Source organism: Natronorubrum thiooxidans (assembly GCF_900156475.1).
GTDB classification, from domain to species: Archaea; Halobacteriota; Halobacteria; order Halobacteriales; family Natrialbaceae; genus Natronorubrum; species Natronorubrum thiooxidans.
Window position 1 is genome coordinate 109,301 of sequence record NZ_FTNR01000003.1, and the last position, 56,735, is coordinate 166,035.

The 56,735-nt window shown below is 62.6% G+C and carries 54 protein-coding genes and 1 tRNA gene (1 of these 55 cut by a window edge); 31 read left to right on the forward strand and 24 right to left on the reverse strand.

From position 1 onward, the window contains the following. Positions 1-253: 253 nt before the first annotated feature. Both BW940_RS05790 and BW940_RS05795 read right to left on the reverse strand, forming a co-directional pair. The gene (locus tag BW940_RS05790; RefSeq protein WP_076608253.1) at positions 254-2,158 is read right to left on the reverse strand and encodes a DHH family phosphoesterase; all 1,905 of its coding nucleotides are present in this window, start codon (positions 2,156-2,158) and stop codon (positions 254-256) included. A gap of 91 nt (positions 2,159-2,249) precedes the next feature. Further along, positions 2,250-4,502, reverse strand: a complete 2,253-nt coding sequence (locus BW940_RS05795) for an NADP-dependent malic enzyme (protein ID WP_076608254.1) — start codon at positions 4,500-4,502, stop codon at positions 2,250-2,252. A 200-nt stretch (positions 4,503-4,702) separates the two neighbouring features. Between BW940_RS05795 and BW940_RS05800 the strand changes: the two genes are divergently transcribed. The 4 genes from BW940_RS05800 to ilvD all read left to right on the forward strand — a co-directional run bounded on the left by BW940_RS05800 (position 4,703) and on the right by ilvD (position 9,530). Beyond that, a complete protein-coding gene (locus BW940_RS05800; protein ID WP_076608255.1) occupies positions 4,703-5,200 on the forward strand; it encodes a Mov34/MPN/PAD-1 family protein in 498 nt (165 codons plus the stop codon). A gap of 78 nt (positions 5,201-5,278) precedes the next feature. Next, positions 5,279-5,710: an adenylyltransferase/cytidyltransferase family protein gene (locus tag BW940_RS05805; RefSeq protein ID WP_076608256.1), complete on the forward strand. Its 432-nt coding sequence runs from the start codon at positions 5,279-5,281 to the stop codon at positions 5,708-5,710. A gap of 358 nt (positions 5,711-6,068) precedes the next feature. Beyond that, positions 6,069-7,466, forward strand: a complete 1,398-nt coding sequence (locus tag BW940_RS05810) for a YncE family protein (protein WP_076608257.1) — start codon at positions 6,069-6,071, stop codon at positions 7,464-7,466. Between the two features lie 327 nt (positions 7,467-7,793). Continuing rightward, positions 7,794-9,530 (forward strand): dihydroxy-acid dehydratase, encoded by a 1,737-nt coding sequence (gene ilvD / locus BW940_RS05815; RefSeq protein ID WP_076608258.1) that lies wholly within the window; start codon positions 7,794-7,796, stop codon positions 9,528-9,530. A 57-nt stretch (positions 9,531-9,587) separates the two neighbouring features. On the opposite strand, the gene mobA is transcribed toward ilvD, so the two are convergent. Both mobA and yqeC read right to left on the reverse strand, forming a co-directional pair. Beyond that, the gene (gene mobA / locus BW940_RS05820; RefSeq protein WP_076608259.1) at positions 9,588-10,211 is read right to left on the reverse strand and encodes a molybdenum cofactor guanylyltransferase; all 624 of its coding nucleotides are present in this window, start codon (positions 10,209-10,211) and stop codon (positions 9,588-9,590) included. An 87-nt stretch (positions 10,212-10,298) separates the two neighbouring features. After that, the gene (gene yqeC / locus BW940_RS05825; protein ID WP_076608260.1) at positions 10,299-11,054 is read right to left on the reverse strand and encodes a selenium cofactor biosynthesis protein YqeC; all 756 of its coding nucleotides are present in this window, start codon (positions 11,052-11,054) and stop codon (positions 10,299-10,301) included. A gap of 129 nt (positions 11,055-11,183) precedes the next feature. Here yqeC and BW940_RS05830 point away from each other — a divergent pair, with 129 nt between their 5' ends. Continuing rightward, positions 11,184-12,161: a beta-ribofuranosylaminobenzene 5'-phosphate synthase family protein gene (locus tag BW940_RS05830; protein ID WP_076608261.1), complete on the forward strand. Its 978-nt coding sequence runs from the start codon at positions 11,184-11,186 to the stop codon at positions 12,159-12,161. A 69-nt stretch (positions 12,162-12,230) separates the two neighbouring features. After that, positions 12,231-12,560: a transcription factor S gene (locus BW940_RS05835; RefSeq protein WP_076608262.1), complete on the forward strand. Its 330-nt coding sequence runs from the start codon at positions 12,231-12,233 to the stop codon at positions 12,558-12,560. Positions 12,561-12,569: 9 nt separating this feature from the next. Here BW940_RS05835 and BW940_RS05840 read toward each other — a convergent pair whose 3' ends face one another. After that, positions 12,570-12,974, reverse strand: coding sequence for a DUF5518 domain-containing protein (locus BW940_RS05840; RefSeq protein WP_076608263.1), 405 nt, complete (start codon positions 12,972-12,974; stop codon positions 12,570-12,572). A 210-nt stretch (positions 12,975-13,184) separates the two neighbouring features. On the opposite strand from BW940_RS05840, the gene dinB reads away from it, so the two are divergent. The 4 genes from dinB to BW940_RS05860 all read left to right on the forward strand — a co-directional run bounded on the left by dinB (position 13,185) and on the right by BW940_RS05860 (position 16,980). Beyond that, the gene (gene dinB, locus BW940_RS05845; protein WP_076608264.1) at positions 13,185-14,465 is read left to right on the forward strand and encodes a DNA polymerase IV; all 1,281 of its coding nucleotides are present in this window, start codon (positions 13,185-13,187) and stop codon (positions 14,463-14,465) included. A 65-nt stretch (positions 14,466-14,530) separates the two neighbouring features. Continuing rightward, complete coding sequence (locus BW940_RS05850; RefSeq protein WP_076608265.1) at positions 14,531-15,850, forward strand: J domain-containing protein; 1,320 nt, start codon at positions 14,531-14,533, stop codon at positions 15,848-15,850. Between the two features lie 83 nt (positions 15,851-15,933). Beyond that, positions 15,934-16,587: a helix-turn-helix domain-containing protein gene (locus tag BW940_RS05855; protein ID WP_076608266.1), complete on the forward strand. Its 654-nt coding sequence runs from the start codon at positions 15,934-15,936 to the stop codon at positions 16,585-16,587. Positions 16,588-16,653: 66 nt separating this feature from the next. Next, positions 16,654-16,980, forward strand: coding sequence for a HalOD1 output domain-containing protein (locus BW940_RS05860; protein WP_076608267.1), 327 nt, complete (start codon positions 16,654-16,656; stop codon positions 16,978-16,980). Between the two features lie 69 nt (positions 16,981-17,049). Here BW940_RS05860 and BW940_RS05865 read toward each other — a convergent pair whose 3' ends face one another. Together BW940_RS05865 and BW940_RS05875 are read right to left on the reverse strand one after the other, a co-directional pair. Beyond that, positions 17,050-17,451 carry a CopG family ribbon-helix-helix protein gene (locus BW940_RS05865; RefSeq protein WP_076608268.1) on the reverse strand — a complete coding sequence of 134 codons (402 nt, stop codon included), beginning with the start codon at positions 17,449-17,451 and terminating at the stop codon, positions 17,050-17,052. A gap of 341 nt (positions 17,452-17,792) precedes the next feature. Beyond that, complete coding sequence (locus tag BW940_RS05875) at positions 17,793-18,674, reverse strand: COX15/CtaA family protein (protein ID WP_076608270.1); 882 nt, start codon at positions 18,672-18,674, stop codon at positions 17,793-17,795. 166 nt (positions 18,675-18,840) lie between these two features. Here BW940_RS05875 and BW940_RS05880 point away from each other — a divergent pair, with 166 nt between their 5' ends. Continuing rightward, positions 18,841-19,971, forward strand: coding sequence for a M24 family metallopeptidase (locus tag BW940_RS05880; RefSeq protein WP_076608271.1), 1,131 nt, complete (start codon positions 18,841-18,843; stop codon positions 19,969-19,971). A 76-nt stretch (positions 19,972-20,047) separates the two neighbouring features. Here BW940_RS05880 and BW940_RS05885 read toward each other — a convergent pair whose 3' ends face one another. Further along, positions 20,048-20,635: a helix-turn-helix domain-containing protein gene (locus tag BW940_RS05885; protein ID WP_076608272.1), complete on the reverse strand. Its 588-nt coding sequence runs from the start codon at positions 20,633-20,635 to the stop codon at positions 20,048-20,050. 182 nt (positions 20,636-20,817) lie between these two features. Here BW940_RS05885 and BW940_RS05890 point away from each other — a divergent pair, with 182 nt between their 5' ends. After that, positions 20,818-21,600, forward strand: a complete 783-nt coding sequence (locus tag BW940_RS05890; protein ID WP_076608273.1) for a glycosyltransferase family protein — start codon at positions 20,818-20,820, stop codon at positions 21,598-21,600. Next, positions 21,593-22,696, forward strand: a complete 1,104-nt coding sequence (locus BW940_RS05895) for a phospholipase D-like domain-containing protein (protein ID WP_076608274.1) — start codon at positions 21,593-21,595, stop codon at positions 22,694-22,696. Before BW940_RS05890 ends, BW940_RS05895 begins: the two co-directional genes overlap by 8 nt. Before the next feature lie 37 nt (positions 22,697-22,733). Here the strand turns inward: BW940_RS05895 and BW940_RS05900 are convergent, their stop codons facing one another. The 3 genes from BW940_RS05900 to BW940_RS05910 all read right to left on the reverse strand — a co-directional run bounded on the left by BW940_RS05900 (position 22,734) and on the right by BW940_RS05910 (position 25,900). After that, entirely contained in the window at positions 22,734-23,618 is an 885-nt protein-coding gene (locus tag BW940_RS05900; RefSeq protein WP_076608275.1) for a hypothetical protein, read from the reverse strand. Between the two features lie 11 nt (positions 23,619-23,629). Continuing rightward, positions 23,630-24,712: a glutamate--cysteine ligase gene (locus BW940_RS05905; RefSeq protein WP_076608276.1), complete on the reverse strand. Its 1,083-nt coding sequence runs from the start codon at positions 24,710-24,712 to the stop codon at positions 23,630-23,632. 93 nt (positions 24,713-24,805) lie between these two features. Beyond that, positions 24,806-25,900 (reverse strand): helix-turn-helix transcriptional regulator, encoded by a 1,095-nt coding sequence (locus BW940_RS05910; protein ID WP_143823871.1) that lies wholly within the window; start codon positions 25,898-25,900, stop codon positions 24,806-24,808. Positions 25,901-26,057: 157 nt separating this feature from the next. Here BW940_RS05910 and BW940_RS05915 point away from each other — a divergent pair, with 157 nt between their 5' ends. After that, a complete protein-coding gene (locus tag BW940_RS05915; RefSeq protein WP_076608278.1) occupies positions 26,058-28,028 on the forward strand; it encodes a peptidase associated/transthyretin-like domain-containing protein in 1,971 nt (656 codons plus the stop codon). After that, on the forward strand, positions 28,025-28,747 hold the full coding sequence (locus BW940_RS05920; protein ID WP_076608279.1) for a DUF7345 domain-containing protein: 723 nt from the start codon (positions 28,025-28,027) through the stop codon (positions 28,745-28,747). Before BW940_RS05915 ends, BW940_RS05920 begins: the two co-directional genes overlap by 4 nt. 202 nt (positions 28,748-28,949) lie before the next feature. On the opposite strand, the gene BW940_RS05925 is transcribed toward BW940_RS05920, so the two are convergent. The 3 genes from BW940_RS05925 to BW940_RS05935 form a co-directional block, all read right to left on the reverse strand. Further along, positions 28,950-30,539, reverse strand: a complete 1,590-nt coding sequence (locus tag BW940_RS05925) for a long-chain-fatty-acid--CoA ligase (protein ID WP_076608280.1) — start codon at positions 30,537-30,539, stop codon at positions 28,950-28,952. A 93-nt stretch (positions 30,540-30,632) separates the two neighbouring features. After that, positions 30,633-31,268 (reverse strand): fibrillarin-like rRNA/tRNA 2'-O-methyltransferase, encoded by a 636-nt coding sequence (locus tag BW940_RS05930; protein WP_076608434.1) that lies wholly within the window; start codon positions 31,266-31,268, stop codon positions 30,633-30,635. Then, positions 31,261-32,145, reverse strand: coding sequence for an NOP5/NOP56 family protein (locus BW940_RS05935; RefSeq protein WP_076608281.1), 885 nt, complete (start codon positions 32,143-32,145; stop codon positions 31,261-31,263). The genes BW940_RS05930 and BW940_RS05935 overlap by 8 nt, the downstream gene beginning before the upstream one ends. 144 nt (positions 32,146-32,289) lie before the next feature. Here BW940_RS05935 and trkA point away from each other — a divergent pair, with 144 nt between their 5' ends. Next, on the forward strand, positions 32,290-33,624 hold the full coding sequence (gene trkA / locus BW940_RS05940; RefSeq protein ID WP_076608282.1) for a Trk system potassium transporter TrkA: 1,335 nt from the start codon (positions 32,290-32,292) through the stop codon (positions 33,622-33,624). Between the two features lie 113 nt (positions 33,625-33,737). Here trkA and BW940_RS05945 read toward each other — a convergent pair whose 3' ends face one another. Both BW940_RS05945 and BW940_RS05950 read right to left on the reverse strand, forming a co-directional pair. Continuing rightward, positions 33,738-36,068 (reverse strand): amino acid permease, encoded by a 2,331-nt coding sequence (locus BW940_RS05945; protein ID WP_076608283.1) that lies wholly within the window; start codon positions 36,066-36,068, stop codon positions 33,738-33,740. A 360-nt stretch (positions 36,069-36,428) separates the two neighbouring features. Beyond that, positions 36,429-36,665, reverse strand: a complete 237-nt coding sequence (locus BW940_RS05950; RefSeq protein WP_076608284.1) for a hypothetical protein — start codon at positions 36,663-36,665, stop codon at positions 36,429-36,431. A gap of 167 nt (positions 36,666-36,832) precedes the next feature. Here BW940_RS05950 and BW940_RS05955 point away from each other — a divergent pair, with 167 nt between their 5' ends. Continuing rightward, positions 36,833-38,371, forward strand: a complete 1,539-nt coding sequence (locus BW940_RS05955) for a TrkH family potassium uptake protein (RefSeq protein ID WP_076608285.1) — start codon at positions 36,833-36,835, stop codon at positions 38,369-38,371. Between the two features lie 213 nt (positions 38,372-38,584). On the opposite strand, the gene BW940_RS05960 is transcribed toward BW940_RS05955, so the two are convergent. From BW940_RS05960 to BW940_RS05975, 4 genes are all read right to left on the reverse strand, one after another. Beyond that, positions 38,585-39,706, reverse strand: coding sequence for a DUF63 family protein (locus BW940_RS05960; protein ID WP_076608286.1), 1,122 nt, complete (start codon positions 39,704-39,706; stop codon positions 38,585-38,587). Between the two features lie 73 nt (positions 39,707-39,779). Continuing rightward, entirely contained in the window at positions 39,780-40,589 is an 810-nt protein-coding gene (locus tag BW940_RS05965; protein WP_076608287.1) for an inositol monophosphatase family protein, read from the reverse strand. A gap of 94 nt (positions 40,590-40,683) precedes the next feature. Next, entirely contained in the window at positions 40,684-40,998 is a 315-nt protein-coding gene (locus tag BW940_RS05970) for an amphi-Trp domain-containing protein (protein WP_076608288.1), read from the reverse strand. Between the two features lie 155 nt (positions 40,999-41,153). Beyond that, positions 41,154-41,236, reverse strand: a tRNA-Leu gene (locus BW940_RS05975). A 174-nt stretch (positions 41,237-41,410) separates the two neighbouring features. Here BW940_RS05975 and BW940_RS05980 point away from each other — a divergent pair. Further along, the gene (locus BW940_RS05980; protein WP_076608289.1) at positions 41,411-41,638 is read left to right on the forward strand and encodes a DUF5795 family protein; all 228 of its coding nucleotides are present in this window, start codon (positions 41,411-41,413) and stop codon (positions 41,636-41,638) included. A 45-nt stretch (positions 41,639-41,683) separates the two neighbouring features. On the opposite strand, the gene BW940_RS05985 is transcribed toward BW940_RS05980, so the two are convergent. Both BW940_RS05985 and BW940_RS05990 read right to left on the reverse strand, forming a co-directional pair. Beyond that, entirely contained in the window at positions 41,684-42,805 is a 1,122-nt protein-coding gene (locus BW940_RS05985) for a DUF7537 family lipoprotein (RefSeq protein WP_143823872.1), read from the reverse strand. 191 nt (positions 42,806-42,996) lie between these two features. Further along, positions 42,997-43,869: a UbiA family prenyltransferase gene (locus tag BW940_RS05990; protein WP_076608291.1), complete on the reverse strand. Its 873-nt coding sequence runs from the start codon at positions 43,867-43,869 to the stop codon at positions 42,997-42,999. 407 nt (positions 43,870-44,276) lie between these two features. Between BW940_RS05990 and sucC the strand changes: the two genes are divergently transcribed. The 9 genes from sucC to BW940_RS06035 all read left to right on the forward strand — a co-directional run bounded on the left by sucC (position 44,277) and on the right by BW940_RS06035 (position 52,173). Beyond that, a complete protein-coding gene (gene sucC, locus BW940_RS05995; protein WP_076608292.1) occupies positions 44,277-45,428 on the forward strand; it encodes an ADP-forming succinate--CoA ligase subunit beta in 1,152 nt (383 codons plus the stop codon). Continuing rightward, entirely contained in the window at positions 45,428-46,300 is an 873-nt protein-coding gene (gene sucD, locus BW940_RS06000) for a succinate--CoA ligase subunit alpha (RefSeq protein WP_076608293.1), read from the forward strand. The genes sucC and sucD overlap by 1 nt, the downstream gene beginning before the upstream one ends. 282 nt (positions 46,301-46,582) lie before the next feature. Then, positions 46,583-47,401 (forward strand): transcriptional regulator TbsP, encoded by an 819-nt coding sequence (gene tbsP / locus BW940_RS06005; RefSeq protein WP_076608294.1) that lies wholly within the window; start codon positions 46,583-46,585, stop codon positions 47,399-47,401. 145 nt (positions 47,402-47,546) lie between these two features. Next, positions 47,547-48,251, forward strand: coding sequence for an RNase P subunit p30 family protein (locus BW940_RS06010; RefSeq protein ID WP_076608295.1), 705 nt, complete (start codon positions 47,547-47,549; stop codon positions 48,249-48,251). Positions 48,252-48,281: 30 nt separating this feature from the next. Beyond that, positions 48,282-48,767, forward strand: coding sequence for an Rpp14/Pop5 family protein (locus BW940_RS06015; RefSeq protein WP_076608296.1), 486 nt, complete (start codon positions 48,282-48,284; stop codon positions 48,765-48,767). 4 nt (positions 48,768-48,771) lie between these two features. Next, positions 48,772-49,539, forward strand: a complete 768-nt coding sequence (psmA, locus tag BW940_RS06020) for an archaeal proteasome endopeptidase complex subunit alpha (RefSeq protein ID WP_076608297.1) — start codon at positions 48,772-48,774, stop codon at positions 49,537-49,539. Between the two features lie 101 nt (positions 49,540-49,640). Then, positions 49,641-50,366, forward strand: a complete 726-nt coding sequence (locus tag BW940_RS06025; protein WP_076608298.1) for a ribosome assembly factor SBDS — start codon at positions 49,641-49,643, stop codon at positions 50,364-50,366. A 185-nt stretch (positions 50,367-50,551) separates the two neighbouring features. After that, positions 50,552-50,944, forward strand: a complete 393-nt coding sequence (gene tnpA, locus BW940_RS06030) for an IS200/IS605 family transposase (RefSeq protein ID WP_076608299.1) — start codon at positions 50,552-50,554, stop codon at positions 50,942-50,944. Beyond that, a complete protein-coding gene (locus tag BW940_RS06035) occupies positions 50,944-52,173 on the forward strand; it encodes an RNA-guided endonuclease InsQ/TnpB family protein (RefSeq protein WP_076608300.1) in 1,230 nt (409 codons plus the stop codon). The genes tnpA and BW940_RS06035 overlap by 1 nt, the downstream gene beginning before the upstream one ends. Positions 52,174-52,239: 66 nt before the next feature. Here BW940_RS06035 and BW940_RS06040 read toward each other — a convergent pair whose 3' ends face one another. Further along, on the reverse strand, positions 52,240-52,548 hold the full coding sequence (locus BW940_RS06040; protein WP_076608301.1) for an FUN14 domain-containing protein: 309 nt from the start codon (positions 52,546-52,548) through the stop codon (positions 52,240-52,242). Positions 52,549-52,828: 280 nt separating this feature from the next. Here BW940_RS06040 and hflX point away from each other — a divergent pair, with 280 nt between their 5' ends. From hflX to BW940_RS06055, 3 genes are all read left to right on the forward strand, one after another. Then, a complete protein-coding gene (gene hflX, locus BW940_RS06045; RefSeq protein WP_076608302.1) occupies positions 52,829-54,130 on the forward strand; it encodes a GTPase HflX in 1,302 nt (433 codons plus the stop codon). A gap of 99 nt (positions 54,131-54,229) precedes the next feature. Further along, complete coding sequence (locus BW940_RS06050) at positions 54,230-55,387, forward strand: thiolase family protein (RefSeq protein WP_076608303.1); 1,158 nt, start codon at positions 54,230-54,232, stop codon at positions 55,385-55,387. Continuing rightward, on the forward strand, positions 55,384-55,743 hold the full coding sequence (locus tag BW940_RS06055; protein ID WP_076608304.1) for a PhlB family protein: 360 nt from the start codon (positions 55,384-55,386) through the stop codon (positions 55,741-55,743). Before BW940_RS06050 ends, BW940_RS06055 begins: the two co-directional genes overlap by 4 nt. On the opposite strand, the gene BW940_RS06060 is transcribed toward BW940_RS06055, so the two are convergent. After that, positions 55,740-56,507 carry a DUF7547 family protein gene (locus BW940_RS06060; RefSeq protein ID WP_076608305.1) on the reverse strand — a complete coding sequence of 256 codons (768 nt, stop codon included), beginning with the start codon at positions 56,505-56,507 and terminating at the stop codon, positions 55,740-55,742. The two genes, BW940_RS06055 and BW940_RS06060, sit on opposite strands and share 4 nt — an antisense overlap. Positions 56,508-56,595: 88 nt before the next feature. Here BW940_RS06060 and BW940_RS06065 point away from each other — a divergent pair, with 88 nt between their 5' ends. Continuing rightward, positions 56,596-56,735, forward strand: the 5' portion of a protein-coding gene (locus tag BW940_RS06065) for a ribonuclease H-like domain-containing protein (protein WP_076608306.1). 613 nt of this gene lie beyond the right edge of the window; only the first 140 of its 753 coding nucleotides appear in the window; its start codon is at positions 56,596-56,598; its stop codon lies off the right edge, out of view.

Here is a 56,735-nt window from a genome sequence, read left to right on the forward strand (position 1 = left end):
TCATAGGTGCGCTTATCTACACCCAGTTCCTCGAGTCGGCTATGGCAACCAGTCAACGTTTACTCGAATCCGAATTTCATTGTCCCGAATGTTCGGGATCGCTATCGACCCGGCACGACTCACTCGTCTGTGACGACTGTGGCTACACGCCACGCCACGGCGCAGACTGACGTTGCCACTGAATTTTTCGAACTAGGGTAAAACGCTCGAACGCCGGTTTTAGTATCCGTTGCTCAGCACCTCGAGTCGGCGCTCAGTCGTCGATCGGGGCCGCACTCGAGAGCGCTTCGTCGATCTCGGCTTCTTCCATCTTGTCGACCAAGGCGTCGATCACTTCCTCGCGCTTGCCTTTGACGAACTTGATCGAGCCGACGACGAGGTGACCGCCGCCGGAGACGCCGCCACCGGAGATCTCTTCCTCGAGTTCGGTGACCATGTTCGGAATATCGAGTCGGACGCCGTCACTGCGCAGGACGGCGAAGTCGGGGCCGTAGCCGACCGTGATGACAGGGTCGCCCGTCTCCTCGATCTTGCGGTCGTGGATCTCACCCGTGGTCTTGCCCGGTGCGGGGTACGTAAAGCGGTGGGCGTAGTTCTCGACGTCGATCCGGTAGAGGTGTGCGCCGTTGTCCAGATCCTCGTGCTCGAGATGGGGCATCGCCGCATCGAGTTGGTCGTCGACTTCCGCGCGGGCACGGTCGGCGAAGAAGGAAACGAGTTCGCGGTGGCGCTCCTCGTCGTCGGAATCGATCTGGAGCAAGTCCTGGATCAGCTGGTCGCCGGAGTTATAACGCAGCCAGAAGGCGGCGTAATCCAGCGCTTCGCTGAGATCCTGCAGTCGGTCCTCGTCATACCCTTCCGCGGCGGCGAGGTCGAGGTAGTCGGTCATCGCGTCGGCTTTCGAGCGATCGGAGAGCCCGGCAACGGCGGGAACGTGTCGGAGTTCGTCCGTGATGTCGGGGTAGATCATCCGCGCGAGTTCGACACAGAGCATCCCCGTCGTGATCCGGTAATCCTCGTCGTGGAGGTATGGGTTGACGTGGGCGTCGAGTAAGTCCTCGACGGCCTCGGGGTCGGGGTGATGGTGGTCGACGACCGCAATCGGGATGTCGTAGTGGGCCAGCGTCTCGTAGGCCGGGACGTCCTCGGCCGTCGAGCCGTTGTCCAGCATGAGCAAGAGTGGGAGCTGCTGGCCGTGTTTCTCCTGGTCCTCGAGGGCGAAGTTCAGGTCCCGCGTGGCGTCTTCCATCTCGTAGAAGGGGGCCTTCGCGGGGAGGCGTTTGATGAGATGTCGCGGGGCGTTGTCGTCTTCGTGGACCTCCGCGATGAATCGCTCGAGAGCGATCTGGACGGGGACGGCGGCACACATGCCGTCGCCGTCGGCGTGATGGCGCACGCGGATCGGACGACCTTCGAGGACGGTGCGACGGAGCAGTTGTGCGACTTCCTGCAGGTTCGGTCGGAGCTTCTCGAAGGCAGGCCAGTCGATCAGTGGCTCGACGTCGTGGGGCTGTGCGCGGGACTCGAGGGCAGCCTCGAGCCGTTGTCGGGCGTCGTCTGCGACCTCGCCCTCGAGTTTCGAGAGGCCGTCGACCTCGATCTGGACGCTTCCCTCACGGTGTTCCGGCGCGCCAGTGACACGGACGATGTCGCCGACTTCGATCGAGGGGTAGGCACGGACGCCTGCCTCCTCGAAGGCGGCACACGGGACGACGCCGTCCTCGTCGGTGATGTGGAAGATCGTCGGCCCGCCGGTCTGTTTGACCTGAACGACCTCGCCCTCGAGGTGGATCTGCTCGCCGATATTCGCCGTGAGGCGGTCGGTCCCGGTCAGGGCGTAGTCGTGGTCGACGTGTTCGACGGTGTAATCGTCGACGTCGGCCGGTTCGAACGCCATATCGCCGTTCTCACGAACGCTCTCGAGTTCGACGACGAGTTCGTCGTCGACGGCGTAGGTGCCGTTGAGAACGGATTCGTGGACGAGTCCGGAGACGGATTCGGAGAGATCAACGAAGACGCCGTAATCGACGATGCCGTTGATTTTGGCGAGATATGACCGATCATGTTCGACATCCGCTGCAGTACACTCGGAAGCGAGATCGTAGACGACGGAATCCCCGTCGTCTGCGCCGGGTTCCCCGGCGGACTCACGTGTCATCTTGGGTCGTTATTTGAGGTGGTCGCGTATAACCCTTGTCAAGAAGGGATGGCACGCACGCTGAGCCGTCTGCTGGAGGCGACCGAAGACGCTACTCGTCTTGGGCGTCGACGGTCGCGACGGCTGCCAGATTGACGATATCGGCAACGTCGTCGTCGCGCTGGAGGACGTGGACTGGCCGATCCATGCCGACGAGCATCGGCCCGATCGCTTCGGCCCCACCCAACCGCTGGAGCAGCTTGTAACAGATGTTGCCCGCCTCGAGGTTCGGCAAGACCAACACGTTCGCTGGTTCGTCAAGGTCGGCGAACTCGTACGTGTCCTCGAGTAACTCCTCGACGACGGCGGTGTCGGCCTGCATTTCGCCGTCGACTGGGAAGTCGACGCTCGGATCGTTGCGAAGCTGTTGGGCCGCTCGGCGGGGTTTTCGAGTCCCCTCGTTGTCGACGCTCCCGAAGTCGGAGTACGAGAGCAGTGCGGCTCGTGGCTCAACGTTGAACTGCCTGGCGAGGGTAGCCGTGTGACGCGTGATTTCGGCGAGAACGTCCTCATTAGGGTCTTGATTGACCGTCGCGTCGGCGAGGAAGACGACGCGGTTTTTGAACGTGAGCATGTAGACGCCCGCGGCATAGTCAGTGTCCGGTGCGGTTCCGATGACCTGCAGCGGCGGGCGCAGCGCCGACGGGTAGTGATTCGTCAGCCCGGTAAGCATCGCGTCGGCGTCGCCCTGCTCGACCATCACCGAGGCGAAGTAGTTGCTGTCCCGGATCAGTTCGCGGGCTTCGGTGCGGGTCACGCCCTTGCGCTGGCGACGCTCGTAGAGTGACTCGGTGTAGTGGTCGTACTCGCCGGTGCTTGGATCGACTACCTCGGGGTCGAACTCGAGGCCGAGATCCGCGATCGTCGTCGTGATCTCGGCTTCGTCCCCGATCAGCACTGGCCGGGCGACCTCCCGTTCTTCGATCTGGGCCGCCGCGCGGATGATCTTCTCGTTGCCACCTTCGGCCAGCGCGAGCCGTTTGGGCTCGGTTTGCGCCTTGTTGAACACCGTTCGCATCATCTCCCGGGATTTGCCGAGGCGGGCCTCGAGGCGTTCGACGTAGGTCTCAATATCCATGTCGATACGAGCGGCCCCGCTGTCGATCGCGGCGCGGGCAACTGCAGGCGCGACCTCGAACAGGACTCGCGGATCGAGCGGTTTCGGGATGATGTACTCGGGGCCGAACTGGAGTGGCTGGTCACCGTAGGCCTTGCGGACGGCGTCTGGAACGTCCTGTTTCGCGAGGTCGGCGATCGCTTTCGCGGCCGCGACTTTCATGTTCTCATTGATCTCGGCCGCACGGGCGTCGAGTGCCCCCCGGAAGATGAATGGGAACCCGAGGACGTTGTTGACCTGATTCGGGTAGTCGGACCGTCCCGTTGCCATAATAATATCGTCCTCACGGGCAGTTTTTGCCGTCTCGTAGTCAATCTCGGGTTCGGGGTTAGCCATCGCGAAGACGATCGGCTCTGCGGCCATCGACTGGATCATCTCCGGTGAGACGATGCCGCCAACCGAGAGGCCGACGAAGACGTCCGCATCAATCATCGCGTCGGCGAGTTCGCCCTCGGGCACGTCGCGAGCGAACTCGCGGCTGTAGGGATCGAGGTCGCCGGCTTCGGCTCGTTCCGTCGTCAGGATGCCGTCGATGTCGACCATCGTGATGTTTTCTCGCGTAACCCCAAGCGAGACGAAAAACTGGGCCGTCGCGAGCGCTGCGGCACCCGCGCCCGCGAACGTGACCGAGATTGACTCGAGGTCTTTGCCGGCAAGTTCGGCGGCGTTTAGCAGCGCCGCGCCGGTAATAATCGCGGTCCCGTGTTGGTCGTCGTGAAAGACCGGGATATCCATCCGCTCCCGCAGGCGCTCTTCGATCTGAAAACAGTCCGGGGCGGCGATATCCTCTAAGTTGATTCCGCCGAAGGTCGGTTCCATCGCCGCGACCGACTCGACGAACGCGTCGAGATCATCGAGATCAAGTTCGATATCGAAGACGTCGATATCCGCAAAGCGCTTGAAGAGGACGCCTTTTCCCTCCATGACCGGTTTCGAGGCCTGCGCCCCGATATCACCGAGTCCGAGCACGGCGGAGCCGTTCGAGACGACGCCGATGAGGTTCGCCTTCGCAGTGTACTGGTAGGCGTCGTCCCCGTTGTCGGCGATTTCTCGACAGGGCGCGGCGACCCCGGGCGAGTAGGCGAGCGAGAGATCCCGCTGCGTGCTCGTCGACTTCGTCGTTCGAATCTCGATCTTTCCCGGTGGATCGTCGCAATGGTACGCGAGTGAGTCCTCGTCTAGTGACATATATTCGAATATGATGAGCGTCGGGAAAAGAAACGCGCTAATATTGCTTGAGAGGATATGTATTCCTAGTTGTTCCTTGAGAAATATCATCGACGATGAGGATCGTTTTTCGTCGACGGCCGAGCCAGCGTCGGCGAGCCACCGATGAAAGTGGCCACCTTATCGGAACGTTTAGCAACCGCAAGCCCGCAGGATGTGCTATGGGGCTGTTCGACGCGCTGTTTCGATCGAGTGAGATTCTCGGCATCGCCGAGGAGACACTCGAGTTTGCCCTCGAGTCCTCCGAGGCGTCACATCCCGACGAGTATATGGGGTTTCTCCGGGGGACCGAGGCGAACAAGTTGGGGGTCGATCAGGACGGTCTCGTCATCACCGATATCCTGGTCGTCCCCGGGACCGAGACGAACAGCGTCAGCGCAACGGTCAAGACGAGCCAGATTCCAAACGACGTGAAGGCACTCGGCAGTATCCACTCCCACCCAAACGGCGTGATCCGCCCGAGTAGCGCGGATCTGGAGACGTTCGGCCGGGGTAGCGTCCACGTCATCATCGGCGCACCCTACCGTCGAACGGACTGGAAAGCCTTCGACTCACAGGGCAAACCCACCCAGTTGAACGTAATCGATGTAGACCTCCCCGAAACCGAGGATTTTTTCGATTTCACGCAGGCGGATATCGACGACGAACTCCGACGATAGTATGAGTATGCTCGAGACGACTCCTGACCTGGATTGTGAACTGACGACGAGCAACGCACGCCGCAGTCGGTGGATATCATGACGAAAACGGTCATCGCACAGGGCACGTTCGACATCATCCACCCCGGCCACGTCCACTACCTCGAGGAGGCAGCGGCGATGGGCGACGAACTGTACGTGATCGTCGCCCGTAAGGCGAACGTCGACCACAAGAAAGCGCCGATCTGTCCGGCAACACAGCGTCGAGACGTCGTCGACGCACTCGAGGCCGTCGACGAGGCGATACTCGGCCACGAGGAGGACATTTTCATCCCGATCGAGGAGATCGACCCCGACGTCATCGCGCTGGGCCACGACCAACACCACGACACCGACGGGATCGAATCCGAACTCGAGCGCCGCGGCATCGACTGTGTCGTCGAGCGTGCAAGCGGCCGCGAACCGAGCGACAACGACGAAATCCTTTCGACGCGACTCATCATCGACCGCATCCTCGAGCGACGCGGGTGAACCACCGGTTCCGGGAGGGTTGTATACAGGCTCGAGTGGAGATGGGATTCGACGATTGAACCAGTGTTTAACACTCGTTACAGCCGAAATTACTGAGACAGCACACCGACATCGAGATCCCTGGAGTGACAATTTTCGACGGAGACGAGTGGCGACACAGCTACCGGCAATACAATCCGCAATAGCCGCTGGGAAACGCCCTCGAGCGGGAGGCAACCGGCCGTCTCGTGGCGTTCAGAATGTGGACGGGTGAACCCGGCTCAATTCTTGCCTCTGTCTACGTCCCAAATGTCGAATTCACCACGGAGAAGGCCTGAAACCCGCAAACTTTTGAGTTAGGGGTTCGGAGCATGCAGGTATGCAGATGGATGCAACTCGCAGACGATTTTTGGTCGGAAGTGCAGCCGCTGGCGCAGTCGCGCTGGCCGGCTGTGCCGGGGACAGAGACAATGACGATGACGGTTCGGGGAACGGCGAAGAGACGACGTTCGATTACGAGGTCGATCCCGAACTCGAGGCCGGCGACGGCTCCTACGAACTCTGGGCGCTCGACCAGGGTCGGGACAACATCTTCATTTACGAGCCGGCAGCCGACGGCGATGACGAGTTCGCAGTCACGGACTTCATCGACATCAACGGCCTCGAGGGCGTCCCCGAAGAGGGCGTCGTCCCGCACATGATCGATTACAGCTCGGACTACGAGTACGCCGCCGTCGCCTGTACGGCCGGCGCGCGCACGCTCGTCTTCCGCACCGAGGATCACGAACTGGTCGCCGACATCGATACCGGCGCTGGCTCACACATGGCCGCGTTCTCGCCTGGCGACGAGTACATCCACGTCGACGCCATCGGTGAGGGTGCGATCGTCCGTGTCGAGGCCGACCTCGAGAGCGAGTCGTTCGAAGTCGTCGACGAGATCGAGGTGCTCGAGGATGACACCGTCCAGGCCGCCGGCATCGAAAGCGGTGCGCCGATCTGCCACCAGTATGCCCACGACGGGCGCTCGCTGCACACGCTCGGCCCGAGCTACCACGACGGCGCGCTCGTCATCATCGACCACGAGGAGTTCACCGTCGACAAGGCGTACTCCGGCGACGAACTGCCGACCAACTGTGGGACCATGCCTCACCCGACCGAGGAGAAATTCTATCTCACCGCGGGGCTGCCCTCGAGCAACGAGGACGGTGTCGGCGAGTACTACGTCTACGACACCGCCGCCGACGAGATCGTCGTCGATGGCGCGGCTGCTGGCGAGAACAAAGGCGACACCGGCGGCAACGACGCACACGGCTTCTGGTTCACCCCCGACGGCGAGGAGTTGTGGGTCCTGAACCGCGAGACCAACGACGGCGTTATCGTCGACCCCGAAACCGACGAAGTCGTCGAGACGATCGAGAAGTACGGTCCCGACCAGTCCGAGAACCCCGACGAGCGTGACTCGCCCGACATTATGTGGGCCTCGCCTGACGGCGAGTACATGTTCGTCACCCTGCGCGGTCCAGCCCCGCTGTCGGGTGACCCACACGCCGCGACGGGTGTCACGCCAGGCATCTCCGTGCTTGACATCGAGACTCGAGAGATCGTCGACGTCATCGAACCGCACCCGATCGGCGACTTCGACGACGACCACATCGCACTCGCCCAGGACGAAACCGAAGACGGGCCACGCGTCCCCGACTTCCACGGGGTCGGCGTCAGACCGATCGAGGCGTTCGAGACTGTCATCGGGACGTCCCCGCCGTTCGATGGGACCTAGCTCTCGAGAACCACTTCCGGAGGTGGCAGCCGCACCGACTCCACCGTGTGACCGGTTTCGACAAAGTGTTCAATCGCGCTCTTCGACACCGCAGCATCGGTATCGGCATCGGCATCGACAGTGCTAGCCTGCCACTCACACTCGAGACAGTACGTATACATTCGGTGCTCTATCAGTCACTCTGTGATAGGTGCGGGAAAGCCCCGTGCAGGAAATCGAAGGCGAGCGTGTCCAGCGGAGTGGACACCGAATGTGTTCGACTGCGGCTTGATGTGGGGTGATGTCGGTATCCGAGGTCTTTAAGCGCCGAGGTGGCAATCTCACGGTATGAGCCAACAGTCCGAAGAGCAATCGCCCGCGGCGGGCAAACCCGAGGAGTTACCGAGCAAGGAGGTCACGGAGGGGGTCGAACGGGCCCCCCACCGTGCGATGTTCCGTGCGATGGGATACGACGACGCGGACCTGTCTTCGCCGATGATCGGCGTCGCGAATCCGGCCGCCGACATCACACCGTGTAACGTTCACCTGGACGACGTGGCCCAGTCGGCCTACGACGCCGTCGACGAGGCCGACGGGATGCCGATTGAGTTCGGCACGATCACCATCTCCGACGCGATTTCGATGGGGACCGAGGGGATGAAGGCCTCGCTGATCTCCCGTGAAGTCATCGCCGACTCCGTCGAACTCGTCGCGTTCGGCGAGCGCATGGACGGCCTCGTCACCATCGGCGGTTGTGACAAGAACATGCCCGGGATGATGATGGCCGCGATCCGGACGGATCTGCCCAGTGTCTTCCTCTATGGCGGCTCGATCATGCCCGGCGAACACGAGGGCCGTGAGGTCACGATCCAGAACGTCTTCGAAGGCGTCGGTGCCGTCGCCGACGGCGAGATGTCCGAGGACGAACTCGACGAGATGGAGCGCCACGCCTGCCCCGGCGCGGGCTCCTGTGGCGGGATGTTCACCGCCAATACGATGGCATCGATCTCCGAGACGATCGGCTTCGCGCCGCTTGGCTCGTCCTCGCCGCCCGCCGAGGACGACGACCGCTACGAGGTCGCCCGCGAGAGCGGCGAACTCGCCGTCGAGGCCGTTCGAGAGCAGCGCAAACCGTCGGACTTCCTCTCAGCGGAATCCTTCGAGAACGCGATCGCGCTGCAGGTCGCCGTCGGCGGCTCGACCAACGCCGTGCTCCACCTGCTGGCGATGGCCGCCGAGGCCGGTATCGATCTCGATATCGAGAAATTTAACGAAATCAGCGCCCGAACACCGAAGATCGCCGACCTCCAGCCCGGTGGCACGCGCGTCATGAACGACCTCCACGAGGTCGGCGGCGTCCCAGTCGTGCTTCGCGAACTCCTCGAGGCAGACCTACTCCACGGCGACGCGCTGACGGTCACCGGCGAGACGATCGAAGAAGCTATCGAGCGCATCGACCCGCCACGAATCGAAGAGCTCGACGCCGACTTCCTCTACACCGTCGACGACCCGATCCACGAGCGCGGTGCCATCCGCATCCTCACCGGGAACCTCGCACCCGAGGGTGCCGTCATCAAGATCACTGGCGAAGACCATCTCCACCACGAAGGCCCAGTCCGGATCTTCGAAGGCGAGGAGAACGCGATGAAGTACGTCCAGGAGGGCCATGTCGACTCCGGCGACGTCATCGGCATCCGCAACGAAGGCCCCCGCGGTGGGCCCGGGATGCGCGAGATGCTCGGCGTCACGAGCGCGGTCGCCGGCCAGGGCCACGCTGAGGACGTGGCGCTGTTTACCGACGGTCGGTTCTCCGGTGCGACCCGTGGGTTCTCCATCGGCCACGTCGCGCCGGAAGCGTTCGACGGCGGCCCAATCGCCGCCCTCGAGGACGGCGACACCGTCACGATCGACATCGACAATCTCGAACTCTCCGTGGACCTCTCCGAGGATGAACTCGAGCAGCGACTCGCAGACCGCGACCACCCCGAGCCCAACTACACCACCGGTGTGCTGGCAAAATACGGGCAGACGTTCGGCTCTGCAGCCAACGGTGCGGTGACCAACCCCGGCGCGAAGCAGGACTGACGGGTCTGGCCCCAAAGTAGCGGTTTGAAGACGCTCGACAGTTTTTCGAGACTCGTCCTACTCGAGCCGCCGCGCTGCCGCCTGCAGGTCGTCCGGGGTATCGACGCTCTCGAAGGTCGTCTCCGAGACGTCCTCGAGTTCCGCTTCTTCGACGGTGATCACGTCGAGGGTGTCGAACGCAGCGAGGATCCGCGTGTCGTCGGATTCGAGCGTCTCTGTACAGGCATGGGCCATCCGGTCGGCACGGTAAATGGCCTGCGTCGTCTGATACCAGCCGTCCTCGAGCCGGACAACGGCCCCATCGTGGCCGCGGGCACGCTCGTATAGTTGTTCGAACAGTGCCGGATCGACGAACGGCATATCGCAGGCGACGACGGCCGCGTACTCGCGGTCGACCGCCTCAAGGCCGACGCCGATCCCGGCAAGCGGACCGCGGTCGGGAACCGGATCGATCGCGTAGCGACGGTCGACGTCGCTCCCTGAGAGCGCGTCTCGAATCGCCTCGCGTTGCTCGTCTCGGCAGTTGATGACGACGGCGTCGGTCACCGTCGCGAGCCGATCGACGACACGGCGAATCATCGGCGTCCCGGCGAGTTCGGCGACGGCTTTGTCCGCCTCGCCAAAGCGCGTCGAGTAGCCGCCCGCGAGGACGACGCCCTCGAGTGAATCGATACTCGTCACAGGCGATGCTATGGACGATAGCCGTATAAACCGTCAGTGATCAGTCGATAGCCGGACCACGGCGAAGTGCCATACTGTCTGACAGTATCACTGACAGACGTCGACCAGCGGCTCGTCGGCGAGCATGCTCGTCAGGACGACTCGCGAGACACGACCGTGTGTGGCAGCACTTTTTTCGAGGACGTGCGTCGCGACCTCGCGTGCCGTCTCGAGGGCGTCGTCATCGTCGACCATGTTGACCAGTGGGACGTACGTCGCCCCCTCAGGGACGTCCTTCAGTCCACCTTCCGGGCTGGTCAGAATCGCCGCCACGTCGGCCGGTTCGATCGGTTCGCCGATCGCTCGTCCGGTCACATCCGCGACGCGCTCCGGGCGGTGGACGACGTCGTCCTCGAGCGGCTGACCGACCGCGTCGACGCTCGCGATAGCGACTACTGTCTCGACGGTGTCGGGCAGTTGCGGTTCGCGTTCGTTCGGGGCCTTCAGCAATCGCGTTCGCGCGCCGTCGGCTTTGACGAGCACGTGCTCGACGCCTGCGGCCGACGCGATCCGATCGACCGTCGCGGGATCGTACCCCCGATACCGGTCGTCTCGTTCCTGTTCCGGCACCAGTCCGAGCGGCCACTCGAGATCCGTCTCGGCAGCCGACTCGAGGGCGGCGAGTGGCTCTTCAGTCACCCACACGTCGGCGACCTCGCGATCGAAAATCGGGATCCGAACGGTTGCCGTCACGACCGATTGCTCGAGGCGGCCGGCGAGTTCGTACAGCGTCGATTTCTTCCCGCCAGCGCCGACGACGCAGGTGAGCCCGGCATCGGCCTCGAGCGCGCGTATAAGATCCATGTGTACAAGACACACGACCTGCGGAAAAGACCTATCGGTGACACGATCCCGTAAGTGCCAGCACGCGCCACGGCGACAGGCGTTGCCACCGTCGAAACCCCCTTCCCGAGGGCTTGCCTACCGCCGCCTATGACAACCGCGACCGTCAGCGCCGGGGCCCGACTTCACGTCGGGTTCCAAAACCTCTCGCTGGCTCGCCGGCGGCTCTACGGCGGCATCGGTATCGGACTCGAGGAGCCACGCGTCACGGTCACCGCCAAGCCGGCGTCCGGCATCGAGAGCGACGACCAGTTGGCTCGAGAGTATGCAGCCCGTGCCGCCAGCGTCCTCGAGGTCCCCGGCGTCGCGGTCACGGTCGAGAAGCGACTGCCACGCCATATTGGCCTCGGCAGTGGCACACAGCTCGCGCTGTCCGTTCTCGCGGCGACGGCGAGCGCCCACGATCTCGAGCCGGACGTCCGAGCCCACGCCCCCGCGATGGGTCGTGGTGGGCGCAGCGGTATCGGCGTCGCAACGTTCGAAGCCGGCGGGTTCGTCGTCGACGCCGGTCACCCGACGAATCGGTTTACGACCGAACCGCCAGCCGAGGGCGACTGGACGGTCCCGCCGGTCGTCGCCCGCCACGACCTGCCCGCCGACTGGCGATTCCTCGTCGTCGTTCCAGATACTGACCCCGGTCGCAGTGGCGACGACGAGGACGCGAGCATGCGCGCCGTCGTCGAGCGTGCAGACCCCGCCGTCGCCGACGAAATCGCCGGCGTCGTCACCCGGAAACTGCTGCCAGCCGCCGCCGAGGGCCGACTCGAGGCATTCGGCGAGGCGATCGCCGAAATCGGCCGCAAGAACGGCTCGTGGTACGCCGACGCACAGGGTGGCGTCTTTCGGCCGCCGGCGGGTACCCTCGTCGAAGCGCTCGAGGGCTGTCCGGTCTGTACCGGCGTCGGCCAGTCGTCGTGGGGCCCCGTCGTCTACGGCGTGACCGACCGCGCACACGCCGACGAGACCGCGGCTGCCGCCCACGACGCGCTCGCGGACAACGACCTCGAGGGACGGATTGTGCTCTCGGAACCGGCCTCGAGCGGGGCGACGATTCGCGTCGATCAGTAACGGCGGGTGGACGAACACCCGCACCGACGAGAAGAGCGTTTTTTGCGTCCCGACCGCATACGGGCGGCTATGCAGTTTTGCGACGACTGCGGTTCGATGATGAAAGCCGAGGGCGACCGCATGGTCTGTACGAACGACGACTGTGGCGCGTCGCTCGAGCGAGATCGAGAACAGGAAGATGCGTTCGTCACAACGGAGTCACAGACCGACGCCGAGGTGATCGAGTCCGACGAGAACGCGAACTTCGAAGGGAAACCGAAGGCGACGGACGTGGTCTGTGACGAGTGTGGCAATCAGGAAGCCTGGTACACGCTCAAACAGACTGCGTCGGCCGACGAACCGCCAACGCGCTTTTTCAAGTGTACCGAGTGTGGGAAGCGGTGGCGCGGCTACAACTGACCGGTCAGGTCACAGTTCGGTTTTGATGTAGCGGCCGAACACTGCACCGAGAGCGCTTAACCCGACAGTGTAGAGCGCGCCGAACGTGAGCCCAACGATGAACACCACGCCGATGGTTGTCCCGGGGCCACCAGCCCCAAGGAAGAAGAGCCAGGCAATCATCCCGAAAAGCACGAACGGCGCAAGCATACAGAGTCCTGCAATGGCACCGACTCGCAGCCCGTCTACCGGATCGGCATCGCCCTCGAGATAGCCGGCGACGGCACCACCGAGCAGCGTTGACCCCGGGACGAACGAGAGTACGATGCCCACCGCAGCGCCGATCAGGGCGTTGAAAATGGTGGTTCTCCCGGTGCTTGAATCCGTACCGTACGTGTCGATCGGTGGCGGCGTATCGGCGGTGTCGGAGACCATAGCAACCGATTTCGACGCGGAACGGATAGGGGTTATTGTAGCCACGCGGCCGTTTCGGTCGCCCATCGGCCGAACCTGCCGCTCGATCTCGCGTGGAGACACGCTGCACATCTACGAGACTGCCTATGAGAATGTACCTGCAATGGCACCGACTCGAGCGGCCCCGGGCACAACGTTCACAACGATCCACGCGAACCGATCAGTAGACGAATGTCGGAGGAACCGCGGCTTCCGGGCGTCGAGGAGAGCGACGACGACGAGCGGATCGTCTGTCACGTCGACGCTGACTGCTTCTATGCCGCCTGTGAGCGCCTTCGGGAGCCACAACTCCGTGGCGAACCCGTCGTCGTCGGCATGGGCTATGAACCCGGCGAGACCGTCGGGGCCGTCGCCACCGCCAGCTACGAAGCCCGCAAGTTCGGCGTCGAGAGTGCCCAAGCGATATCGACGGCACTCGAGCACCTTCCCAGACGCGCCGCGCTCGAGTCCGACGCGGCCGACGACGACCCGGCCCTCGAGCGCGAGGAAACCGGCTTCTATCGGCCCGTCGATCTGGACTACTATGAGTCGGTCGCCGAGGAGGTCAGGGAAATCCTCCACGACTGTGCCGACGTGGTCCGTGAGGTGAGCATCGACGAGGCCTATCTCGACGTGACCGATCGAACCGCCTGGGCGGTCGCCGACGGCTTCGCCCGCCACATCAAAGACCGCATCCGTCGGGAGGTCGGCGTCGTCGTCAGTGTCGGCGTCGCACCGACGATGAGCGCGGCCAAGATCGCCAGCGACTTCGAGAAACCCGACGGGTTGACCGTCGTCGAACCCGGTGCCGTGCGGGACTTTCTCGCCCCGCTCGAGGTCGACTTGCTCCACGGCGTCGGCCCCGTAACCGCTCGCGAGCTTCGGGCAATGGGTCTGGAGACGGCCGGTGACGTCGCTGCGACCGATTCGGAGCCCCTCGTTGAACGCTTCGGCGAGCGCGGCCGAGAATTGTACGAGCGCGCCCGTGGCGACGACGACCGCCGGGTCAAGCCGAAAGGCGAGCCCAAGAGCTTCTCGCGTGAATCCGCCTTCGCAGAGCCGGTCACGGCGGTGGATCCAAAGTACGAACAGATCGAGACGCTCGCGACGGCCGTCGCCGATCGCGCCCAGCGAGAAGGGGCACTCTACCGGACCATCGGCGTCAAAGCCGTCACACCGCCGTATGACATCAATACCCGCGAGCGATCGCTGCCGGGTCCGGTCGATGACCCCGACCTCGTCGAGCGCATCGCACGCGACCTGTTTACGGAGTTCGAGCCCGATCCCGTCCGCAAACTCGGCGTTCGAGTGGCAAACCTCGAGTTCGCGGCGGCCGATCAGGCCAGCCTCGACAGTTGGGGGCAACGCGAGGACGGTCACCGAACCAACGGTGGGAACGCGGCCGACGATGATAGTGAACCGGCCGACGAAACCCCGACGAGTGGGCAGTCGTCGCTGGCCGACTTTTCCTGAGAGCACTGTTATTATAACCCCCCCTCGTGTACACTACAGCAAACGAGACGATCACAGAGGCTTATATGACCGAGGATTTCTACGATCTCCTGGAGATTTCGTCCGATGCATCTCAAGACGAAATCAAAGACGCCTACCGTGAACAGGTCCGCGTATATCATCCCGACCACAACGACGACGACCGGGCTCGAGCCCAGTTTACGGCCGTCAAGAAGGCATACGATATCCTCGGCGATCCCGTCGAACGGAAGGCCTACGACCGCATGGGCCACAGGGATTACGTCGCCAAGCGAACCAGCGGTCTCCCCTCACCGGACGTCTGGCAGGATACCGACAAATCGAAATCGACGGAGACGACAGAATCGGACGACTCACCGTCGAACGAGACGAGTTCCGGAACGACGTTTACCTACTCCTCGACTGCGTCCAGTTCCTCGAGTGCTGACGAATCGACGACGTCGAAGACATCGACGACGGCCTCCGCGGCAGGGGCGACGACGGGTGGATCGACATCGACGACTGCGGATGCCTCGAGTACCACAACTGGAACGACGACCAGCAGCGGCACGTCCGGGTCCGGTACGGCAACCGGAACTGGTTCCACGACGACCGACACCCATACCACCAGTTCGACCACCAATACCGCGAATAGCCAAACGAGGGGGTCCACGGCCGAGTCCGACACGCAGACGGGGTCCAGCGGTATCGCCGACAACCCGGTCTCCCGGTGGTGGCGACGACAGAACTTCTCGTTGCCGCTGATCTGGCTGTCGGTCTGTCTCTACGTCGTTGGACTCGCCCACTTCGCGCTCGAAAACGAGGCCGGACTCGAGGCGCTCTCGACTGAGCTACAGGCGATCGGTGCCGATCCCGAGCGGATCTGGAAGACGCTCTCGAGCAGCCGTCATGGCATCGATTCGACCGTCGAGTTTTTGCTAGCCGTCGAGTTCGTCACGCCGCCGCTCGAGCCGCTCCAGTGGTATGGTGCGTTGGCTGGTGCAGTCGGCGTGACGCTCGTCGTCCTGCTCGGTGCCCGCCTCGTCCGCGACCAGGAGACGTGGGGTGCAGTGTCGATCGACGAAACGATCGTCGTCGCCCTCGCGGTGGCCGTGACGACTGTCCTCGTTGGCGGGCCGTTACTGGCCGGTGCGGTCCTCATGCCCGTCCTGTTCGGCGTGATCGTTCGCCACACACGGCGCGGGCCGGGCTGGACGCCGTCGTATCTGTACGTGCTCCCCGTGTTGGCACCGGCCGTCGGCTTTGGGCTCGCGGCTGCCGGATACGCGACGCTTGCGATCGATCTCCTCGTGTTCGTGGTGCTCCCGATCATCGGCGCGCTGGGACTGCCGCTGCGGGCGACGATCAGAAAGCGGTTCGGGCGGTGAGACTCGGTCCCGCCGGTGACCGATTCCGAACGCGTCTCGAGGGCGGCGAAAACACCTTGTCGGCAGGACCATACTGATCGATAATGAGCGTTATCGCCGAGTATACAGTCTCGAATCCGATACTGGCGGACACGCGACGGGCGGTTCCAGGGGTCACACTCGAGGTCGAAGACGAACAGCCGGTCCCCGGAACCAACTCGCGGCTGATCATCTGGGCGAGGGGGACAGAGACCGACCTCAAGCGGTTCTTTCGGGAACTTCCGGACGATCCCACGATTACGTCGTTCGAACTCCTCTCGACGCTTCCCGAGCGACGGCTCTTCCGTGTTACACTATCTCTCGAAGGCGAGCGAGGCCTGACGTACGTTGATGCGATCGAACACGGCATTACGTTTCTCGATATCGAAGCGAGCGGCGACGAGATGCGATACCGTGCGCAGATTCCGAACCGCCGTGCACTGGTTGACTACCGCGAACAGTGTCAAGAACGTGGCCTCTCGTTCGACCTGCGGCGACTCTACCGAAGCGACGCGGATCCGGCCGGGAGATACGGCCTCACTGCCCGCCAACAAGACGCACTCTGTCGGGCCCTAGAAGCGGGCTATTTCGACGTGCCACGCGAGACCTCGACCGAAGAACTGGCCGACGAGTTCGATATCTCGAGTCAAGCCTTCTCCGCGCTCCTTCGGCGTGGCCACGACGCGCTGTTGCGAAACACGATCGCCGAGGGCGGATGAACTTAAAACGTTGGCCAGCAAACCCGGGCGAACTCCTGTCCATACTGCATTCGTCCTCATAGATCGATGGCTACGAAACAAGACCATGCAGCGACGGCGGGGAAACAGGGGGACGTAACCTACACTGCTGGTGACAACGAAACACTGAGCAACGCAGTACTCACCGCCTTGCGAACCGCAGCAGGCCGGTCGACCCCGTCGAATCAAGACGCCGAATCGCTGGACGTCGGCGTTTTAACGCCACTGTTCGAGACGATCGATCCCGACGCTCTCAACGCGCTTTTTAGTTCAACCCACAGCGGGGCGGCGAGAAACGGGACGATCACGTTCACCCACGACGGCTACGAGGTGACCGCCACTAGCGAGGGGCACGTCGTCGTCTCGAGTGAGTAGCGGTGGACTGGACCGGAATGTTCACGCGTATTCCTGCGATTTCGACGTCGACTGCCACCGACGACGCAGTCACTCGGCCGTCTCGTCTGCTCGCAACAGCGTGACCGACACCCGGCCAACGGCATCGAAATCTTTCAGCCGGTAGACGAGGTCGCGAATTTCTGCGGCCGGCCCGTGACAGAAGACGGCCTCGAGACACCACTCGCCGTGATGGACGTGACAGGTCGTGTCGATTTCGGCCTGGAATTCGTGTTGGATCTCGTGTAGGTCTTCGATGATCTCCTCGTGGACGTAGTCGAAGACGACCGTCGCCGCGACCGGCCCGCGAGCCTGCTCGAGGCGGTGGTGTGATTCGACGTACTCCTGAATCGCCTCCCGGAGCGCGCGTGAGCGAGAGTCGATCCCCTCCGCCTGCCAGGTGCGGTCGAACTCGGCCAGCATCTCCTCGGGAACGTTAAGACTGGTTCGCATATCGTACCGTTGGCCCGGAGACGAAAAAGGTACAGCGGTCACGGTGTTCGATCCAGCGCCGATCAGTGTCGGCGGCCCTCGGACGGGCTGCGGTCCGTCGGGTCCAGCGCGACCGCGAACCCGCGTGCGGTCCTCCGACCCATGGAAATCCGTCCGTTCTGGCCGCTCTCGTCGCGACACGGTACACTCGAAGCGACGGCAGCGAACCGACTCGCAGACGACGTGCTGTTGAGCGTCGGCATCGGTGCGATGCTGGCCGGCACAACCTGGTACAACGATCGTCGCTGTGCTCGGCTCGCCTATCACGAATCAGACAAAACGATCCCGCGAGACGGAACTGATTATTGCCGCGTGTCGCTCGAGCGATGTGGGGCGTGGCGGACCTGTCGGATGCCGATGACGAACGTCACGAACAACAGCGCAGCGACGGCAACGTAGAGGGAGTCGAGTGCCGGGTTAAACGTCATTATAGCCCGACGCCCGAGGAAGATTACGAACACTGCAAGCACCGTCGTTGCGCTCAACAGCCCAGTCAGCCGGTTAGATTCGAAACGGCGACGACCGACCATGGTTGCGACGATGACAGAACCCAGCAGTCCGAGCGTGACGCCGTACTGAGCCATCTGCATGGACGCGCTATAGTTGGTAATGTCGCCGATGACGAGCGGACTGAGGGCGACGTGGAACGGCAACACGATGGTACCGAACGCGAGCGCGGTCGTGACGTGTGCCGAGGTTAGCTGCGGTGCCCAGACGAGAACGGTCGCCACGGTAAAGAGGACGAAGATGAGCACGGCTGTCCAGAAGTGCAGTGCCAGAATGTCCATCGTATACTGTGTGACGGTTTCACGTCCGAGGGCGACCTGAACCGGGGTCAAGAGCATTCCGGCGACGACGAGGGCGGCCACGCGCCTGTCGACGTTCGGCAGTCGCACGGCAGCGACCGCGGAGCCAATAATGGCGAACCCGGCGAACATCGCGACGAAGCGGTGGAACCACTCGTAGAAACTCGGGAGGTTTGCCGGGAACAGGTTGAACGGGCCAGCATCACATTGCGGCCAGTTTGCCTCACAGGCCAGCCCCGACCCGGTCGCCTTCGCGGCGATGCCGAGCAGGATGGTTGCCGCGACCACTACGAGCGTCATCGCGATCAGGTGCGGAAAGCCGAACCGTTCGATCAGCGGACGGAGTACCGGACGGGAAGTGTGACTATCGGTCGACACGGGCGTTCACGCGGGGGTTAGGACCACCTGTACTTAGGTTGCCCGAGTCGTTCTTACGCCGTTGGAATCGGACCGCTGAGCGCCTGCCAACCGAGGGCGGTCCACCCGACGGCTCGAACAGGTGTCTCATCGTCGGATTCAAGGGTCAGCCACGCCAGCACCCGGCATGGACAAACGTGAGCGACTCGAGGCGTTCCTCGAGTCCGAAGAGTTCGATTCGGTCTGGTTCGCCCGGCCGAACGCCTTCGCCTGGCTGACCGGGGGGAACACCGTCGTCGACCGCGAGACGGACGCCGGCGTCGCGGCCGTCGGCTACGACGGCACGGAGATCCGGATCGTCGCGAACAACATCGAAGCCGAGCGTATCGCTGCCGAAGAGCTCCCGGACCTCGAGCGCGAGGCAGTCTCGCTCGAGACGTTCCCGTGGCACGCCGACTCCCTCGGCGGGGCAATCGCGGCTCGTGTCGCAGACGACGAGCGAGCCGCCGCCGACATCGATATCCCCGGCCTCGAGCGCGTCGATCCGACGCCGCTTCGCCAGCCGCTGACCGACCGCGACCGCGAGCGATACCGAACGCTGGGCCAGGAGACGGCTGCGGCCGTCGAGTCGGTCTGTCGAGAACTGCGCGCCGAGGACAGCGAACACGAGGTCGCGTCAGCGCTTCGGGTAGCGCTCTCGGCACGCGATATCGAAGCGCCCGTCGTCCTCGTTGGCGGGTCAGAACGTGCCCAGCAGTATCGCCACTACACGCCGACGGAGGCCGAACTCGGCGACTACGCACTCGTCTCCGTGACGACCCAGCGCGCGGGCCTGCACGCGAGTTGTACCCGAACCGTCGCCTTCGATCCGCCCGCGTGGCTCGAGCAGCGCCACGAGGCTGCGGCCCGCGTCGAGACGACGGCGCTCGCAGCGACGCAAGCCGCGGCGAGCGACGGCGGGACGGCTGGAGACGTCTTCGGCGCGGTTCAGGACGCCTACGACGCGGTCGGCTGGGACGGCGAGTGGGAGCACCACCATCAGGGCGGTGCCGCCGGCTTTGCGGGCCGCGAGTGGATCGCGACGCCCGACCACGAGGCGACAGTTACCGCGCCGATGGCCTACGCGTGGAACCCGACCGTCGAGGGCGCGAAAAGTGAAGATACCGTGTTGGTCACGGCCGACGGCGACGGGGCGGCCACCGACGAGGCGTCGATCGAACCGCTCACGGTGACGGGTAACTGGCCGACGACGAGCGTCAAGGCCGTCGACGGGGATCTCGAACTCGAGCGACCGGCAGTGCTCGGCCTCGAAGAGTAAGTACGACACCGACGGCAGGAGTCACTGAGACGCAACTGAGAGCTGATCGGGGTGGACAGTACGCGTGCGGCCGTCGCTACCGACTGTCGTCCGTCTCCGGGTCGTCGTCATCACCAGCGTCGGGGTCGATCGGAGACGTCTCATTAACTGTGATCGTGATGGGTTCGGTGCCGTCCTCGAGGTCCGGCGTGGATTCGGCGTGGCGATCGAGCGTAAAGATCGTGTTCAGTTCTCGCTGGACCTGATCGACGACACCGCCCACGAGTTCGCTCGGCTGGATCGCCGTATACTCGTAGGGGTTGTTCCCCGCGCCCTCGCTCGCGCGCTTTTCCCGTGTCACACGGTCTTCGTCGTGGAGTTCTGCGAGCGCTTCGCGGACCGTGCTCGGATAGAGGCCGGTCCCTTTCGCGACCTCTTCTGAGGTGCTGCCGGGATGGGCAAGCAAGTGGACGTAGATCTTCGCCCGCGTTTCCGTATCGAGGATCCACGAGAGCAGATCGACGATGCGCTGGTCGACCTCCTCGACGGCGGTCGTGCGAACGCCGTCGCTCTCCGCCTCGAAGAACTCGCTTTCCGTTCGCTCGAGCGCGTCGTCGGAGTCGTCTCGTGGTGGGTCCCCGTTCCCGTCGTCCACCTGATGCTCGTCAGTGTCGTCCGTAGCCATAGTATCCTCTGGTGAAGGACAAGGGTTCGCACGGAAGTAAAGCTTTGTGCGGGTCGAGCGTCGCGTTTACGGGTCCACTCGGATGGCTTCAGTTCGCCATCTGCGCCGGCGTGATCGGGGGCAAAGGCGTCTGTCGAACCCGGACGTAACACTGATGTAGACGTACAAACGTGTTGGCACAAATGGACGCTGACCGGGTTGTTGCGGCGATGGCATACGGCGAACCGAACACGGACTGGGCCAGACAAGTGGCGACGACGCTCGATGCCTCGTTCGTGCTCGTCCTCGACGAACCCGACCGACCATCGCTACCTGAGTACGCCGACAGAATGCTCGTTTCGAGATCACGGCTTGGGTTCGGGGGTGCACGTCGGGTCTCGATGCTGCTGGCCAGTGAGTTCGGCAGCGACTGCCTAGTCGTCGACGGGGATGGCCAGCATCCGCCGGCGGCACTCGAGCGCATCCTCGAGCGGCTGGCAGCGACCGACGCTGATGTCGTTATTCCACAGCGACAAAATCAAAGCCTGTGGCTCGACCGTGACGGCGAACGGCTCGATCGGTGGCCGTTCGAACGCCTCGAGACCCTTTGTGCCTTCGCAGCGGCCGATATCGACGCCGAGCCGGATTCGGAATTCGACGCCCAACCCGGCGCGTTCGGGTTTCGAAGTGCTGTCGGACCGTCGTTGGTCCCGTCCGACGACGGCTGGCTCGCCGACTGGGAGATCACGGTTCGAGCACTCGAACGGGGCTCGTACGAGACGATCGAGATCACGACCACGCCGTCGGTCCAGGAAGAGACGACGTTCTCCTGGGCCGATCAGCGTCGGAAGCTATTGGATATCGATGACCGCCTCCGTGAAACGGGTTCCAACGGCGTTCGAGCCGTCTTCGACCGTCACCGTGACGAATTCAGTCCCGACGCCCGCGAGACGATCACCGACGCGGTGATGAGTATCAATGAGTAAACACAGACCGCGAGCGCTGCGACGCGATCTCGAGTCACTCGTCGACGATCTCCTGCCAGCAGCGGAGGCCACGGTCTTTGCGTGGGTTGTAGTCGAGTATCCGGGAATGCACCCGAACATGCTCCCCGAAACGATACGGAACGACGTCGAACTCGACGACACGCAAATTGAGCATGCACTCGACTCGCTGGTCGACCGGGGGCTGTTCGAATCGCTTGGTGACGTCCCGGACGACGGACGGTGGTTCGTCGAACCGGTGAAGGACGATTCGTTCGTCGACCGCACTCACACGTGGATCGAAGCGCACGGGACAACTGAACACGTCGACCGGTTCACGAGCCTCGAAGCACGACTCAAGAGCGCCCTCGACGAAATGCGACAGAACGACAGGGTAGAAATCGTCGATCAAACGGCATCGACGAACGGACACGGGTCGTTCGAGGAGGACCTCGACTGGGAAAATTACGCACGGGCGTCAGAAATCTGCGTGTCGTCGTTCTCACTGGAGACGATGCCGGACTTTTTCGAACCGCGTCTGATCAGCGCGCTGGAAAACGGCGTCGACGTGCGGATTCTTCTGCTTCACCCCAATCTGGGCGTCGAACTCGAACGGAAACGGGCAGACGAGACGATCCGTGACGGGATCGCGACTATCGAATCGCTGCAGGATCGCTGTGCGAACGCCAACGGAACGCTCTCGTATCGGCTCGTCTCCGACCGTGGACACGCGTACTTCTACGGCCTGCTCGTCCGATCGGAACTGCCAGAAGAGTGTACCTATCGCGTGTTCGTTCGCGATATCGACCGTGAGCGCGGCGTGACGGCGAAACTCGTCCGCGGTGAAGAACAAACGACGATGTATCTCCTACTCCGCCAATACTTCGAAGCGGCGTGGGAGAACGGTCACGAGCCCGGTCCCATCGGGTTCGCGAAACGAAACTGGCTCTACGGGTTGACGATCGTCCCCGTGTTCGGACTCTACCTCTGGCTTTCCGGTGCGATCGACGATCTCTCGTTTGCGTTGATTCAGGCCGTTGCGATTCCGATCGCCGCAGAACTCGTCAAAGACGGACTCTTCGCGCTTGGAAATCGGTAGCCGCAGTCATTCTGTCACGTCAAATGTCAGATCGACGTCACGGCTCGAGGTACGCGACACCGACGTCGTCGGACCGTTTGAGCCGTGGATAGCGCCGACAGTCGGGATCCGACGCTTCGAACGCACGAAGCACTCGTACTGCACGCTCGATCCCATTCGCGGCGACGTACTCGAGTACCCGCCCCCAGTCCGCAACCGCATCGTAGACCGTACACAGCGGTTCGAATCCGTCGGTGAACGCGATCGCGTCCACGAGCGACGCTCGGGGGATTGTCCCGGTCGACGCGTGAGATGTCGCGGCTGGATCGAGGCCGAACGTCCAGTACCCACCGGGCGTGTTCTTCAGTTTCCGGTGCTCGATCAACATCGGCTCGACTCGCTTGAGAAGTTCTGCTTGTGAGATCTCGGCGTCGGACTGGCGGTCGTCGTACGTCCTCGAGTCGCCCGGTTCTTCGGCCTCGCGGATCGAGATCATCTCGTCGATGACCGCCCGATCGAGCGAACGGGGACCCGCTCCGAGTACCGTTTCGACGCCCGCAGTCGTACGCGCCACGAAGCTACTGTCGCCGAGAACGAAGTAATCGATGTCTGCACCGCTCCATCGACAGATCACGCCGCTGGCCGACGGTCGTTCGTGCTCCGGAACATCCTCGATCTCGTCACAGAGCGCGTCGTAGCGCTCGCGCACTGCCCCGATCGCGTCGGTCGCGATCGTTGATATCGGGCAATTCACCTCGAGACGGGCCGCGAGTTGCGTCGTCAACTCCTCAACGTACCACCGGCCGTCGGACGGGGCATCGCTGAACCGCCGGTCAGTCAGTCCGGTCGCCCCGTCGAGGACAACAACGGCGTCGTCACCGCTCCACACCACGTCTTCATTTGGCGACGTGCCGCAGTCAACGTACGTCTCGAGGTGTACCATGGATTCAACGGTCACTCAACCTGCAACAGCAGTGACTCACAGAGCGCGTCGGGACCGTCTTCCTCGAGCAGCCGACGCTGTCGGGTCGCCCCGCTGTCGCGCTCGTAGACGCGCTTGATGCCGTCGATCCCCAGCCGTTCGCACTCTCGGTCGACGAGTTCGCCGAGGTCGATCGTGCCCTCGAGATCACGGGCGATAAACGATGCGTCGTGGCCATGGCGGATTGCCCGCCACTTGTTTTCGTCGAGCAGTTCGCGCCGGTGGCGGGCGCTACTCGCGTTGTCTTCGTAGGCCTCGGCGAGCGCGTCGACCAGTGCGTGGGCGTACTCGACGAACGCGAGGACGACCTCAGGGTCAGCCTGCCCGTCCGGCGTCCGGAGTTCGACAGTGCCGTGTGCCGTATGCGGGCGGACGTCGTACCAGAGTTCGCCCCGGTCTTCGATCGAGTCCGTCTCCAACATCCGGCGTTCGAACCGATCGAACGCCTCGTAGTCCTCGAAGTAGGTTGGCATCCCCGTGTTCGGTAGCGCCTCGAAGATCTTCGCACGAGCGGACTGAAGCCCGGTATCGAACCCGTTCCAGTACGGCGAGTTCGCCGAGAGGGCGAGCATGACCGGGACGTACCACCGCAGTTCGTTGGCGATCCAGACCGCCTTGTCGGCGTCGTCGACGCCGACGTGGATGTGGACGCCCGCGGTCGTATTCCGATGTTGTGGATACTGGATGCGATCGAGTTGCGACCGATAGCGAGGTTTTTCGGCGTGCTCGAGTTCGCGCCATTTGGCAAGCGGATGCAGGCCGGCGGCGGCGATCTGATAGCCGTGGGCGGTGGCGTGATCGACCAGTGCGCGTCTGATCTCCAGCAGCGACTCCCGGGCGTCGGCCGGGTCCTCGATCAGCGGTGTCTGGGTCTCGATGACGAACTTGAACAGTTCGTGATCGAGTCGCCCCTCGAGGATCTCTGGTGGGTCGTGTTCGTAGACGAGGTCGTCGGTGCCACTCGTCGGCCGGCCGTCGGCATCGACGACGAAACACTCCTCTTCGATCCCCAGCGTGCCCATGCGCGTAAACGATTCCCGGGACCCGCGTTCCATCGTCTCCCGTTTTCGGCCGCGGTGATAAATACCGTTTGGACTCGGCAGGACGGAGTCATCAGCAAGGGAGCCGTGTTGCAGACGAACGCTGGGTTACTCGTCGTCGGACAGGTCGATCACGTTTTCGCGGCCGATCCGAAGCTTCTCGACCGTCCCGTCGTCGGCCATCGCCGAGAGCACTCTGGACGTCTTCGATTTCGACCAGCCGAGGTCCTCGACGACCGCCGACTGTTTCATGCGTCCACCCTGCTCGCGGAGCGTCCGCCGAACCCGGTCTTCATCGGTCAGAAGCTGGGATTGCTCGGTATCGGCGTTTGACGTCGTCGGCGCATCAGTTTCTTCTCCCGAGTCGGTCGCCTCCAAACTGTCGTCGCTGCCCCCGCCGATCGGCAGTGTGAGCCGTCCAGTACGGAAGGCGTACAGAACCGCAATGAGGAGTCCGAACGTGAATAGCCCGAAGACGGACAGGAGCCAAGCGTCGGTTCCGCCCCCGTCGACCTCCCCGTCCTGTTGCAGTGCGGTGGTACTTTCAGACGGTCCGGCGACGATACGCGGGTGGCCGTCGGCGAAGTCCTCTCGGCCGTGCCACTCGAGGACGCTGCCAGAGACCTCATCGGGCGTCGGATCGGCGTCGGCGACGACGAACCCGTCCGGGGCGGCGACCGCCAACACGTCGTCCTCGCCGATGTAGAATCCGCCCTCGAAGACGTCGCCGGCGACGACGCGGTCGCCGTCGGTCGCCGCGAATCCGTCCCACGTGAACTGGAACGTGACAACCCCCCAGCGGCGGGGGACTTCCTGAATCGTCGTTCTCGTGGTGAATTCCGTCGCACGCATCTCGCGCGTGTGGCTCTCGTTTGCCCGGTCGACGACGCCGGTCATCCGCGTTTCGAACGGCTCGAGATATCGGCTGGTGTTCTCCCGAAACGACTCCTGAAACCGCTCGTACTCGGCGTGGTCGTCGTCGGTCGCGAGTCGGGTTCGGAACGTGATCCCCCACGTGGCCGAGCCGTCCGCCGCGAGCTCGATTCTTGTAATGGTGTTGTCCGGGTCGGGCTGATCCTGAACCAGCGCGTGTTCGTCCGGCTGTGTCGACTCGAGGTCGCTGTTAGCGCTGCCCACGGCTACACCCGCCCCCAGGACGACCACCAGTGTGAGCAGCAGAATCACCACATGCCTCGGTCGCATTGGCAAGCGGTAGTGACTCGAACGGATTAAACGCATAGATCTAGACGCGTGAAATTCAGTGAAACAGAACACAACAGTCCCGAAACAGCTGCAATCGGCGACAATGGGTCGCCACCGTCTCGCCGTTATATGGGCCATGCGTTCGTGGTCGTGACCGATGAAACGGACACAGCTCCTGACCGTGCTCGTGGTGGTCGGGCTCCTTGTTGGCTCGATCCCCAGCGCAGCGCTCGCAGCCGGGGCGGCCGGGACCGGAGCGAACGCGGTCGCACAGGCGGATGAATCGAACTCGAACAGCTCGGAGGCAACGACGGGCCAGCAGCTCGCGACGGTGATCGAGGTCACCGACGACGAGGTGAGCGGTGATATCGAATCGGCATCACTGGAGTCGGTGCTGGCGCAGTCGAACGAATCCGAACGCGCTGCGGTCCTCGCCGATCGCGCGGCGTCGCTCCGTGAACGGGCAAACGAAACCGTCGCGACCCAGCAGGAGGCGACGACGGCGTATGAGACCGGTGACCTCACCCGTACCGAGTACGCCCAGCGACTGGCAGTGCTCTCCTCGCGTGCGAACACGGTCGATCGCGGTTTCGACCGTCTCGATGAGCACGCTGCAGACGTCTCCGCGCTGGAACTGCGCGCTGCCGGCTACGACCGGAGCGCGAACGACGCAGCACGGGAACAGCTGCGGAAGCTGACCAGTACTGGTGCCAGCGCACTGCTCGCACAGTACACGGGCGAACAGCGCGGCGAGTTCTCGCTCGAGACCACCGACGGACTGTCGATCGAGACCGAGAACGAAGACGGCGAGCGGTCACGGGAACTCGAGCGCGAACAGCCGGGCAACGGGACGTTTCAGATACCCCAGAGCGAGGCGCTGACGGCGGCGACCGACCCACTCTCGACGGCCGATGAGGGCGAGTGGACGCTGCGCTCCGTCGACCGCGACGAGGACGACGGCTACTTCGAGTTCGAGTTCACGTTCTTCGGCCCCGATACGACTGGCGAAGCCGAAGTGAGCGTCGACGGCGAAACCGGCGACGTGTTCGAGTTCGAAGAGGAGTTAGAGCCCCGTGACGCGGACGACAATGACGAAATACCGTTGTCGATCTCGCTCGTCGAGGGCACCGCAGCGCCGAACACGAGCGTCACGTTCGCGGTGACCGCAGCCGGCGACCCAATCGAGGGCGCGACCGTCGAAATCGACGATCAGGCTGTCGGTGAGACGGACGCGACTGGACGGATCACGGTGACGCTCCCCGACGACGACGAGGCCGACGTCGAGGTCGAGGACGGCGACCGGGAGGGCGAACTCGAGTTGACCCTCCGCTCGACAACGTCTGAAGAGGCTGCAGACGAGGAGATCAACGAGAAGCTGTCGGTCACCGGCTCCGTCGACAACGGAACGGTGACGGTGGCTGTCGGATACGACGGTGAGGGCGTCTCCGGTGTCACGGTGCTCGCCGACGGCGACCGTGTCGGCACGACTGGTGAGGACGGCACGCTCTCGTTCGACGCAGAACCCGGCGACGACGAACTGGAAGTCACCGTGCTCAAAGGCGAGTTCGAGGCCGAACTGGAGTTCGAGATCAGCGCCGACGGCGCGCTCGAACTGGACGATGTCGATATCGACGAACGCGACGAGGACCACGAGGACGACGAGGAACTCGGTGTGACCGTTGTCTCAGGTGAACCCGCCCCCGGTGCCACGGTAACGCTCGAGGTGACCGACGCCGATGGGCCGGTCGCGGACGCCGTCGTCGAAGTCGAAGACGAGAACGCGGGCACTACCGATTCCGACGGGCGGATCACAGTGACGCTTCCCGACGATGACGAAGTCGAGATCGAAGTCGAGGACGGCGACCGGGAGGGCGAACTCGACCTCGAGTTCGACGGGGACGACAGCGATGACGATGCGCGTAAAGAGGACGACGAAGACGACGAGAGAGAAGAAGAGGACGCTGACGACGAGGATGGTGAGGATGCCGACGACGACGAAGAGGACGCAGACGATGAAGATGGTGAGGATGCCGACGACGACGAAGAGGACGCTGACGATGAAGATGGAGAGGATGCCGACGACGACGAAGAGAACGCAGACGAAGATGAAGCGGAGGACGACGAGTGATCCGGCGGCGGACGCACTCCCTCGTGCTCGTTACCGCGGTGTTGTTGCTCGCGGCGGGCGTCGTCCCGCCTGTGGCAGCTGCTGACGACGCCGTCGCGGACGACCGATCCGCGTTCGTCGTTGAACTCGAGTCGAACGGCGACGCCACGGTCTCGCTCGCGTTGACGTACGACCTCGATGACGGGACGGACGAGGAAGCGTTCGAGCAGCTTCGTGCGAACTCCACTGACGTCGTCGACCGGTTCGACGAGCGCCTCTCGCGAATCGCCAACCGAACGGCGAGCGAAACCGATCGCGAAATGACCGTTTCGGACGTTAATGCAGCGGTCACGACAACGGACGGCGTCGGTGTGATTCGGCTCTCGGCGTCGTGGTCGAACCTCGCAGCCGTTGACGGAGACCGGCTGGTCGTCAGCGAACCGTTCGCAAGCGAGTTCCAGACGGATCGGCCGTTCGTGCTTGCCACACCGGACGGATACGTGGTATCCGAGACTGCTATCCCGACGGACGGCGACGGAACGTCAACCGCCGAATGGGACACTGGGACGGATTTGTCCGGATTTTCGGCGACCGTCTCACCGAGCGACGAGGCCGCTGACGTCGATACTGCCGAGACCGACGCGGACACAGCTAGCGAGGCGCTTCCGACACCGCTGGTGCCGACACTCACAGCCGTCCTCGTCAGTCTCTTCGGGTACGGCATCTGGCAGCGGCTGTAGTCACAAACCCGATAGCGATCCTATACTTTTGGCAGTTGCCTGCTCGAAATCGGTGGATCACGTGCGGTGATCCGAAGCCACAGATCGCGTTCGATTTTCGAGACACGGAATCATTCGCGGTCGCGTGACGATTCTAGTCCCCATGTGGGACGTCTCGAGTCACCAGCTCATCGGTTGCGGTGTCGAGGTCCGCAGGTTTCGATCAGGACGTGACGGTCTCGGCCTCAGGGTCGATGGCCGCCTCGTCCTCGCGGAGCTTGAACTTCTGGATCTTGCCGCTCGGATTCTTGGGGAGGTCGTCGACGAAGTAGTACGCCCGCGGGCGCTTGAAGTCAGCGAGTTGGTCACTCTCGAGGACGAACGCGTCGAGTTCGTCGGCAGAAACGTCGTCACCGACGACGTACGTGACGACCCGCTCACCCCACTCCTCGTCGGGTTCGCCGACGACGGCCGCTTCTTCGACGCTCTCGTGGGCAAACAGGACGTCTTCGACCTCGGCCGGATAGACGTTCTCGCCGCCGGAGACGATCATGTCGTCTTTCCGGTCGACGACGTAGAGGTAGCCGTCGTCGTCACGGTATCCGAGGTCGCCGGTGTAGTACCACGTCGTCCCGTCGGCCTCGCGCAGGGACCGCTCGGTCGCCTCCGGACGGTTCCAGTACTCGCGCATCACGCACGGACTCGAGATGAGAATCTCGCCGATTTCGCCGTCCGCGACCGCCTGATCCGGGTCCGCATCGGGATCGACGATGCGCAGTCGGTGGTTGAGTGCGGGGAGGCCGGCCGAACCCTGCTTTGGTACCTGGTCGTCCGGCGACTGGAAGACGCCGGCGGGACCGATCTCGGTCATGCCGTAGGCCTGTACGTAGTCCTCACAGAGCTGGTCCCGGCAGTTTTCGAGGACCTGCTCTGGCATCGGTGCCGCGCCGTAGAGCCCAACGCGGAGCGACGAGACGTCGACGTCCATCTCCGCGGCGGTCATCGAGAGCGCGTTCCAGGCTGTCGGCGCGGCAAAGAGGACCGTCACGTCGTGGTCGTCGATCGCCTCGAGTGCAGCCGCCGGCTCGAACTCGTGATGGATGACGGACGCCGCGCCGCGGTGAACTCGCGGGAACAGGTTACAGTGGAGTTCTGCACAGTGATACAGCGGCATCATCGACAGGCCGACGTCGTCGCGGGTGAGATTTAGTTCCGCGATACACAGGAGGTTGTGTTCGACCATACTCCGGTGTTCGTGGACGACTCCCTTCGGCCGGCCCGTCGTCCCTGAGGTGTAGATGAACGCGTAGACGTCGTCTTCGTCGACACGAACGTCGGGCCGGTCGGGCGATCCCGACTCGAGAAGGTCATAAAACCCATGGGCTCCGTCCGGGACCTCGTCGCGGTCGTCGTCGATATAGACGTAGTCGTCGACTGCGAGGTTCGGACGCGCGCCCTCGACCGCCTCTCGCGTCGCGGATTCGAACAGGACCAGTTCGGCGTCGGCATCAGCGACGATGTACTCGATCTCACCCGACGGCAGCCGGAAGTTCAGCGGGGTGAAGATGGCCCCGATCTTCGCGCAGGCATAGACGGTGAGCGCCATCTCCGAGCCGTTGTGCAAGACGGTGGCGACCCGGTCGCCTTTTTTGATGCCGAGGTCGAGAAACACGCTTGCCAGTTGGTTGACGCGCTCGTCGAACTCGGCGTAGGTCCAGCGCTGATCCTTGCGCGGATAGATGATCGCATCACGATCCGGATAGCGATCGACCGTTCCCTCGAGGGTGTCGCCAATTGTGGGGTGTGCTGACATACCAACCAGTGGTACAACGAACCGCCATATAGTTGTTATCCGACACGAGACGCCAAACCGGCGAGTAACAGCGCCGTGAGGTGATCAGCCGGATTATCGCGGTCGGGCGACGATGCCGAGGTGAGCCGTGTGATAGGCCTCGAGTCGCTGCGTTTCGAGGATTTCATAGCCCGTCTCGAGGTCTGTCTGCACGTCTTCGAAGACGGCCGCCGGGTCGCGCGTGACGTCTTCACTTCTGGCCTTGACGGCCAACAGGAGTCGCCCGTCGGCGTCGAGGAATCGTGCGTTCTCGAGGGCGACACGGGCCTGTCCCCGCGTGGCCACGTCTTGGACAATCACGTCCAGGTCCGATTCGACGACGTGGGCGTACGTCTCTGGTTTCCGAGCGTCTTTGAGCAGCGGGAACAGCCGCGGGCGCGACTCGGCGGCTTCGAGGAGATCCCGAGCTGGCCGCGGGGCAAACTCGACGGCATAGGTCGGGCCGGCGAAGTCGGCGACGTGGCTTACCGTCGTGCCGCTGGCCGCGCCGAGATAGAGCACCGTCTCGCCGCCCTCGAGGCCGGTGTCCATCTCGAGGTCGAGCATCGCGCCCAGTTTCGAACGGTTCGGATCCCAGGCGCGCCACTCTTCTGCGGTCGGCTCGCCGTAGACCGGTTCGCCGCGGGTCGCGAGTCGGTCGGTGCCGTCGAACTGGCGGCGTTCGACGCCGTCGGGCAGGTCGTTACTCATCGTCATCACCGCCGTCTCCCCCTGCGCTCTCATCGTCGGTTCGGGCCTGAATCGTCTCGATTCGGTCCGCGAGTTCAGCGTCGAGTTCGGTTTTCCGATCTCCCGAGTAGTGATCGACGCGTGCGGCGATGGCGAGTTTGCCGGCCACTGCTCGTGCGGCCGACCCCCGTTCGTCGGGATGGGTGCCCCGAACCGCGTCGTGAGTGAAGATGATCCCGTGTTTGGGCGAGGGTGCGTGACCGCGCAGATGGGCGAACAGGGCGTCCTCGGCCCCGAGGACCTGGACCGTTCCGCTGGGTTTCTTCGCTAGCGACTCGAGGCCGCCGGCAAGCGAGATCAGCCGCGCCGCGAGGACGGGCTCGGCAAGCGCCGCGAGGTTCGGTGCGACGGTCGGCGTCTGTCGGTCGACGTACTCCCGCAGATCCTCGGCTTCGTCTGCAAGCGCCACCACGCGCTCGGCGAGCGAGACGAGCGGCTCCTGACCGGGCTCGATTTCGTCTCGAGTCGCCAGCTCGCGGGCGTAGTCGACACCCGTTCCGGCAGCAGGATCGACGGTACCGGCCCACTCGGCGAGGCGTTCGGCGAGTTCGTTCGCCGTCCGCGTACAGTCGTCCATCGCCCGCACCGCGTGGACGAGCTGGCGGTCGTCGGCCGCCTCGCGTTCGGTCACGTCCCTGCGGGTTGCTGCCGTCGTCGCCGCTCGAAGCGCGTCGTAGTACTCGTCTTTGTCGGCAGCGAACCCCGCCTCGAGTGCGAGCGCTGGCCAGTCGCGTGGCCCCTCAGCTGATCCGTCACGGACGGCCATCGCGGCCGACTCGAGGTCGTCGGCGTCGACACCCGCGAACCAGCCGTCGTCCGCGGCGGTGTTGTCTGTCATACGTACTCCTTGGTGGCCGGGTTCGTATATGCGTTCTCGAAACCGGTGACGGACTGTCGCGTGGGGTGACCGCTCGTCGTAACGCCTTTTGCCTTGCCACTAAAACCCTCATAAAAGAATGTCCCTGCGGAGGACGGAGTCACAATGTACGTACTAATCGTCGGTGCGGGGGAGGTCGGACGATCGATCGCTGCGAACCTCGAGGGATCACACGACGTCGCTGTCGTCGAGCGCGATCCAGAACTCGCCGAGGAGATCACCTACTCGTTCGACGTGCTCTCGGTACAGGGCGACGGGACCGAGTTGGAGACGCTTCGCGAGGCAGGCCTCGAGAAGGCAGATCTGGTCGTTGCATCGACCGATAGCGACGAGACGAACATCGTCATCTGTGGCACGGCGAAAACCGCGAGCGACGCGTTCACGATCGCGCGCGTCCGTCGGCGCACGCTGTTGAACACGTGGGAGGGCTCCGAGGACGCCTTCGGCGTGGATTTTATGGTCTGTACCGATCTGCTGGTCGCCCAGACGGTGTTCCGGATTTCCGGCTTCCCGCGCGCTCAGGACGTCGAGATGTTCGCCGGTGGCCTCGTCAGGATGGCCGAATTCGATATCGGGCCGGAGAGTCCGCTGGTCGACCAGCGCGTCATGGACGCCGACGAGTACGATTCGATGACGTTCGCCGGCGTCTTCCGGGGCGACGAGATGATCGTCGCCAAAGGCGAGACCACCTTTCAGGCCGGCGATCGGATCGTCGTCATCGGCAGCCCAAACTCGGTCAAGGAGTTCGCGATGGCGACCGTCAGCGACACGACCTCGAGTACGGATGACGTGGTCATCATCGGCGGCAGCGAAATCGGCTTTCAGGCCGCACGCGAGTTCGAAGCCCACGGCTTCCAGCCACGATTGGTCGAACGCGACCACGAGCGCGCCCGCGAGATCGCCGAGGCACTCCCCAACACGTTCGTCATGGAAAGCGACGCAACCGACACGGAGTTTCTCTTGCGCGAACACATCGACGAGGCCGACATCGTCGTCGCCGCCCTCGACAACGACGAAAAAAACCTGCTCGTCTCCCTGCTCGCCGGTCGAGCCGGCGTCGACCGGACGGTCGCGATCATCGAGAACACGGAGTATACGGACCTCTTCGAGACGGTCGGGATCGACGTCGCGATCAACCCGCGCGAGGAGACGGCTGAGGAGATCGTCCGCTTTACCCGGACGGATCAGACCGAGAAAATCGCGATGTTAGAACACGACCGCGCCGAGGTCATCGAGGTCGAGCTGGGTCACGAGAGCGCGCTAACGGGTCGACAGATCGCGGATTCGATGACAGACCTTCCGGACTGTGTTGTCATCGGTGCCATCTCCCGACAGGGCGAACTCATCACGCCCCGCGGGACGACAGTGCCCGAACCCGGCGACCACGTCGTGTTGTTCGTCGATGCAACCGTCCTCGACCAGGTCTCGGCGATGCTGTAACAGGAGCGCATCCGTCCTTCTTGTCGACACGAGTCAATCCGTGCTCGTTTCGACTGCGTTCCGGGCTGGACTCAGGAATCGGTTATTCCGATTGATTTTCAGTGGTGGCTCTCTCATTTGGCGTCTCCTGAAGCGTTCTCTGGCTGTTCTGCACCGTCGGCCCGGTCCGGCGTCGCCGGCTCCGGTGTGACTCCGACCGCTCCCGGTGACTCGTCGTCACTGGTACCGAAGATCCGTTCACGAAGCGTGCGCTTGTGGCGTTTCTCGGCGAGGAGAACCGAACAGTCGACAGTATCGAGGACATCGAGGATCAGCGAGCCACGGGCGAGTCGTGAAAGGACACCCTTCTCCGTCGCCCCGATGATCAGCAACGTCGCGTCGGACGCAGCCTCGGCGATGCGTGTCTGGACGTCGCCCGTTTCGATCCGACACGTCGCGTCTTCGAGGCCACGCTCGGCGGCCCACCCCTCGAGGAACTGGCGTCCCTGTTGGCGGTCGTCAGCGACGTGTAACAGCGTTACACTCGCGCCGAGTTGATCCTGAAGCGCACGCGCGACGGCGGCTGCGAGATCCGAGTCGGGGCCGCCGGCAGTTGGCAACAGGATCCGTGACGGATCGAAGCCGCGATCACGGAGGACGAGGAAATCACACGGAAGCGAGCGTGCGAGTTCGTCGAACGTGGTCTCGACACGCCCTGGCGACCCGTGGGAATCCGGCCCCCACCCCATTACACAGTTGTCGACGCCGTATCGTTTCGCGGCGTCGAACACCTCCTCGACACCCCGGTGTGAGAGCACCACGTGCGTTTCTACGTCGACGCCGTACGTCTCCGCGTCGGCCTGTGCCTGCTCGAGGAGGTGGGCAGCCGCTTCGTGTTCGTTCTGCTCTCGAGCGGCTCGCAAGGACGTCTGGTCGGGAACCTGTTCGATGTTGACGGCGACGACCGTCCCGCCGTGTTGATTGGCGATGGCTGAGCCGAGTGTGATCAGGTGTTTTTCGTGAGCCGGGTTCGCGAGCGGCACCATCACCCGGTAGTCACCACCCTCGGGCTGGACGGACGTCGTCGCCGACACCGCTGCGTCGGGCAACGTTTCGGAGCGCTCGAGGACGTAGTCGGCGAGCACTCCTGGCGACTCGATCTCCGAGCGGGCGTAGCCGAGATACCAGAGGACACCGAAGACGACGAACGCAACCGAGAGCAGGATGACGGTCGGCTCGATGAACGCGATCAGCGCGAACGAGAAGACAGCTCCCAAAATCGGCGTGATGGGGTAAAGTGGCACTTCGAAGTCGGGGTCGTAACTCTCGGGGTTGACCTCACGGAAGACGATCAGCGCGAGATTCAGGAGGCCGTAGACGATGAGGTGGAGGACGCTGCCGGCGCTTGCCAGCAACTCGAGGTTGCCAAAGGCGATGAACAAGAGAATAAACGCGCCCGTGATCGCGATCGCACGGTACGGTGTCGCAAAGCGCGGATGAATCTCGTTGATCTTCGGCGAAATCAGTTTGTCCCGCCCCATCGCGAAGTTGATCCGGGAGGAGGCGAGGATCGACGCGTTCGCCGACGACGCGGTTGCGAGCAGCCCACCGAGCAACAGCGCCACAGCACCGAGAGGACCGATTAGCATTCGAGCGACGTCGACGACGGCGGTCTCGTTGTTGGCGACCACGTCGGTTTCGACGGCCGCGAGTACCGCAAGGAGAATCAGTGCGTACATCACGGTGACGATCACGACGCTGCCGATCACCGCCCGCGGGAGGTTCTTTCCGGGCTCTTGGATCTCTTCGGCGACGGAGGTGATCTGGACGAAGCCGAGATAGGAGACGAACACCAGCCCCGTCACCGGCAACAGGGGTGCCCAGCCGAACGGATCGATCGGCTGAAGCGTCTCCAGATCGGCGTTGAGCAGCCCGAACAGGGTAAAGACCGCCAAAATCCCCATGAGAACGATGACGATTATGTTCTGCAATCGGCCGGTCTCCTTCGCACCGACGTAGTTGACTCCGATGAAGAACGCGCCACCGGCCAGTCCGATCAACTGCGCCGGCTCGAGGCCGACGGGGCCGAGCGTCAGTGCCGAGATGCTCACGAACTGGTTGACGTACTCGCCGAATCCATACATGTAAAACGCCGAGGCGAAGGCGAGCCCCATCCAGTTACCCCAGCCAGCGATCGAGCCGAACAGCGGCCCGAGCCCCTGATTGACGTAGTAGTACGCCCCGCCGGAGACGGGCATCGCCGTCCCGAGTTCGGACGCCGAAAGTGCCGTCAGTAACGCGAGACCGCCACCGATGACGAACGCCAGTGCCGCCAGCGGTCCCAGTTGTGCCACTGCCGGGCCAGGGAGGACGAAGATCCCTGCGCCGATCATCGTTCCTACGCCGATCGTTAGCGCGGCGAGCGGACCGAGGTCCTTGGCGAGTTCCTCGTCGCTTCCGCTCATCGTCTCCCTCTCGTTGCTCGTCCGGCCGAAAACGGCAATGAATTACGTATCATCGAAGACACCTCTTCAATACTGAATCGTCCGACGGTTACCCCTCGTCGAGACTGTATCGAGATGCAACCAGAACGTGCTTTCGAATCGGCAGTCGCATCTGGGCGAGGATATTCCCGTGTACACACTGTGGCGATGTGGGACTCTCCCCTTAACTGGTTCGTTTGTCGCCTGAACGCGTCCGCTGAGCAACGGTCGCAGCCAGATCCACCAGAAGACGCTGTCGTCGCCACCGACAGCCACTGCACACCCTATCGCACGATGGCCTTGCGATGGGTGTGTCACTCGGTTCAATTGGGACGATCGGCACTACCTCGAGTTGCGTTTCTGTGCGCGTTTCGACTGCTCGACGGACTCCTGAAGAATGCGATCGACGGCCCAGACGACCCAGCCGAAGACGATTACGGCGAAGACACCCATCTCGAGGCGAATGAACGATCCACGCCAGATAGTGAGGACGAGCGCGACGACCGTGATCGAGACGGCAGTGATGGTAAAGACGTCGAAAAACGAGCGCGGTCGGCGAACGCTGGGTACTCGAGCCATACACACACGTTGTTGTTACGACAGCAGGGCATATAGGACACAGGGACACGAGGGCCAGCGGTGCAACCTGGCCAGCGGTGTGATTCGAGCCGTTTCAGAGGAATTATGTACTGACGAAAAATGAGATTGATTGTGTTTCTGGCCCAGCCGGAGCCGGACGTGACAGCATGACTCTACGCGTTGATTGGCGGGCAAGTGTCGCACTTACTGGAACCGTTATCAAGTATCTCGCACTCACCCTGCTCGTCCCGTTGGTCGTCGCCATCATCTATCAAGATGATATTCTCGTCTTTGTAGTGACGATCGCGCTCACGGTCGCAATCGGCCACATCCTCGAGCAGTTCGATCCCGAACCGGACCTCAGACCGCGGGAAGCGATGTTGCTGGTCGCACTCTCGTGGTTTATCGTCGCGCTCATCGGGGCGATACCGTACGTTCTCGAGGGCTACGGTACGTCCTCGACGCTCGCACATCCGGTAAATGCCCTCTTCGAGTCGATGTCCGGATTCACGACGACTGGCGCGACCGTGATGGGCGACATTTCGGTCGAACAACACTCACACGCGCTCATGATGTGGCGCCAGCTCACCCAGTGGCTCGGCGGCATGGGGATCATCGTCCTGATGATCGCGATTTTGCCGGAGCTCGCGGTCAATGGCTCGCAGTTGATCCGGGCCGAGGCACCGGGGCCGGAACTGCAGAAGCTCACACCGAAGATCGCCGAGACGGCACGGATTCTCTGGCTCGTTTACTTTGGGTTCACGGTCGTTCTCATCGGACTGCTGTACGGCCTCCATCTCGTGGGGCTGGCACCGAACATGACCGTCTACAACGCGGTCGCCCACGGCTTTACGACGCTGCCGACCGGTGGGTTCTCGCCCGAAGCGAACAGCGTCGCCGCCTTTTCCGCCGCCGTCCAGTGGCTGATTATCCCGTTCATGGTCGTTGCGGGGACCAACTTCGCGCTCTTCTGGTACGTGCTCCGGGGGGAGCCACGACGGTTCATCCAGAACTCCGAGTTCCGGGCTTATGCCGGCGCGATCGCCGTTTTAGCCGGGGTTCTCGGCGCACTGCTCTACAGTGGGGCCGCACCGGCACTCGGTGACGTGGGCGGCGTGACTGAGGGATCCGGAGAGAGCGCCGTGCGCCACGCGACCTTCCAGATCGTCACCCTGCTCAATTCGACGGGCTACGCGACGAGTGACTTCGCACAGTGGGATGGGACCGCACAGGTCATCCTCCTGACGGCGATGTTTATCGGCGGTAGCGCCGGATCGACCGGCGGCGGGATTAAAATCATTCGCTGGCTGGTCGTGTTCAAGGTCGCTCGCCGAGAGCTGTTTACGGCCGCCCACCCCTCGGCTGTCCAGCCGATCCGCCTCGGCGACTACGTCGTCGACGAGGACGTGATCCGCGCCGTACTCAGCTTCACGCTGTTGTACATCCTCATCTTCGCCGCCGCGACGGTGTTCATTGTGATTGACTCCGCCCGGATCGGCTACTCGTTGACACCGCTCGAGGCGGTCAGCGCGAGCATCGCGACAATCGGGAACATCGGCCCGGGCTTCGGGTCGATCGGCCCGTTCGGCAGCTACCTCGAGTTTTCGACGACCTCGAAACTCGTGATGATCGTTCTCATGTGGGTCGGCCGCCTCGAGATCATTCCGGCGCTCGTCCTGTTTACCGGCGCGTTCTGGAAGCGGTGACGGTCACCACGACGGTGCCAGCGTTGCAGGCTGCCGAACCGCACCATCGACTGCCTTCGCTCGGACGCTGCGTGTGTGAGACGACGGCCACCGTCGCGTACTCGCACAGTCACTGATTGCTGGTGGACGCCACGACGCCGCCGACTCGAGCAGATGCGAAGTGGCGTTGCTCGAGTGACAGTGCCGTCGGCAGAATAGTGCGCGTCGCAGCCGTCAGATCCCGAACGTCGCTCGGAGCATGTCACGGGTTCCGGGCCCGAGCCCGACGGCGACGACAGTGATCATCATCAAGATTGCAAACCGAGGGTTCTCCTCGAAGATTTCTTCGTTGAAGATCCAGATGATGAAGACGGGGGCGGCGAGCTTCAGGAGTGCAAAGGGCCAGGCGGCACCGATAACGTCGGTGACGCTGGCGGGGAGGACCGAGCCGGTGACGCTGACGATCGCGTCGTTGACCGGGTGTTTGGGACTGTAGCTGAGATTCCACACGTGCGACCAGTCGAGCATGAGCTGATTCGCGAAGCCGTCGATTGCATGGGCCCAGATGACGATGATGCCCATATAGCCGGTGCCGCGATTCAGGTCGGGTGCGAACCGCTGGATGGCCGTCCAGACGATCGCCGTCGAAACGGTCGCCGCTCCGAGGACGATCGTCGGAATCAGCGGATAAAACTCGAGATACGACGTCGTCGCCGCGAGATAGCCGAGCCAGCCGAGCGTCATCGCGAGTGCGAGCGCACCGATCGTGACGAGCGGGTACTCATACCCCGACACGGAGTCGTTTCGCTCGAGCCACACCGAGACGAACACCGCCACTGCCGCGACGAGAAAGACCGTGAAGTAGATCAGCGGACTGATTAGGAACCCGGACCACGGCAACTGGATCGCGAGTTCGGCCGTTTCGCGGTAGGCAGCGACGTTCGCGTCCTCGACTGTCCGGAGCGCACCGCCAAACAGCATGAACGGGAACAGCGCGAAAAAGCCCGCTCGATAGCGTTCGATCTCAAGGCGACGAATGTAAAACCAGATCCCGATGACGAGCAGGATCAGCGTTGGGATGTAGCCCGCATAGGAGACGACGGTGTACCCCGGTGCGGCGGTCGGACCGGGGTCTCCGGGTGCGTCGTTACAGTGTACCTGTTCACCGCCCGCCCACGTGATACAGCTCCAGCCGTGAGCGTCGGCGACCACTGGCCCCCAAAAGTACTGCCAGATGATGTCGACGTACACGCGCTGGGGGAACAGCAGGGCAGCGAGCGTGACACCGCCGGCGAGGAGGACAACGGTCGCGGCCCAGAGCCGTTCGGGCCCATACCGCTCGATAAGCTCGTCCATGACCGATATCCGTTGGGGTGGGCGCTTACCGTTTCCGGTTTCCGACAGTTCGTGACAAGCGAGACAACGGTGATTACGTCGGTCGATCGATCTCCCGTGTCGCAGCAGACAGGTCATCATGAACGGCTCCGTTTGAGGCGATCAGTCCCGTGCTGTCGTGTCGCCAGGGGTTCCCCTCGAGGTCGGTCACGGTTCCACCGGCTTCCCGAACCAACTGAACGCCGGCGACGGTATCCCACGGATTCGTCCGCAGGTTCGTCATCGTCCCCTCGAGCGCGCCGGCGGCGACCATCGCCAACTCGAGTTGGGCACAGCCGAACCGTCGCATGTCGCCAAAGCGCTCGACGATGGCTCGCGTCGCCGCGGCGTACTCCTCCCGGTGGTCGAAATCCCACCAGAACGTCGGGCAGACGGTCGCGGCCTCGGAATCACTGCAGTCGCTCACCGAAAGCGGCTCGTCGTTACGAAACGCGCCGTCGGGACCGACGCGGTACGTATCCCCCAGTGCAGGACAGACTGTCGCCGCAGCGACCGGTTCGCCGTCGTAAACTGCCGCGACGGCTGTCCCGAACGCGCGACTGCCGTTGACATAGTTGTTCGTCCCGTCAATCGGATCGACGATCCAGGCCGACCCCGTTTCTGGAACCCGTTTCAACGCGTCCGCTTCCTCGCCGACGATCGGCTCTGACGGATACGCCTCATTTATGACCTCGATCACCCGCGTCTGGGCGTTTCGATCGACCTGCGTGACGACGTCCGTCTTCGCGTCCTTTCGTTCGACCTCGAGATCGGTTCGAAACGACGCCGCCGCGACGTCCGCCCCCGTGGTCGCCGCGCGGAGCGCGACGCTTGCCCGCCGAGACTCGTCTTCGCGTTCGCTCATTGTCTCCCGTCGGCGGGCCTGTCCCAAAAGGGGTTGGACTTCGTCTCGGGCTCGCTGTGCGCTCGATTAGTCCACGGCTTCCGCCGCATCTTGCTTACTCGGAGGACCCGATTTCAAAATCCTCGTCCTGGACACGCCACTCGAGTTCGAACTCGAGTTCGCGTTCGTCACCGTGTTCCTCGTACTCCACCTCGAACTGCATGTGTGGCGGGGCGTCGAACTCGAGGGTCTCGTCGCCGAAGGACATCGTGACGGTGTCGCCGTCGTCGAACCCGTCGAGGAACGACTCGAAGTGGTCGATCACCTCTTCACGGGCGAGATAGTGCTCGAACTCGAGTTCGCGTCCCGATTCCTCCTCGTCGGGTTCTGCTTCTTCGACGTCTTCGTCGCTCTCTGATTCGGGGGACATGCGGGTACCCCTCCCACGGCCCAGTGGATAACTGTTTGATACGCAATTGCAACTGATGGTCGCGACAGCGGACCGACGAACCTATTGCTTTCCAGTGTGGGTCGTCACAGAAGTTTGCGAGGGCAAGATATTGCTCTTGCCGCACTGTTGGTCAGTGCGAGGGGAGGGAATCGAACCCACGAACGTCTACACGAGCGGATCTTGAGTCCGCCGCCGTTGGCCGCTTGGCTACCCTCGCACGCAACCGATCATTGCTCCCTCGTGAGGTTAAATCGTCCGATTTTCGATTCACCTCGTTGGCGGCTCGAGATCGGGTCCGAATCGCTCGAATGCACCGGAATCGGGCGTTTTGAGGCGGCAGCCCATTGCGGTGACCGGAAGCCCTTAGGAATACCGAGCCAACGACTCGAGTATGGGCGAGAATCGCGTCGTGCAGGGCCGAATGGTCACGGGCAAGAAACTCGCGGAGCTGATCGAAGACGGGTCGGTGATGGAAGCTGAGTCGATCACAGATGCCAACAAGGACTGTCCCGACTGTGGCGAAAGCGTCCTCGAGGTCGGTTACATGCCCTCTGTGACCGAGTTCGTCACGGGCTGGAAGTGCCAGGACTGCGACTGGAGCGACACCGACCGAGACTGATCTCCAGTCGTTCGGCTATCAGTCTGATCCCAGCTATCTGCGACGTTACAGGGGGATCGATCCTTCGTAGAGCGGGAAGCCGTCGCTTCGGATTCCCAGATGGCCGTACCGAGCGTCGATGTTACTTGGTGACGCTGGCGTGTCGTTTATCGCGACCGACAGACTCTCACCGTCGACTGCGACGACGATTCGATCGCCGACCGTGAGTTCTTCCGGTAGCCGCAGGGAATCGTATCCGGCCTCGACGCTAATATTGACGTCCGCACCCGCGGGGATCGGAACGCCGTTGACTAGTTCGAGTTCGAGATAGCCGTCGTCGGTTTCGCTTGGCGTAAACTGTCGTCCCTTCGAACGGGCGGTTTCCGCCCACTCCGGTTCGGCCACCATTGTTTCTCCGACAGCTGAATACGTTATTTCAGTCGTCTCACTCATCGATTCGTGGCGTCCCTTAGCTTCGATGTCGTAACTAAACCGCTTGAGAACGCCGTCTTCGGTGATGAAGATCGATCCCGTAGCGTCCTCGACAGAATCTGCATGAACCAATCGTTCGAGCTCGGTCGAATCAGCGACTGATTCCGCGTCATACCGGGCGGTGAGCGTACCGTCGATGTCGACTACCGCCGTCGCTTCGCCGAAAGAAAATCCAGAGGTGAACCGTTCGAGAGTGCGTTCTTCGAGGACGTTGTTCGTGCTCGGTGCGTCCGATGTGATCTGATACTCCTCGCGGAAGCCGCCCTCACGGCGGAGCAACCCGCTGGACTCGCCGTGGAGTGTCCAGACCTGTTCTTTGTAGCGATCTCTGTCTCGAGTCGCATGGATGCCGTCCATGGATACTCGTGACTCGGTTTGCTCTTCGTCCGAATGGCGTCCGAACTCGCGCTCACGGCTGCTCGAGACAGTGGCCGAGCCAGTGTCGTAGATCGTCTCGATGTGGGCGTCGGCGAAGGCGACCGCGTCGATCTCGGTTCGACTCGCGTGCTCTGGGAACTCGAAGTCGTCCAGCGACGGCTCACTGTCCGCTTCGGTGGTGTCATCTGTGCTGTCGTCGTCGCTTTCGCCGTCAGTATCGTCACCCTCGACTTCGTCGGTATCGGTGCTACTCGTACAGCCTGCGAGAGCGATCGTTGGAACGGTTCCGAGTGTTGCCAGCAATCGTCGTCTATTCATGACAGAAACAGGTAAGTGTGGTTTTATATAACTTATCAAATTTTCATATCTTACAGATTGTAGTATATTTTACTATCCGGAAAGCTATTTCATTCGATCAGTCGTCTTGCCTCCAATTCCATAATACGATGTATCTGATAGTTTCCGCGATGCGAGCACCGCAAGACGGTGCACTCGTCGCCTGCGTCATCTCACCAGACGAGCCACTCGAGTGCGACGACGACGGCAGCGAGAAACACGTGTTCGCCGTCGACGACGAAGCCGTAGTATAGCGGCCCGCGATCCGGCGTCGCGAAGGGGATGTAACACGCGACGTAGGCGTTCATCGCGAGCACGGAGAGAAACGAACTCGAGAGCGAAGTTACGACGACGAGCCAGACCACAGCCACGGCGACGGCGACGTTGGCGAGCTGTGAGTAGCGTCGCGTCGCCACCGGGCCGAGCCGGTTTGGCACGGTCGCGATCCCCTCCGCGCGGTCGCCTTCGATGTCCTTGATATCGAAGATCACTGCTGCGATGGTGATCATCGCGGTCACGTAGGCCGTGATTACGAGGATCTCGAGCGACCACGGCTGGTTGTAGTAGTAGCCGGCCCCGAGCGGGATCGCCCCCCAGGCGAAGCCCACGACGAGGTTTTTGACAAGAAAGAGCTGTTTGACGCCGCCGACGGAGTACAGCAGGGCGACGACGAGCGGCAACAACAGATAGATCGCGCCCTCAAGCCCCAGGACGATCGCGCCCGCGATGGCGGCGACGTAGAGTCCGACGCCGAGCGCTAACAGGAGCCAGCCGTACCGTTTCGTAAACGCTGCCCGCTCGGGGACGTTAGCTTCGTCCTCCTCGAGGTCGGTAAATCGGTTGACGGTGTAGACGAACAGCGTCGCCGCGAAGACAATAAACACCGGCAGCGCCTCGAGTGGCAACTCGGCGAGGATGACCGTCGTAACCAAAACACTGACCGTTGCCAGCGAAATAAAGAGGTTGCTGTGGACCAGCAAGCGGAGTCCCCGCTTCAGTGACGAGGTCCACGCCCAGTTGCTGTGGGTCGCGGTGGGGGTGGTCACGTCAGGTCGGCCTCCGGCCGATGACGACGGTGACGAGCATGTGTGTGGGGTGGGCCACTTCCGATGGCCGTTCGCTCGGTGTTCGATTATCACTGGCAGGAGTCAACTGTTGCGGTCGCACGCAGTTTAGCGGGTTCTTCAGTCTGGTGGCGCATCATCGAATCACGTGAGTCCTTGCCATAGCCAAGTCCGCAGTGGACACTTGAAAGCCCGCAGAACGGTCACGGGTTGCTCGCGTCCAAACAGTCGATAAATTCATTTAGAAACGAGTTATCTCCTGTCACCAGAGGCGCGTCAAAACGACCGCAATTGCCGGGTGCGGTGGCAAGATCACGAATCGAGAGACCGATCACCGCGAGTGAAACTAACAGGATTTAAGCAAGGGCGCAACGGCCGTTCGAATGGTTATGAAACTCCACGAATATCAGGCGAAGCAGGTCTTCGCCGACGCTGGCATTCCGACGCCAGCCTCTCAACTCGCCTCTGACGTCGACGGCGTCGTCGCCGCGGCCGACGAGGTTGGGTATCCAGTTGCAATCAAGGCACAGGTACAGGTCGGTGGGCGTGGCAAGGCCGGCGGGATCAAACTCGTCGACGACGAGGACGAAGCGCGCGAGGCAGCCGACGAGATTCTGGGGATGGACCTCAAAGGCTACCACGTCGGCAGCGTACTCGTCGAGGAAGCCGTCGACTTCGTCAACGAACTCTACGTCGGGATCACGATGGACCGTGGCGAGGGCAAGCCCGTCGCGATGGTCTCGACAAAAGGTGGCGTCAACATCGAGGAGGTCGCCGAGGAAGACCCCGACGCCATCGCGCGAGAGCACATCGACCCCTCTTTCGGCATGCATCCCTACCAGGCTCGCAAGGCCGTCTACGACGCGGGTGTCGATCAGGCCGTCGCGCGTGACGTCTCGAGCGTCCTCATGACGCTGTACGAACTCTGGGACGACCGAGACGGCTCCGACGCCGAGATCAACCCGCTGATGGTCACGGCAGACGACGAGGTCATCGCGGCCGACGCCGTGATGAACATCGACGAAGACGCGTTGTTCCGCCAGCCCGAACTCGCCGAGATGGAAGCCGAAGCAGCGAGCACCGGCGACGACCTCGAGCAGAAGGCAGACGAGTACGGCTTCGACTACGTTCGCCTCGAGGGGAACACGGGGATCATCGGCAACGGTGCCGGCCTCGTGATGACGACACTGGACCTCGTCGACTACTACGGCGGCGAACCAGCCAACTTCCTCGACGTCGGTGGCGGTGCGAAAGCCGACCGAATCGCGAACGCGCTCGATATGGTGTTCTCGGACGACAACGTCGACAGCGTCGTCTTCAACATCTTCGGCGGCATCACCCGCGGTGACGAGGTCGCCAAGGGGATCAACGAAGCACTCGAGCAGTTCGACGAGATCCCCAAGCCGGTCGTCGTCCGTCTGGCCGGTACCAACTGGGAGGAAGGCATGGAGATTCTGAACGAAGACCTCGTGACGGTCGAACAGACCCTCGAGGACGCAGTACAGCGTGCCGTCGAGTACGCTGGGGAGGTGAACGAATAATGAGCGTTCTAGTCGACGACGACACGCGCGTCGTGGTACAGGGCATCACCGGCGGGGAAGGCAAGTTCCACGCCGAACAGATGATGGAGTACGGCACCAACGTCGTGGCCGGTGCGGTTCCCGGCAAGGGCGGTCAGGAAGTCAACGGTGTGCCGGTGTACGATACGGTCCACCAGGCCGTCGAGGAAGAAAACGCCGACACGTCCGTAATCTTTGTCCCGCCGGCCTTTGCCGGTGACGCCGTCTTCGAGTCGCTCGACTCGGATCTCGACCTCGCGGTCGCGATCACGGAAGGCATTCCGACTCAGGACATGGCGCGTGTCAACAAGCGCCTCTCCGAGACCGATACCCGTCTCATCGGTCCGAACTGTCCCGGCCTCATCACGCCCGGCGAGGCCAAACTCGGTATTCTCCCCGGCAACATCTTTGCCGAGGGTAACGTCGGCCTCGTCTCCCGCTCGGGAACGCTGACCTACCAGGTCGTCGACAACCTGACCAACCGTGGCATCGGCCAGACCACCGCCATCGGTATCGGTGGCGACCCGATCATCGGCACCGACTTCGTCGACGCCCTCGAACTGTTCGAGAACGACCCCGACACCGACGCGATCGTCATGTGCGGTGAGATCGGTGGCGAAGACGAAGAGGAAGCCGCCGCGTTCATCGACGACCACGTCGACACGCCGGTGGCTGGCTTCATCGCCGGCCGAACTGCGCCGCCGGGCAAACGGATGGGCCACGCCGGTGCGATCGTCTCCGGCTCCGGAACCGGAACCGCAGAGAGCAAGATCAACGCCCTGAACGATGCGGGCGTCCCCGTCGGCGACACGCCCGAAGAGGTCGCCGACCACATCGAAGAGTTCCTCGCCTAACCGTCGAACCACGCGCTGTGGATCGACGAGAGTCGAACCGGGAGACAACGAGCATTCCACTTTTTGGAGGCCGTTTCGGAGACTCGCTGGCACGATCACTGTTTGATACAGGTATCGAAGACACTACTATTGTCTCCGAAATCAAAAATGATTCTATAACGATATGAAAGAATCGATGGAGGACTCGACAAAAACTACCGGTGTCATCACCAGAGTTCAAGTTGTGACGCCAAAACGGCCAACAAAATTAAGTGCTTCGCAATCGTTTACTTCTGTATAGAGATGACCTCGAATTTACTCAACCACAAGATTGACGATATCCTCGAATCTGTCCTCGAGGAGGCGTCCGGGGACGTCTACATGGTCAATCCGTCGGCGGATGCCATCGAACAGTTCGTCTCCGTTGCGACCGCGTTCGACGGCGAGTTGCCGTCGGTGCAGATGCTCGCCGACGAGCGGACGCTCAAAGACGTCATGGACGACTTCATCGTCGCCTCGAACGCCGCCGATCTCATCAGCGAGGAGGCCCTCGGACTGCGAACGCTCGAGGAAGCCCCCGAGAACTCGCTGCTGATCACCGACGACCGCGTCATCGCGATCGTCCACGCCGGCAGCCGCGTCGGCGGGCTGATCACCGACGACGAGAGCTTCGTCGAGGACACCTACGACACCTACGCGGACCGCTGGGCAGATGCCTCCGCGTTCAATCTCCGAACCCCTCCGATTACGGCCGTCCGCGAGACGCTTGCCGAGGAGATCAGCGCCGACGCCGAAGCCGATTTTACCGCGATTCTCAACTCGCTCGAGACCGCCCGCGGCGACGGCGACGGACTCGACGAAGTCACCATCTCACTGCTGGTCGCCGCGAAAAACGAAGCCCTGCTCTACGATATCAGCAAGTGGGGGGAAGACGTCGGAATCGCCTCGAAGGCGACCTTCAGCCGGACGAAGACCAAACTCGAGGACATGGGTCTGATCGACACCGAAAAGGTTCCGATCGACGTTGGCCGACCACGCCTGCGGCTGAAGATCGGCGACGACCGACTCCGTGAGGCCGACAACGGTCAGCTCGCGACGGTCGCCCAGTCGATTCTCAACTGACGGTCTCTCGCTCTATTCGCTTCGTTTCGGTGGGGAGCAATGCGTCTCGGTTCGCTCACGCGTCCGGCTGATTCTAGATTCTAGATAGGCGTCCTCGCGGCCGCATGGCGCAAACCCCAAGTCGCCGCCGTGAGACGACTCGAGTATGTACGAGGCCGTCCACGCCCACCCCGATGGACAGAGCACGGTCGCCAGATTCGCCAAAACGGCGGCCGACTACGGCTTCGAGGGCGTGGTCGTCCGCAACCACGCCGACTCGCGTGCCGAATACGACGCCGACCGGATCAGCGAAGCCTACGGGATTGACGTCGTCTCTGGCCTGGAGATTCGCGCCACCAATCCACAGGAAGCCGGCGGCTCGGTGGGTAACTATCGCTCCTCGAAGACGATTCTGGCGCTTCACGGCGGCACGAACGCCCTGAACCGGTTTGCCGTCGAAAACGAGAAGCTCGACGTCCTCACCCATCCGATGGCCGACCGCGGCGACGTCAACCACGTGCTCGTCAAAGCCGCCGTCGAGAACGGCGTCCGACTCGAGTTCAACCTCTCGGGGGTGCTTCGCAAGAGCGGGGGCCAGCGGGTCAGAGTCATCCAGTCGCTTCGCAAACTCAAAGAGATCGTCGACTACTACGACGCGCCGTACGTCGTCAGCGCGGATCCGACCTCCCATCTCGAGTTGCGCGGGCCACGAGAGCTACAGGCAGTCGGTGAACAACTCGGTTTCTCGAGTGAGTTTATTACCGAGGGATTGACCGAGTGGCAACGGCTCGCCGAGCGGAATCGACGGATTCAGTCCGAGTCGTTCATTGAGCCCGGTGTCGAACGAGGGCGATATGAAGAACAGCGTTGAGGAACACGCGCTCTGGAGTGTCTGGAAACGATGAAACACCTCCCGAAACATCTCCAGCCGCGCTGGCGGTATCTCGCCGTCGAACTTGAGAGTTGGCCCGGAGAATCCATCGGGCGGCGAGCCTTCCAGCGTGAGTGTTGGTATGCGGCCCAGAACCTGCTTGGCGATCCGGGGAGCGCTCGAGCCGATATGACAGTCATCAAGTTCGAGTGTACCGGCAAAACCGGCGAGGCGATCGTTCGCGTCCGTCGTGGCGAGACGGACCCTGCTCGTGCGGCGCTGTCCTGTATTGACGAGATAGACGGTGCACCCGTCGGAATTTCTGTCTGCGGTATCAGTGGCACGATCCGTGCCGCTGAAGAAAAGTATTTAGGACGCCGTGAGCAAGATTCTAAAGAGAGAAACGTCGTGTTCGGGAACGAAGAGCGAGTCGCCGTCGTGCAGGAATGCGTTGCAGATGTGCGACTCGATGAGGCGTTCGTGGGTGCGACAGACCTCGATTGCGATTTAGTGTGAGACTATGCAGGGACAACAACAACAGCAGGCATACGACCGAGGTATCACGATCTTCTCGCCGGACGGCCGACTCTACCAGGTCGAGTACGCCCGCGAGGCGGTCAAACGAGGAACAGCGAGTATCGGCGTCCGAACGAAAGATGGCGTCGTTCTCGCCGTCGACAAGCGAGTCCCCTCCCCGCTGCTCGAGGACTCGAGCGTCGAGAAGATTCACAAGGCCGACAACCACGTCGGCATCGCAAGCGCCGGCCACGTGGCTGACGCGCGCCAGCTGATCGACTTCGCTCGACGCCAGACGCAGGTCAACCAGCTGCGCTACGGCGAACCGATCGGCGTCGAGACGCTGACCAAGGAAGTCACCGACCACATCCAGCAGTACACGCAAGTCGGCGGTGCCCGCCCGTTCGGCGTCGCGTTGATCGTCGGCGGTATCGACAACGGCGAACCGCGGCTGTTCGAGACCGACCCGTCGGGGACCCCATACGAGTGGAAGGCCCTTGCCGTCGGCTCCGACCGCGGCGAACTGCAGGAGTATCTCGAGGAGAACTACGACGAGGAAGCCGACCTCGACGGCGGCATCGCGCTCGCACTCGACGCCCTCGCGTCGGTCAACGAGGGTTCGCTGCTCCCCAACGAAGTCGGTCTCGCGACGATCGACGTCGAGAGCGAATCCTTCGAGCAGTTCGATCACGACACGATCGAGTCCCACCTCGAGGAGAACGACCTCCTCGATGAGGGTGAAGAGGGCGACGCTGACGAAGCCGACGAGTAATCGACCACCGATTCCGTTTTCCGTTTTGACGACCACACACGTCCCATGCGAGAGCGACCGGCAGGAAAAGCTCTTTTAACGGGCCGGGGGTATGCTTCGGTATGATATCACTCGACGAGGCAGTGACGGCACGACTCGAGTCACACGGGGCGCGCTTCGAAGTGTTGGTCGATCCGGAAGCGGCACTGGCGATCAAACGCGATGAGTTCGACGGTGACCTCGAGGAAGTCATCGCCGCGGAGGACGTCTTCGAGGACGCCTCGCGTGGCGACCGGCCAGCCGAAAACGACCTCGAGAACGTCTTTGACACGACGGAGCCACTCGAAATCATCCCCCAAGTCATCAAACAGGGAGAGATCCAGATCACGGCCGACCAGCGCCGTGAGATGCAAGAGCAAAAGCGCAAACAGCTGATCGACACCATCGCGCGCAACGCCGTCAATCCCCAGATGGACAACGCGCCGCATCCGCCCGAGCGCATCGAGAACGCGCTTGAGGAGGCCGGCTTTACCGTCGATCCGATGGAGCCGGTCGAGACGCAGGTCGACGAGGCGCTCGATGACCTTCGGCCGGTGATCCCAATCCGGTTCGAAGAGGTGACGATCGCGGTACAGATCCCCGCCGACTACGCCGGCAGTGCACAGGCACAGGTCCGCCAGTTTGGCGACCTCGAACGCGAAGAGTGGCAGCCCGACGGCTCCTGGATCGGCGTGATAACATTCCCAGCAGGGATGCAAAACGACTTCTACGACGTCGTTAACGAACACACGAGTGGGAAAGCGGAGACGGAGATCGTCAAGGACAAAGACGATCTCAAGACTCGATAAGACACGCGGGCAGGAGTCGGTTGCGGCCGATCCACTGTGCTATCTTTAAACAGCGAGAGAATCCCGCCGTTTACGGCGGGCGTGAATCGCGTCGGTTGATTACGCAAACCACGAGCTACAGCCAACCGAATACCTCACGTCACAAGGTTTAACATAATTGGCCGAGTAGAATATAGTGAGGCCAAATGAAGTACAACCTTCAAACCGGGTCGCACACGGTCTATGCACTCCAATATCACTTTGTGACCGTCACGAAGTGCCGTGCGACCATTCTCACCGAAGAAATCGCAGAACGTATCGGCGAGATTGCGAACGAACTCTCGGAAGACTTCGGGGTCGAGATTCAGAACGTGAATGGTGGGGCCGATCACATCCACATCTTGTTCACCGCGAAACCGACCACTGACATGACGAAGTTCATCAACTCGCTGAAGGGCGTCACGTCACGGAAGGTTCGGAGTGAGTACCCCGAAGTGAAACAGACGCTCGAGGATTCGTTCTGGCAACCGGGATATTTCCTCGCCAGTACTGGCCAAGTGGGTATCGACGTTCTCATGGACTACGTGGAGGATCAGTAATGTCGGCTACGGCGACTAAGACACTCCAAGCGACGCTTGCTCCGCCTACGGCTCACAAAGAGGAGAAGCTACAGGATACACTCGGGACGTACCGTGAAGCGTTAGACGACGCCTTCGAGAGTGGCGAGGACACGATGAACGGCGTCAGTGACGTGGTGACGCCATACGACCTTCCGTATCAGGCGAAAGCTGCTCTGTGCAACTACGTCCCGAAGCTTCGGAAGACGTACAACGCCCGTGAGATCGACGACGAACATCCACTCCGACTCACGAACCAAGCTGCGAAGTTCGACCACTCGAGCGAACGTGAACACGAGTTCACGTGGTGGGCACCACGGCCAGGCCGTGGTACGAACTTCTGGATTCCGCTTCGAATCAACCCGGATCAAGAAGACCTCTGGCACGATCTCCTCAGCGAGGATGCCAAGGCCGGTCAGATCCGGCTTCAACGCCACCGGAAGAATTGGGTACTTCACGTCACCGTCGAGTATCCGATTGAAGAACCGACTGCGGACGGTGACACCACACCAGTCGGGCTTGATATTGGTGAGACTGCGCTAATTACGGCCTGTGGCCTTAAGCACGGTACACCGACAAGACCCGTTCTCTGGAGTGGCAAGCGTGCGAAACACCTCCGAAAGGAAATGTCGACCACGCTTCAGCGACTACAGGAACGCGATGCTGAATGGCGGATTGACGAACGGTTCGACTACTACCAGAACGCGCTCACGGATATCCTCGAGAAGGCCAGCTGCGAGGTCGTCGGATACGCTGGCACCTTCGAGAACCCGGTGATCGTAATGGAGGACTTGACGTACATCCGTGAGAACTTGGACTACGGCAAGTACATGAACCGGCGACTCCACGCATGGGCCTTTGCACGGCTTCAGGATCGTGTTGAGGACAAAGCGACGGAGGCCGGCATCCCGGTCGAATACGTGAATCCAGCCTACACGTCCCAAACGTGCCATGAGTGCGGACACATCGGGAAGCGAAGTACGCAAGCAGAACTCCGATGCACGAACGACGAGTGCCACGTTTCGACATTTCAGGCGGATATCAGTGCTGCTGCAAGCATCGCTCAACGGGTCGACCCGTGGGGAGAGAGTTGCACTTGGAAAACGTGTGACGATGACTCGCCACAGGATGGGAGCGGTTGTGACACCGCCGTAAGACCACCCAAGCCGAGCGCACCTACGCAAATGACGCTTGGAGCGTATGAGTCTTAAAACCTTACCGGCAAGCCCGGTATTCCCCATGCGTGGGAAGCCTCGCTGTTTACGGCGAGGAGGATGTCACCCCCTGTGAAATCCGATCAGGAAGCCACTGGTAAATCCAGCGCCGACTGATAACATCGAGAGCACCGATTCGAACCAGTGGTTGGCCTGTGTCTGTGCCTGCCGTTCGATGAGTCCGACCGAAAGGCGGTTCCAGTCGACGATGACGATTTCCTGTGACTCGAGATATCGGAAGGCCATCAGCTGGACGCCGATGATGATCGCAACGAGCTTTGCGACCTGTTTCGTCGCGAACCCCAACACCCCACCGAGGACCGCGCTGCCACCGAACTCGAGGGCGAGCGTGGCCGGATCGACGTCTAGCATCACGGCTTCGTATTCGAGTCGGCAACAATGACTGTTGTGATCTCACGAATTGGCGATCCGCTCGAGCACGGGATTCAAGACCGTCGGGCGCGTACTGGAATGTATGATTACTCCGTCCAACGGAGGTGTGTGGCCGGCATTCCTAGCGTGATCGGGCACTCGCCGCGCCGACGACAGTGCCGGCGTGACCGGCGCACGCAACGGCTGGCTCACCGGATCGACGAGCGGTCCGTCTCGAGTCGCCACGACTGCCCGAGTGACACCCACAGTTTGTAACCATATGAGAGCACTTATCGCCAAACGCGTCGATTCCGGAACACCAGATACGAGCGAAATCCGTGAGCTCGCCGAAGCGGCGGGGTACACCGTCGTCGGCGAGGTTACCCAGTCACGGCGGGCCGATGCCGCCCTCCAGCTTGGAGAGGGGAAAGCCGAGACACTCGCCGAGGAAGCCGTCGCGACCGACGCGACGACCGTTATTTTCGACAACCGGCTCGGTCCCTACCAGACGTACAACCTCGGCCAGTTGCTACCCGACGGCGTCGAAGTCATCGATCGGTTTACCCTGATCCTCGAGATTTTCGGCCAGCGCGCCCAGACGCGGAAGGCACAGCTTCAGGTCGAGTTGGCCGAACTCCGATACGAACTGCCCCGTGCCGAGGCCAAGACCAGCCTGGCCAAACGCGAGGAACATCCCGGTTTCATGGGCCTGGGTGAGTACGACGAGAGTCGCGAACAGGACATCAAAAACCAGATCAGCCGGATCAGGGACGAACTCGAGCAGATCGAACAGACCGAAGAGCAGCGCCGAGAGCGCAGACGCGACTCCGGGTTCGATCTGGTCGCGCTTGCGGGCTACACGAACGCCGGGAAATCGACCCTGCTGCGCCAACTCGCCGACGATTTAGCGGTCGAGGAGAACGACGGCCTCCATCCGGATCTCGATCCCACCGCCGAATCCCAGGATAAGCTGTTCACGACGTTGGGAACGACGACCAGACGCGCGGCGATCGAGCCACGAGACGTGCTGGTGACCGACACCGTCGGCTTCATCAGCGATCTGCCCCACTGGCTGGTCGAGTCGTTCAAATCGACGCTCGATTCGGTCTACCGGGCCGATCTGGTCTTGCTCGTCGTCGACGTCAGCGAGGACATCGACGAGATCCACGAGAAACTCGTCACCTGTCACGACACCCTCTATGAGCGCAACGAAGCGCCGATCGTGACCGTGTTGAACAAGATCGACGCGGTCGACGAGGACGACCTCGAGGAGAAACGCGCAGCGCTTTCAGCGCTCGCACCGAACCCGGTGACGGTCAGTGCGAAAACGGGAACGAACATCGACGCGCTGCTCGAGCGGATCGACGCGGAGCTGCCGGAGTGGCAAGAGGAGCGACTCCTCATGCCGATGACCGACGAGACGATGAGCGTCGTGTCGTGGATCCACGACAATGCGAACGTCGACGACGTCACCTACGGCGACGAAGACGTCATCGTCGAGTTCGAAGCCCGTCCTGCAGTGATTTCACAGGCGCGTTCGCGCGCGACCGAGTTGCGAACGGCCGCGGCGGAGTCTGCGTAGGGACCGTCGAACCGGTTTCCGAACTCGAGGCCGTGACTCGTGACAGCCGAGCGTACGCTTACCCTTACATATAAATTGTTGACTATAATTTGGTAAGCTATGGAACGTGTTGCAGTAATCGGAGCCTCAATGACCCAGTTCGGGCAACGCGAGAGCTGGATTCTTGACCTCCTCGCAGAGGCGGGAATCGAGTGTCTCGAGGATGCAGGTGTCGACGCCGAAGATGTCGAGCATCTGTACGTCTCAAATATGGCCAGCGGCGAGTTCGAAGGCCAGACAGGTGTGCCGAACGCGTTGGCACACGACCTCGATGCGATGCCAGCGTACACCCAGCGTGTCGACCAGACGAGTTCCAGCGGCGGCGCAGGGATCTACGCGGCCTGGCAGTCGATCGCCAGCGGCGCAAGCGAGATGACACTGCTCGTCGGCGGTGAGAAGATGACTCATCGGACGACCGGCGAAGCGACCGACGTCATCGCGTCGCTGACCCATCCTGCCGAGTACAAAACCGGCGTGACGCTGCCGTCGTTTGCCGGCCTCACGGCGCGCCACTATCTGGAACGGTTCGACGCACCCCGGGAGAGTCTCGGGAAAGTCGCCGTCAAGAACCATAAAAACGGCGTCGACAACCCCCATGCCCAGTTCCAGAAGGAAGTCGACTTAGAGACGATCCTCGAGTCGCCGATCGTCGCCGACCCGCTGCGGCTGTACGACTTCTGTCCGATCACGGACGGCTCGGCCGCACTCATGCTCTGTCCCGAGTCGGTCGCGAAAGAGTACACGGACGAGTACGTCGTCATCGCCGGTATCGACGGGGCGACCGACACCCACGTTGTCCACGAACGGGAGGATCCGACGATCATGGGCGGGGTCGTCGAGAGCGGCAAGGGAGCCTACAAGATGAGCGGCTACGGCCCCGACGACATCGACGTCGCCGAACTCCACGACATGTTCACCATCCTCGAGTTCCTCCAGATGGAGGGGCTCGGCTTCGCCGACCAGGGCGAGGCCTGGAAACTCGTCGAGGAGGGCTACACCGAGCGTGACACCGGCGAGTTGCCGATCAACACCTCCGGTGGGCTCAAATCGAAAGGCCACCCACTGGGAGCAAGCGGCGTCGCACAGGGTGTCGAGATCTACGAACAGCTCATGGGTGAAGCCGGCCCACGACAGGTCGACGTCGACATCGGCCTGGCCTGTAACGTCGGCGGCTTTGGCAACTGCGTGATTACCACGATTATGGAGGCAGCACAATGACGATGGAAGCGTACGAGTACGAGGACGGCTCGATCAGCTACCCCGGGCACCCACGCGGCCCCGGCGGCACGGAACCAGTGGACACGATCGACCTCAGCGAGTATACCGCCGAAGTAGTGACATGGACAAAAAGTACGGCCACCCCACCCGGTGTCCGCGAGCCCAACACGCTCGCGATCGTTGAGTTCGATGTGGAGGGCGAGTCGGTGCGTGCGATCGTCCAACTCACGACCGACGACGTCAAGACCGGCGACGAAGTCGAGCCGGTCTACACCGAAGAACTCCGCGAACCCGGGGCCGGCATCCGGGAACCCGACAGTCAGGACTGGGACGGCTACCGGTTCGACCCAGTCTAGCGTCCGGAATCGGTCCCGTCGGGATCAGCGTCGTCGTCGTTCTCGGGCACAGTCGTCTCGTCGTTCTCACTAGCGGCCCCGTTTTCATCGTTTGCGCTCCCGGACTCTCCGTTGTCAGTATCGCTCGAGTCCTCGCTCTCGTCCCCGTACTGGTCTTTCAGCGTCTCGAGTTCGGCATCGACGTCGACGCGAGAGGCGGGGTCATCACTGTCTTCTGGCTCGTTGGGATGGCCCTCCTGAATATCGATTCGAATCGAATCCGTCGCGTCTGCCTGTCGCTGTTCGACGTCGGTTCCGACGTCCCGCAGTCGGCTATCAACGTCGTCACGTAACTCGCGTGCTTCGGTGAGTAACTCGCGTGCGCCTTCGTCAGCAGGCAACGTTCCGTCGGTTGCGGCCTGCTGTAGGCGAGCCAGCACGCCGTCGAGCTGTGAGAGCGTCGTCTGCCGGAGCTCACTTGCTCGCTTGCTCGTGGCGCTCGTCGCCTCGGTCGTTCGGTCGCGAACGTCCCGTTCGGTCCGTGCGAGTGCAAGCGCCCGCTGGAACCCCTCGAGCGCGCGCACGCTGGCCTCGAGGATGGCGATCGTCGCGGGCAAGGCGACCTCGTCGGTAAAGGCAAGGAGTTCTCGAGGCGTCGGTGGCCGCAGTGTTGGCGGCCGACGTCGTGAGCGGCGCTGTGTGGACTCGAGTTCCTGCTGGAGGTCGTCGATCGTCCGCGTGAGGTCACGGACGGCCGCGAGGAGTTCATCGTCGTGGTCGACCATACACGGTCTACGGGAGCCGGTCCCAAAAGCCGGCCGGTCACCGTCGCGATCCAATCGCTTTTAGTCCACTCGCGACCCTGAAGCTGGTGTGCGAATCGAGAACAGCTTCATTCCCGTCCGCGGCGTCGGGGAAACCACCGAACGACGCCTCTGGCAGCAGGGAATCACCCACTGGGACGAGTTCGACGGCAGCGTCGTCGGCGAGACGTTGGCCGACCGTATCGAGAC

What these genes read in the sequence shown, in the direction of transcription:
- BW940_RS05790 (WP_076608253.1), bottom strand. Translation starts at nt 2,158, where the DNA reads ATGACACGTGAGTCCGCCGGGGAACCCGGCGCAGACGACGGGGATTCC.
- BW940_RS05795 (WP_076608254.1), bottom strand. Translation starts at nt 4,502, where the DNA reads ATGTCACTAGACGAGGACTCACTCGCGTACCATTGCGACGATCCACCG.
- BW940_RS05800 (WP_076608255.1), top strand. Translation starts at nt 4,703, where the DNA reads ATGGGGCTGTTCGACGCGCTGTTTCGATCGAGTGAGATTCTCGGCATC.
- BW940_RS05805 (WP_076608256.1), top strand. Translation starts at nt 5,279, where the DNA reads ATGACGAAAACGGTCATCGCACAGGGCACGTTCGACATCATCCACCCC.
- BW940_RS05810 (WP_076608257.1), top strand. Translation starts at nt 6,069, where the DNA reads ATGCAGATGGATGCAACTCGCAGACGATTTTTGGTCGGAAGTGCAGCC.
- ilvD (WP_076608258.1), top strand. Translation starts at nt 7,794, where the DNA reads ATGAGCCAACAGTCCGAAGAGCAATCGCCCGCGGCGGGCAAACCCGAG.
- yqeC (WP_076608260.1), bottom strand. Translation starts at nt 11,054, where the DNA reads ATGGATCTTATACGCGCGCTCGAGGCCGATGCCGGGCTCACCTGCGTC.
- BW940_RS05830 (WP_076608261.1), top strand. Translation starts at nt 11,184, where the DNA reads ATGACAACCGCGACCGTCAGCGCCGGGGCCCGACTTCACGTCGGGTTC.
- BW940_RS05835 (WP_076608262.1), top strand. Translation starts at nt 12,231, where the DNA reads ATGCAGTTTTGCGACGACTGCGGTTCGATGATGAAAGCCGAGGGCGAC.
- BW940_RS05840 (WP_076608263.1), bottom strand. Translation starts at nt 12,974, where the DNA reads ATGGTCTCCGACACCGCCGATACGCCGCCACCGATCGACACGTACGGT.
- dinB (WP_076608264.1), top strand. Translation starts at nt 13,185, where the DNA reads ATGTCGGAGGAACCGCGGCTTCCGGGCGTCGAGGAGAGCGACGACGAC.
- BW940_RS05850 (WP_076608265.1), top strand. Translation starts at nt 14,531, where the DNA reads ATGACCGAGGATTTCTACGATCTCCTGGAGATTTCGTCCGATGCATCT.
- BW940_RS05855 (WP_076608266.1), top strand. Translation starts at nt 15,934, where the DNA reads ATGAGCGTTATCGCCGAGTATACAGTCTCGAATCCGATACTGGCGGAC.
- BW940_RS05860 (WP_076608267.1), top strand. Translation starts at nt 16,654, where the DNA reads ATGGCTACGAAACAAGACCATGCAGCGACGGCGGGGAAACAGGGGGAC.
- BW940_RS05865 (WP_076608268.1), bottom strand. Translation starts at nt 17,451, where the DNA reads ATGCGAACCAGTCTTAACGTTCCCGAGGAGATGCTGGCCGAGTTCGAC.
- BW940_RS05880 (WP_076608271.1), top strand. Translation starts at nt 18,841, where the DNA reads ATGGACAAACGTGAGCGACTCGAGGCGTTCCTCGAGTCCGAAGAGTTC.
- BW940_RS05885 (WP_076608272.1), bottom strand. Translation starts at nt 20,635, where the DNA reads ATGGCTACGGACGACACTGACGAGCATCAGGTGGACGACGGGAACGGG.
- BW940_RS05890 (WP_076608273.1), top strand. Translation starts at nt 20,818, where the DNA reads ATGGACGCTGACCGGGTTGTTGCGGCGATGGCATACGGCGAACCGAAC.
- BW940_RS05895 (WP_076608274.1), top strand. Translation starts at nt 21,593, where the DNA reads ATGAGTAAACACAGACCGCGAGCGCTGCGACGCGATCTCGAGTCACTC.
- BW940_RS05900 (WP_076608275.1), bottom strand. Translation starts at nt 23,618, where the DNA reads ATGGTACACCTCGAGACGTACGTTGACTGCGGCACGTCGCCAAATGAA.
- BW940_RS05905 (WP_076608276.1), bottom strand. Translation starts at nt 24,712, where the DNA reads ATGGAACGCGGGTCCCGGGAATCGTTTACGCGCATGGGCACGCTGGGG.
- BW940_RS05910 (WP_143823871.1), bottom strand. Translation starts at nt 25,900, where the DNA reads ATGCGACCGAGGCATGTGGTGATTCTGCTGCTCACACTGGTGGTCGTC.
- BW940_RS05915 (WP_076608278.1), top strand. Translation starts at nt 26,058, where the DNA reads ATGAAACGGACACAGCTCCTGACCGTGCTCGTGGTGGTCGGGCTCCTT.
- BW940_RS05925 (WP_076608280.1), bottom strand. Translation starts at nt 30,539, where the DNA reads ATGTCAGCACACCCCACAATTGGCGACACCCTCGAGGGAACGGTCGAT.
- BW940_RS05930 (WP_076608434.1), bottom strand. Translation starts at nt 31,268, where the DNA reads ATGAGTAACGACCTGCCCGACGGCGTCGAACGCCGCCAGTTCGACGGC.
- BW940_RS05935 (WP_076608281.1), bottom strand. Translation starts at nt 32,145, where the DNA reads ATGACAGACAACACCGCCGCGGACGACGGCTGGTTCGCGGGTGTCGAC.
- trkA (WP_076608282.1), top strand. Translation starts at nt 32,290, where the DNA reads ATGTACGTACTAATCGTCGGTGCGGGGGAGGTCGGACGATCGATCGCT.
- BW940_RS05945 (WP_076608283.1), bottom strand. Translation starts at nt 36,068, where the DNA reads ATGAGCGGAAGCGACGAGGAACTCGCCAAGGACCTCGGTCCGCTCGCC.
- BW940_RS05950 (WP_076608284.1), bottom strand. Translation starts at nt 36,665, where the DNA reads ATGGCTCGAGTACCCAGCGTTCGCCGACCGCGCTCGTTTTTCGACGTC.
- BW940_RS05955 (WP_076608285.1), top strand. Translation starts at nt 36,833, where the DNA reads ATGACTCTACGCGTTGATTGGCGGGCAAGTGTCGCACTTACTGGAACC.
- BW940_RS05960 (WP_076608286.1), bottom strand. Translation starts at nt 39,706, where the DNA reads ATGGACGAGCTTATCGAGCGGTATGGGCCCGAACGGCTCTGGGCCGCG.
- BW940_RS05965 (WP_076608287.1), bottom strand. Translation starts at nt 40,589, where the DNA reads ATGAGCGAACGCGAAGACGAGTCTCGGCGGGCAAGCGTCGCGCTCCGC.
- BW940_RS05970 (WP_076608288.1), bottom strand. Translation starts at nt 40,998, where the DNA reads ATGTCCCCCGAATCAGAGAGCGACGAAGACGTCGAAGAAGCAGAACCC.
- BW940_RS05980 (WP_076608289.1), top strand. Translation starts at nt 41,411, where the DNA reads ATGGGCGAGAATCGCGTCGTGCAGGGCCGAATGGTCACGGGCAAGAAA.
- BW940_RS05985 (WP_143823872.1), bottom strand. Translation starts at nt 42,805, where the DNA reads ATGAATAGACGACGATTGCTGGCAACACTCGGAACCGTTCCAACGATC.
- sucC (WP_076608292.1), top strand. Translation starts at nt 44,277, where the DNA reads ATGAAACTCCACGAATATCAGGCGAAGCAGGTCTTCGCCGACGCTGGC.
- sucD (WP_076608293.1), top strand. Translation starts at nt 45,428, where the DNA reads ATGAGCGTTCTAGTCGACGACGACACGCGCGTCGTGGTACAGGGCATC.
- tbsP (WP_076608294.1), top strand. Translation starts at nt 46,583, where the DNA reads ATGACCTCGAATTTACTCAACCACAAGATTGACGATATCCTCGAATCT.
- BW940_RS06010 (WP_076608295.1), top strand. Translation starts at nt 47,547, where the DNA reads ATGTACGAGGCCGTCCACGCCCACCCCGATGGACAGAGCACGGTCGCC.
- BW940_RS06015 (WP_076608296.1), top strand. Translation starts at nt 48,282, where the DNA reads ATGAAACACCTCCCGAAACATCTCCAGCCGCGCTGGCGGTATCTCGCC.
- psmA (WP_076608297.1), top strand. Translation starts at nt 48,772, where the DNA reads ATGCAGGGACAACAACAACAGCAGGCATACGACCGAGGTATCACGATC.
- BW940_RS06025 (WP_076608298.1), top strand. Translation starts at nt 49,641, where the DNA reads ATGATATCACTCGACGAGGCAGTGACGGCACGACTCGAGTCACACGGG.
- tnpA (WP_076608299.1), top strand. Translation starts at nt 50,552, where the DNA reads ATGAAGTACAACCTTCAAACCGGGTCGCACACGGTCTATGCACTCCAA.
- BW940_RS06035 (WP_076608300.1), top strand. Translation starts at nt 50,944, where the DNA reads ATGTCGGCTACGGCGACTAAGACACTCCAAGCGACGCTTGCTCCGCCT.
- BW940_RS06040 (WP_076608301.1), bottom strand. Translation starts at nt 52,548, where the DNA reads ATGCTAGACGTCGATCCGGCCACGCTCGCCCTCGAGTTCGGTGGCAGC.
- hflX (WP_076608302.1), top strand. Translation starts at nt 52,829, where the DNA reads ATGAGAGCACTTATCGCCAAACGCGTCGATTCCGGAACACCAGATACG.
- BW940_RS06050 (WP_076608303.1), top strand. Translation starts at nt 54,230, where the DNA reads ATGGAACGTGTTGCAGTAATCGGAGCCTCAATGACCCAGTTCGGGCAA.
- BW940_RS06055 (WP_076608304.1), top strand. Translation starts at nt 55,384, where the DNA reads ATGACGATGGAAGCGTACGAGTACGAGGACGGCTCGATCAGCTACCCC.
- BW940_RS06060 (WP_076608305.1), bottom strand. Translation starts at nt 56,507, where the DNA reads ATGGTCGACCACGACGATGAACTCCTCGCGGCCGTCCGTGACCTCACG.